A 57,671-nucleotide genomic window follows, 5' to 3' on the forward strand; every position below is an offset into this window, starting at 1 on the left:
TGGTGCTCTACGGGAGCGAGGGGAATGTGAAGGTGTTCTCCTCGGGAGCGTGCACGGATGAATACGCGCCGGTGGACGACGCGAGGGCGCTGCCAAAGGCCACGGTACAGGTGGCTGAGCCCATAGCCCTGTCGGCGAAGCTCTGCGACAGGCCCTGCACCTGCGAGCCCTACTGCCGGATACCTGACAGTATCTGCCAGAGGTACGGCGGGGAGTTCGACTCGGCCCCACAGCGCAACAATGTGTACGTGACCATAGGCCTATTTACCATCGTGCAGATAGTGCGCAGCGTGCCGATGATGATACCGGCCTGTGATTTCTGCGTGCCGGATAAGGAGTGTGTGTCCACCAGCGACAACCCCTGCGAGCTCTTTAGGCGTATCGACTTCCCTATGGGTGAGTTTTTCCCGCCGAGAGCCGGGGAACTGGGTGACTGCGGTTGTGAGAAACATTAGGGGATGCTGAATAGGAAATCCCCCCGGAGGTTTGGGGCTTCCGGGGGGATTTTGCTGGTTTGATTTTTCTTGCGTCATGCTCCATATGGTGGTACACAGTGGCCTTTTGGAGCAGGATTATTCTTTTTCAGTTAGGGTATTGAGGACCGAACTTACTCTATCCCCAGCACCTTATAGTCCTGGGCCTCAACAGCGGCCTTCAGCTCGCTGTCGCTTATATTCCCGCTGAGGGTCACCGCCGCTGTGCCGGATTCGTGGCTCACGTCGGCGCTCTCCACCTGGGCCAGGGCTTCCAGGGCCTTTTTTACCCGGGCCTCGCAGTGTCCGCACATCATGCCTTCGATTTTCATGGTCTTAGTCATAGCTTTTGTCTCCTTTGTGATAGTATTATTTTTAACACGCTTTTTAAAGCGGTGGTCGTGCCTTGGGTCGTAGAGCTTGAAAAGGTTGAGCCTGAGGGCGTTGCTCACCACGCAGAAGCTGGACAGGCTCATGGCCGCAGCGCCAAACATGGGGTTCAGGGTGAGGCCGAGGGGGATGAGCAGGCCCATGGCGAGGGGAATGCCGATGGTGTTATAGAAGAAGGCCCAGAACAGGTTTTGGTGGATGTTCACCAGGGTCGCGCGGCTCAGGCGCAGGGCTGCGGGCACATCTTTAAGGGAGCTTTTCATCAGCACCACATCAGCGGCGTCCAGGGCAACGTCGGTGCCGGCTCCTATGGCTATGCCGGTGTCGGCACGGGTGAGGGCGGGGGCGTCGTTTATTCCGTCGCCAACCATGGCGACCTTGCCCTGGGTTTTCAGCTGTCTGATAACGGCCTCCTTACCGTCGGGAAGCACCCCGGCGATTACCTCGTCAACCCCGGCCTGGGAGCCGATAGCCTGGGCGGTGCGCTGGTTGTCGCCGGTTAGCATTACCACCCGCAGGCCCATGGCCTGCATTTCCCTTATGGCTTCGGGGCTGTCTTCCTTCACGGTATCAGCTACGGCTATCAGCCCCAGCACCTGCTTATTGGTCTCGCTTGCAAAGAACATGGGGGTTTTTCCCTCGCCGGAGAGCCTTAGGGCTTCACTATCCAGGGTGCCAATGGCTATGCCACTCTCCTCAAGCATTGGGCGGTTGCCGGCGATATATGTGCCGCCGTTAAGCTCGGCGCGTACCCCGCGGCCGTGTATGGCGGTGAAGCCCTCCACCGGCTGTAGGGGGATATCTTTTGACAGGGCCTCCTGTACTATGGCGGCGCCCAGGGGGTGCTGTGACGGATTTTCAAGGGCGGCGGCTATAGTGAGCAGCTCCGGCCCGGAGGTACTGCCGGCAGGTATAACGTCGGTGACCTTGGGCTCGCCGGAGGTGATGGTGCCGGTCTTATCCAGCACGACAATATCAGTGCGCCCGGCGGCCTCAAGGGAGACGGCTGTTTTAAACAGTATGCCATTCTTGGCCCCCAGGCCGCTGCCCACCATTATTGCCACCGGGGTAGCGAGCCCCAAAGCGCAGGGGCAGCTTATCACCAGCACGGAGATACCCCTGGCAAGGGCAAAACCGGCTCCGCTGCCCAGGATAAGCCATACGGCGGTGGTAACAATGGCAAGGGCAATTACAGTGGGCACGAAAATGCCCGATACCTTGTCGGCTACCTTGGCGATTGGGGCTTTGGTAGCCGCCGCGTCGCTTACCATCTGGATTATCTGGCTGAGGGTTGTGTCCTGGCCCACCCGGGTGGCCTGACATTTCAGGTAGCCGGATTTGTTGAGGGTTGCGGCGGAAACCGGGTCCCCGGGGCCTTTGTCCACAGGGACGCTCTCGCCAGTTAGGGCGCTCTCGTCCACTGCCGCTGTGCCCTCCAGCACAATGCCGTCCACCGGTACGCTCTCACCGGGGCGCACGGCGAAGGCGTCCCCGGGCATGACCTGCTCGATGGGCACCTGGACCTCCTTGCCGTCGCGGATTAAGGCGGCGGTCTTGGGGGCCAGCTTCATCAGGCTTTTCAGGGCGTCGGTGGTGCGGCCCTTGGAGCGGGCCTCCAGTAATTTGCCCAGGGTTATGAGGGCAAGTATCATGCCCGCCGACTCAAAATAGAGCTCCATCATGTAGTCCATCACGGCGGCGCTGTCCCCGCGGAGCTGTGCGCCGGTCATGGCGAACAGGGCGTAGGTGCTGTAGACAAAGGCCGCCGCCGCGCCCAGGGCCACCAGGGTGTCCATATTTGGCGACCGGTGCCAGAGGCTTTTGAAGCCGCTGATAAAGAAGCGCTGGTTTATTACCATGATTATCCCTGTCAATAACAGCTGTATCAGGCCCACGGCAATATGGTTGCCGGCGAGAGCCCCGGGGAGGGGCCAGCCCCACATCATATGGCCCATGGAGAAGTACATAAGGACTATGAGGAAGCCCATGGACCAGAAGAGGCGCTTTTTGAGAAGGGGGGTCTGGGTGTCCTTCAGGCTGTCTTCGCTTACGGAGCTCTCCCGGGCGGCGGCATTGGCCTGACCCTTTTCAGTTGCGCCGTACCCGGCGGATTCCACTGCGGCTATTATCTCCCCGGGGGAGGCGCTGCCCTCCACGCCCATGGAGTTTGTGAGCAGGCTCACCGAGCAGCTGGTTACGCCCGGAAGCTTGCCCACGGCCTTTTCGACTCTGGCGCTGCACGCCGCGCAGGTCATGCCGGTGACATTGTATTGGTTCATAGTAGCTCCTTTCTAATCTAAATAATATATAAGTGTGTTTGCCGGCTATCTCATCAGCTTTTGCAGCGCGGCGGTGAGCTCATCCACGGTGCTGTCGTCACCGCGCCGCAGATCCTCTGCAACGCAGGTGCGCAGGTGCTGGGACAGGAGCTCCCTTGAGAAGGCGTTCAGAGCCGCCCCTACCGCTGCCACCTGGGCCAGGACGTCAATGCAGTACGCGTCCTTTTCGAGCATTCCCCGGATACCCCGCACCTGTCCCTCAATACGGCTCAGCCGGTTTATCAGGCGCTTGTATTCGTCGTCGGAGCGCTCCCTGGTCTTATGGCATTCCTCGCACATGATTGAGGCCTCCTTTTTGCAGTATACCCACAGGGGGTATATTTATTATATACCAGGGAGGGGTATTTGTCAAGAGTAAAAAAAGCCGGGGCAGAAGCCATGCCCCGGCTGCGGCTCACCACCGCTTCATATTCCTCTCATGCTTCTCCCGGTAGACCTTCTCCAGCTCCTGGGGAGTGATGTTATAGCACAGCAGCACATCGTTAAAATACATCATCACGTCGCACATCTCCTCGATAAAGTGCCTGCGTTCCGGGGTATCTGCCAGCAGTTTCTCAGTGGGGGTCTTCTTCATCACATCGGCGGCCTCTCCCGCCTCACAGAACATCCACAGCAGCATCCGCACGGCCTTCTCCGGGTACAGCCCGCCCCACTGGTCATAGTATTTTTCCTGCAGCTCCTTCTGGATAGCCTGCATATCATCAAAGCCGAAATTTGCCAACTCACCCACTCCTATACTATTTCAAAATAAAAATAAATATGGGTAAAGTATATCACCGGGGGCGAAGGTTGTCAACTAATCGATTACCCGCACGCGGATGTTGGCCTCAAGGGTGGAGAGCTCCCGGACGGCAGGGGAGACGTCGCCGCCGGTCACATCCAGGACGGTGTAGGCGTAGTCGCCGCGGGACTTGCTCTGCATGTTCTCAATGTTTATGCCGGCCCTGCCGCAGACGCTGGTGAAGTCGGCAATGGCCCCGGGGACGTTCCTGTGTATCACGCAGATACGCCTGGTGCCGGGCTCCCGAGCCATGGAAAGGTTTGGCAGGTTTACAGAGTTTATAATATTGCCGTTTTCAATATACTCCTTTATCTGGTCCACAGCCATCTGAGCGCAGTTGTCCTCGCTCTCGGGGGTGGAGGCTCCGAGATGGGGCAGGGGTATCACGTTCTCGGTGCAGAGCATTTCGTCAGAGGGGAAGTCCGTGGCGTAGGCGGCGCACTTGCCGGACTGCAGCGCCGACAGCAGGGAGGGGGAGTCCACCAGCTCGCCCCTGGCAAAGTTCAGCAGCCGCACACCGTCCCTCATCTTATTGAGGGTATGGGAGTCTATCATGCCCTTGGTCTCGGCGGTGGCAGGCAGGTGCAGGGTGATATAGTCGCAGTTCTGGTATATCTCGTCCAGAGACATGGAGCGGTGCACCGAGCGGGAGAGCCTCCAGGCGGCGTCTACTGATAGGAAAGGGTCGTAGCCGTAGACCTCCATGCCTAGGGAGTGGGCGGCGTTGGCGACTAAAATGCCGATGGCCCCAAGACCCACTACGCCGAGGGCCTTGCCCTGTATCTCAGGCCCGGCAAACTGCCCCTTGCCCTTCTCCACCAGCTTTGAGACCTCGGCGCCCTGGCCCTTGAGGATCTTCACCCAGTCCATAGCGGCGGGTATCTTCCGGGAGCTCATAAACAGCGCGCAGAGCACCAGCTCCTTCACGGCGTTGGCGTTGGCGCCGGGTGTGTTGAACACCGCGATACCCTTTTTGGCGCAGTCCCCGGCGGGTATATTATTAGTTCCGGCCCCGGCCCTTGCTATAGCCAGAAGGCTCTCGGGCAGCTCCATATCGTGCATAGAAGCGGAGCGCACCAGTATGCCGTCTGGGTCCTTCATCTCCGGGGAGAAGGTGTAGCTCTCACCAAAGCGCTTTGTGCCGGTGGGGCTTATTTTGTTCAGGCAGAGTATTTTATACATGGGAATCATCCTTTCAAAATTGTTGGAGGGCTATTGACATAAATGTGAAACGTGGTATAATATAAACATAAAGAGGCGCTGAACGGATTAAGGATTCGAACGGTTGGCCTTTATCTGGTAAGTAACCGCGTTCCTTGGCCGGGGGCGGTTACTTTTTTGTGTGCAGGGCAATGAGTAAATCCACGATGATGTGAAGTACCATCACCATAGCTATCAATGCTTCATAAGCACTCATAAGCGCGGCCTCCTTTCCGTGTGGATTTGCGACAGGGTCTCGCATATGTCCGGGCACGTACTTGTCGGCCAACCGTCCGCCGTTCTACTGGAATAATCCATTTGTGTTCAGCGCCGCCCCCTCGTTGGGGGGCGCTTCTATTTTGCAGTATAACCCAAATTATGTCAATAAGTTTGTAAAGGAGAATCAGCCGTTGCTGCTCTCAAACTCCCTCATAAAGGCCACCAGCTTATCCACGCCCTCGGGGGGCATGGCGTTATAGATGGAGGCGCGCATACCGCCTACGCTGCGGTGTCCCTTTAGGTTTACAAAGCCTGCGGCTGCGGCCTCTTTTACGAACTTTGCGTCAAGGTCCTTGTCGCCGGTGACGAAGGTCACGTTCATGATGGAGCGGCTGTCCTTCCGGGCGCAGGGCTTGAAAAGCTTGGAATTGTCCAGGAAATCGTAGAGGACCTGGGCTTTTTTCTCGTTGCGCTCCTGCATTTTCTGGAGGCCGCCTATGTCGTTCTTTATCCACTCCAGCACCAGCTTGCACATGTAGATGGGCCAGCAGGGAGGGGTGTTGTACATGGAGTCGTTGTCTGCCATGACCTTATAGTCGAACATGGTGGGGGTGCCGGGGAGGGTGGAGCCTATAAGGTCCTCGCGGACTATGACGATGGTGAGCCCGGCGGGGGCCACATTCTTCTGGGCGCCGGCATATAGTAAACCAAACCTGGTTATGTCAATCGGACGGCTTAGGATACAGGAGGAGATATCCGCCACAAGGGGCACGCTGCCGGTGTCGGGGAGCTCATGCCAGAAGGTGCCGTATATGGTATTGTTCATGCAGATATGCAGGTAGTCGGCGTCGGGGCGCAGCTCGTTTTTGTCGATGGCGGGGATATGGCTGAAGGTATCGTCCTTTGAGGAGGCCACGACCTTGCAGTCGCCGTAATTGCAGGCCTCTTTATAGGCCTTGGTGGAGAACTGGCCGGAGAGGACGTAGTCTGCCTTGCGGTTTTTTACCATCAGGTTCATGGGCACGGCTGCAAACTGGCTGGAGGCACCGCCCTGCAAAAACAGCACCTTATAGTTGTCGGGTATGCACATGACTTCCCGCAGAAGGGCCTGAGCCTCGGCTATAATGGGCTCGAAGGCGGCGGAGCGGTGGGACATCTCCATTACCGACTGGCCCGTGGAGCCGTACTCAAGCAGCTCGCCGGCGGCTTTCTCCAGGACCGGCACCGGCAACATGGAGGGTCCGGCGGAAAAATTGTAGACTCTTGACATGGTTTCTTACCTCCTAATATTTCATCAGACTAATATAATAAAAAGTATGCTTTTCATTATTATAGCGTTTGGGGAGCCAAAATGCAAGAAAAAACGGCGGCCAATTCATTTTGTAGGAAAAATGCGGCGAATTTCATAAAATGTTTGCCCTCATGATAAATTTATGATATAATGTTGGATACAGACCCTAAGTGAATATTAGGAGGTAAAACTATGCAGGTAAAAGACATCGTAGACATACTTAAATGCCAGATACTGGTGGAGGGGGACCTTAATCAGGAGGTGAAAACGGCCTGCGGCAGCGACATGATGAGCGACGTGCTGGCCTTTGTCAAGGACCAGTCGGTGCTGCTGACAGGGCTTATGAACCCCCAGGTGGTGCGCACGGCGGAGATGATGGATATGCACTGCATCGTGTTCGTAAGGGGCAAGCCGGTAAACCAGCAGGTGCTGGATTTGGCGGAGATGAAGGATATGACGGTTTTAAGCTCACCCTACCGCATGTTCACCGCCTGCGGGCTGTTGTTTGAAAACGGTCTGAGAGGAGGCTGTGACATATCATGAGTATGCTGCATCTTGAGTACCAGGTGCCCGGCGACGACTTTACCCGGGCGGGAGAGGCCTCCGGGGACGTGAAGCACAAGCTGAAAAAGCTGGGCTATGAGCCGGACGCCATACGCAGGGTCGCTATTGCAATGTATGAAGGGGAGATAAACCTTGTGATACATGGCGGCGGCGGGGAGGCCGTGGTGGACGTGGACCCGGACAGGGTGGACATAGCCCTTATAGACCAGGGCCCGGGTATCCCCGACGTGGAGCAGGCTATGCAGGCGGGCTGGTCCACGGCCCCTGACAACGTGCGGGCCCTGGGCTTCGGCGCGGGGATGGGCCTGCCGAATATGAAGAAATATACCGACGGGATGACCATTGATTCAACGGTGGGCGTCGGCACTACGGTTAAGATGACGGTGATTCCCGGAAGAAAGGGGTGAAACCCGGTGAAGGAGTTCTTTCACTCGGTCACGCTGCATGAGGACAAATGCGTGGGCTGCACCAACTGCGTGAAGCGCTGCCCGACTGAGGCCATACGCATACGAAACGGCAAGGCCTTTATTGCCTCGGAGCGCTGCATAGACTGCGGCGAGTGCATACGTATCTGCCCTCACCACGCGAAAAGGGCCAGGTACACCCACCTGGACGAGCTGGATAAATTTACCTATAAGATAGCCCTGCCCGCCCCGGCACTTTATGGGCAGTTCAACAATCTGGACGACATAGACTATGTGCTCACGGGGCTCAAGCAGATGGGATTTGACCAGGTATACGAGGTCTCGAGAGCCGCGGAGCTGGTGAGCGAGGCCACCCGGAAGATGATGTACAATGCTGAGACGGGGGCCAACCTGCCAAGGCCTGTGATAAGCTCGGCCTGCCCGGCGGTGGTAAGGCTTATAAGGGTCAGGTTCCCTGACTTATGCGACCATGTGCTGCCTTTAAAGTCGCCTATGGAGACAGCGGCGGGGATGGCAAAAAGGGAGGCCGTGGAGAAGACCGGGCTCCCTGAGGAGCAGATAGGCTGTTTCTTTATAACACCCTGTCCCGCGAAGGTCACGGACATAAAAATGCCCCTGGGCATGGAGAAATCCTGTGTTGACGGAGCCATAGCCATAAGCGAGGCATTTCCCCAGCTCTCACATAAGATGGACCACCTGGAGTGCATAGAGCCCATAGCTAACTCCGGCATTATCGGGGTGGGCTGGAGCACCAGCGGCGGTGAGTCGGCGGCCCTGCTCAACGAGAAATATCTGGCGGCCGACGGCATAGAGAATGTGATAAGGGTGCTGGAGGAGGTCGAGGACGAGCGCATAGGGGACCTGGACTTCATCGAGCTCAACGCCTGCGCAGGAGGCTGTGTGGGAGGGGTGCTCTGTGTTGAAAACCCCTATGTTGCCAAAGCGAGGATACAGCGCCTGAGGAAATACCTGCCGGTGAGCCAGAACCATTTGGCGGGCGGGCCTGTGCCCACTGAAATGGAGTGGGAGGGCGAGCTGGAGTTTTCCAACGTCATGACCCTCTCCTCGGATTTGGGCGAGGCCATGCGGATGATGGTGGAGATAGACAATATCGAGGAGGAGCTGCCGGGGCTGGACTGCGGGGCCTGCGGCGCGCCTACCTGCCGGGCCTTTGCCGAGGACGTGGTAAAGGGCGCGTGCAAGAAAACTGACTGTGTGTTCGTCTACCGCAAGCAGATGCAGAAGGTGGCGAGCACTATATCCCAGCTTGAGGGGGGCCTTGGCTGGCACCCAGGAGACGGGAATAACGACGGTGAGGAGGATGGAAAATGACGGTCAAAGAGATGGCCGGGGCTCTCGGCTGGAAGCTTCTGGCCGGTGAGGACGGCCAGGACAATGAGGCAGACGGCTGCTATGTGGGAGACCTTCTCAGCTGGGTAATGGGCCGGGCCCAGGCGGGGAATGTCTGGCTGACGGTGATGGGGAATCTAAACGCCATAGCGGTGGCGGCCCTGGCGGACACCAGCTGCATAGTGCTCTGTGAGGATTCGGCCCTGGACGCCGACGCCAAAAACCGGGCCGATATGCAGGGCATACCGGTGTACGGCTGCGGGCCAAACCTGTATGACACCGCCGTGCAGGTCCACGGCCTGCTGAAATGAGCGCATATTCCTACGACTTCCATATACACTCCTGCCTGTCCCCCTGCGGCGACAACGATATGACCCCCAATAATATTGTGGGCATGGCGGCAATCTCGGGCCTTGAGATAATTGCCATTACCGACCATAACACCTGCAGGAACGCCCCGGCGGTGTTAAAGGCGGCTGAGGAGGCGGGGATTACCGCTATCCCGGGCATGGAGCTGTGCACCAGCGAGGAGGCGCATATTGTCTGCCTTTTTGAGACCTTAGAGGGTGCTATGGAGTTCGACAGGTACATATATGATAATATGCCCCATATAAAAAATAAGCCGGAGATTTTCGGGGAGCAGAGGATTCTGGACAAAAACGACGGGCTTATTGGGACTCTTGACGATTTGCTGCTGGTGGCCTCGTACATCGGCGCGGACGAGGTGAAGGCCCTCTGTGAGAAATACGGCGGCACAGCTTTCCCTGCCCACGTGGACAGGGACTCGTACAGCCTCACCGCGGCCCTTGGAAGCATACCGCCGGAGGGAGGGTATACCTTCGCGGAGGTCACCAGGGAGGCGGATTTAGCAGAGGTGGCGGGGATGTACCCGGAGCTGCGCTCCATGGGGATAGTGCGGGACTCTGACAGCCACTACCTGGATACGCTGGCGACCTCTGTGCCGCACAGTATAGAGCTGCCGGAGAAATCCGTGGGGGCGGTGCTCAGACTACTATCAGGAAAATGATATCGATAGAATATATCGATATTTTGGTAACTATAACCAGGTCTTCAAGTGAAATTTGTTGGAAATTGTTGTTCTTTTGCTTTTAATTCTTTTTTGGAATTATAAACCCTGTTTGATTTGATATATTTAACTTACGATGTAAGAAGAAAGGAAGATGGTCGATTTATGCAAAAACGTATCAGCACTCTGCCCTTCCACGACACCCCCGAGCAGGCCCAGAAGCTTGAGGAGGTCATAGCCAGCCTGCAGGGCCAGGCGGGGGCTGTCATGCCCGCGCTGCACCAGGCCCAGGACATCTACGGCTACCTGCCCATGGAGGTGCAGAAAAAGATTGCCGACGGACTGGGGGTCTCCCTGGAGGAGGTCTACGGCGTTTCCACGTTCTACTCACAGTTCAGCCTTACCCCCAAGGGGCGCAACCACATCTCCGTCTGCCTTGGCACGGCCTGCTATGTTAAGGGCTCGGACAAGGTGCTGGACAGGATAGTTGAGAAGCTGCATATCCAGCCCGAGGAGTGCACCGAGGACGGGCTCTTCTCACTCACCGCCTGCCGCTGCATAGGCGCATGCGGCCTGGCCCCGGTTATGATGATAAACGAGGACGTCTACGGCCGCCTGGCCCCTGAGGACGTGGACGGCATCCTTGAGAAGTATGCGGAGTAGACTTTAAAACAGGAAGGTTTTCACTATGCGTGAGCTTTCACTAAACGTAATGGACATCGCCCAGAACTCCATCTCTGCGGGGGCAAGCCTTATCACCGTCACCGTGGAGGAGGACGAGGACTTAGACGAGCTCAGCATCTCCATTGGCGATAACGGCCGGGGGATGACCCCGGAGCAGGTGGAGCATGTTACGGACCCATTTTTTACCACCCGGACTACCCGGAGCGTCGGGCTTGGGGTGCCGCTTTTCAAGATGGAGGCGGAGATGACCGGCGGGCGGTTTTCCATAGAGTCCACTGTAGGCGTGGGTACTACTACCACCGCCGTGTTTAAGCCCTCAAGCGTTGACATGATACCCCTGGGGGACATCAACGGCACCATAAGCATGCTGGTGATGATGAACCCGGACCTTGACTTCCTCTATACCAGGGGCTATAGGCCCCGGGGGGAGGAGCGCAGGGAGTTTGCCCTTGACACCAGGGAGCTTAGGACGGTCCTTGGGGAGGACGTGCCGCTGAACCTGCCGGACGTTACCCAGTGGGTGAACGACTATCTCAGTGAGAACACAAGCGAGCTTTTGACTAAAGACACTCAGGAAGGAGCAAGAGATATATGAAATCCTTAGCAGAACTTCAGGCTATCCGGGACAAGGCCCGGGCCGCCGTTAATATCCGCGAGAACGCCGAGGCAGAGACCCGGGTGCTGGTGGGCATGGCAACCTGCGGAATCGCCGCCGGAGCCCGCCCCGTGCTCAACGCCTTTGTTGAGGAAGTGAACAAGCGCGGCCTCAGGGACACCATGGTGACCCAGACCGGCTGCATAGGCATCTGCCAGTACGAGCCTGTGGTGGAGATAATCACCCCCGGCAAGGAGAAGGTCACCTATGTTAAGATGACCGCCGAGAAGGCCGTGCGCGTTGTCAACGACCACCTGGTCAACGGCAACGTGGTTACAGAGTATACCATCGGCGCCAACGCAATCGGCGCGAAGTAAGAGATATCATTATAATTGGAGGTTTCAACTATGTTTCGATCCAATGTGCTGGTTTGCGGCGGCACCGGCTGCACCTCCTCAAACAGCGAGCTGATTATTGATAAGCTCAACGAGGAGATAAAGGCCCAGGGCCTGGACAAGGAAGTAAACGTAATCCGCACCGGCTGCTTTGGCCTGTGCGCGCTTGGCCCCATCATGGTGGTCTATCCCGAGGGCGCGTTCTATAGCCGCGTCACCGTTGAGGATGTGCCGGAGATAGTTTCCGAGCACCTTTTGAAGGGCCGTATCGTCACAAGGCTCCTGTATCAGGAGACCGTGGTGGACGAGAACACCACCAAGTCCCTTAATGAGACCACCTTCTATGCAAAGCAGATGCGCATAGCCCTTCGCAACTGCGGCGTTATAAACCCCGAGCTCATCGACGAGTACATCGCCCAGGACGGCTACGCGGCCCTTGGCAAGGTGCTCACCGAGATGACCCCCCAGCAGGTAATAGATACCATGCTGGCCTCCGGCCTTCGCGGGCGCGGCGGCGCGGGCTTCCCCACGGGCCTCAAGTGGAAGTTTGCGGCGGCAAACCAGGCCGACCAGAAGTACGCCTGCTGCAACGCCGACGAGGGCGACCCGGGCGCGTTCATGGACCGCTCTGTTTTGGAGGGCGACCCCCACAGCGTGCTGGAGGCCATGGCAATAGCAGGCTACGCCATCGGCGCTTCCCAAGGCTATATCTACATCCGCGCCGAGTACCCCATCGCCGTGAAGCGCCTGCAGATAGCCATTAACCAGGCCAGGGAGTACGGGCTCTTGGGCAAGAATATCTTCGATTCCGGCTTTGACTTTGATATAGACATCCGCCTGGGCGCGGGCGCATTTGTGTGCGGCGAGGAGACAGCGCTTATGACCTCCATCGAGGGCAAGCGCGGCGAGCCCAGGGTGCGGCCTCCCTTCCCGGCCTTAAAGGGCCTGTTCGGAAAGCCCACCGTGCTCAACAACGTGGAGACCTACGCCAATATCCCCCAGATTATCTTAAAGGGCGCGGACTGGTTCAAGTCCATCGGCACCGAGAAGTCCCCGGGCACCAAGGTCTTCGCTCTGGGCGGCAAGATTACTAATACCGGCCTCGTTGAGGTGCCCATGGGCACTACCCTCCGCGAAGTAGTTGAGGACATCGGCGGCGGAGTACCCGGCGGGCACACCTTCAAGGCTGCCCAGACCGGCGGCCCCTCCGGCGGCTGTATCCCGGCCTCCCTTATCGACACTCCCATCGACTACGACAACCTTATAGCCATAGGCTCCATGATGGGCTCCGGCGGACTGATAGTTATGGACGAGACCACCTGTATGGTGGATATCGCCAAGTTCTTCCTGGAGTTCACCGTTGACGAGAGCTGCGGCAAGTGCACCCCCTGCCGTGTGGGTACAAAACGCCTTTTGGAGATACTGGACAAGATAACCTCCGGCAAGGGCACTATGGAGGACATAGACAAGCTGGAGGAGCTCTGCTACTACATCAAGGAGAACTCCCTGTGCGGCCTGGGCCAGACTGCCCCCAACCCGGTGCTCTCCACCCTGAAGTATTTCCGGGACGAGTATGTGGCCCATGTCACCGAGCACCGCTGCCCTGCCGGGGCCTGCAAGGCTCTGACCAACTTCCATATCGAGGCCGAAAAGTGCAAGGGCTGCACCCTCTGCGCCCGTAACTGCCCTGTTGGGGCTATCTCCGGCAAGGTCAAGGAGCCTCATGTGATTGATACCAGCAAGTGCATCAAGTGCGGCGTGTGTATGGAGAAGTGCAAGTTCCAGGCCGTCGTGAAGAAATAAGGAGGAACACCGAATATGGATATGGTCAACGTAAAGATAAACGGCGTGGACTATCAGGTGCCGAAGGATTCAACAATCCTTGAAGCCGCCCGCTATGCCGGGGTGGACATCCCCACGCTGTGCTACCTGAAGGATATCAACCAGATAGGCGCCTGCCGTATGTGCATGGTGGAGGTAAAGGGGGCCCGCTCCCTCTGCGCCGCCTGTGTGTACCCGGTGAACGAGGGCATGGAGGTGTTCACCAATTCCCCCAAGGTCCAGGAGTCCAGGAAGATGACCCTGGAGCTGCTGCTCAGTGTCCACGAGCGCAAGTGCCTGACCTGCGAGCGCAGCGGCAACTGCGAGCTGCAGAAGCTCTGCGCGGACATGGGCATTGAGGAGGACAGCCGCTTTGAGGGTGCGCTGCCCGCGGGCAATAAGGACCTTACCACACCTTACCTGGAGCGCAACAACGCCAAGTGCGTGCTCTGCCGCAGGTGTGTGGCGGCCTGCCAGAACCAGCATGTTTCAGTTATCGGCGCGAATAACCGCGGCTTCGACACAGAGATAGGCTGTGCCTTTGAGCAGCCCCTGAATAACGTGGCCTGCGTAGCCTGCGGACAGTGCATTGTAAGCTGCCCCACCGGCGCGCTGACTGAGCACGACAATACCCACGATGTAATCGAGGCCATCAACGACCCCGAGAAGATAGTGATAGTCCAGACCGCCCCCGCCGTGCGCGCGGCATTGGGCGAGGAGTTCGGCCTACCCATCGGCACCAATGTCGAGGGTAAGATGGCTGCGGCTCTCAGAAGGCTGGGCTTTGACAAGGTGTTCGACACCGACTTCGGCGCGGACATGACTATTATGGAGGAGGCCCACGAGTTCATCGGCAGGGTCAAGAACGGCGGCGTGCTGCCCATGATAACCTCCTGCTCACCGGGCTGGATTAAGTTCTGCGAGCACTACTATCCCGACCTTATCGACCATCTGTCCAGCTGCAAGTCCCCCCAGAACATGACCGGCGCCCTGATAAAGACCTGGTACGCCGAGAAGGAGGGCATTGACCCCCAGAAGATAGTCTCCGTCTCCGTCATGCCCTGTGTGGCGAAGAAGTTCGAGATTCAGAGGGACGATGAGAACGCGGCAGGTATGCCCGACGTGGACATAAGCCTTACCACCCGCGAGCTGGCCCGCCTTATCAAGAAGGCACAGCTGAACTTTAACGCCCTGCCCGACGAGAAGTTTGACGAGGCTATGGGCGAGTCCACCGGCGCTGCGGTTATCTTCGGCGCTACCGGCGGCGTTATGGAGGCGGCCCTTAGGACCGCTGCCGACGTGCTCACCGGCGAGAGCCAGGAGTCCGTAGAGTATAAGGAGATTCGCGGTACCCAGGGCATTAAGGAGGCCGTGTACAATGTTGCCGGCATGGATGTGAAGGTGGCTGTTGTCAGTGGCCTGAAGAATGCCAACGAGATACTGAAGAAGGTCAAGGCCGGTGAAGCTGACTACCAGTTCATCGAGATTATGTGTTGCCCCGGCGGATGTGTCAACGGCGGCGGTCAGCCTGTGCGCAGTGCCAATGACTGGGCATATAACGACATCAAGGCGCTCAGGGCAAAGGCCCTCTACGACCAGGACGCAAACATGCCTCTGCGCAAGTCCCACGATAACCCCGTGGTGAAGAAGTGCTATGAGGAGTTCCTGGGCGAGCCCGGCAGCCATAAGGCCCACGAGATACTGCACACCACCTATGTGAAGCGCGGGAACAAGTTCTAAGAGTAATAAAATAACTTATACAGGCGGCCGAGATGTCAGGCCGCCTGTCCTGTATTTTGAGAAGGGCAAAAGTTGACAAAGAAAATATCTCTTGAGGAGTTCTTCAGGCTGAGAAGGCTTGTCTACCGAAACGCAAGGCCCCTTGACTATGCCATGTGGAAATATCTCTTTGAAAGCGGCAGCGGTGATGATTTTCTAAGGGTACTGTCAGGCTATCAAAATGAGGACGGCGGCTTTGGGCACAATATTGAGTGCAATAACTGGAACCCCAATTCATCCCCATATACAGTGTGTATTGCCCTTGACTATCTGGATATTGTGGAGGATCCTGCCGGTGGAGCAGGGGGTTCTATTATAGCCGGGATAATGAAGTATCTGGAGTCCGGCGTGTATATGCTTGAGTCCGGCTGGGTGGGTATGCAGGGCATACCCGGCAATAACGACTATGCACATATGCCGTGGTTTCATTTCGACCCGGGGAAGGCTACGGAGGCTGATATCGGGGTGACAAAGCGCCTTTCTGACTTTATTCTCAGATATGGGGAGCAGGGCAGTGATATTTACAAAAAGGCGGCGGGACTGAGGGACAGGTATAAGGACTGCAGCCAGGTGCTCCTTGAGGGCTACCCGGACTATGACCCTGAGGCCATGGATATAAAGTCCTATGACCCCGACACCTGGGCCTCATGGCTGCCGCTGCCGGTATATTTTGTGGGCTCGCCGGAAAGCAGCTATTACCCGGAGTGCAGGCGTACAGTGGAGCTGAATCTGGACACAATAGTTGACAGGCTGGTGGACACAGGTGAATTTCAGTTTGCCTCCCCCGAGGACCTGGAGACCTATGAAAAAAGCACCCCGCACCCGGAGGGCAAGCGGTGGTGCCTCCCGGAGCAGACTGTGGGGAATTACTATTGGGGGGCCCACTTTATAACCCGGGACATGAATATCTTAAGAAGGTTTGGCAGGCTGGATTTCTCTCTGCCTGTCCTCAACTGACAGCTTTGCCAGGGGTGCCGGTCTATAGACCGGCGCTCTTTTTTTGTGGGAATGGTTGCGAAATCCGAGTTTCTATAGTATAATACTGTAAACGCACTTAAAAGAGGTGAAATGCCTCTTAATTATAACACTATCGAAAATTTCTGAAATGAGTTGATACCCATGAGCAACAAGCTTCAACTGGCCGTGATTTTCGGCGGGAAGTCCTCGGAGCACGAGGTGTCGCTGATGTCTGCGGCGTCTATAATTGAGAATCTGGATAGGGAGAAGTACGATATACATCAGGTGGGGATTACTAAGGAGGGTCAGTGGCTCCTGTATGACGGCCCGGTGGAGGGCCTGGGGGATGGGAGATGGCTTAATGAGTCTGTCCCGGCTTTTCTGGCCCCGGACCCTACTGTCCACGGCCTGGTGACCCTTGGCGAGGGCGGCCCGCGCACGGTACATATAGACTGCGTGTTCCCGGCCCTTCACGGCAAAAACGGTGAGGACGGCTCTATACAGGGGCTATTCCAGATGGCGGGAGTACCATATGTGGGATGCCATGTTACAAGCTCCGCAGTATGTATGGATAAGGCCATAACGCATACGCTCCTGTCTAATACAGACATAAATCAGGCACACTACCTTTGGTTTTATGCCGACCGCTATCGTGCCGCGCCGGAGGTGGTGCTCAACAAGATACAGGCCCGGCTGGACTTCCCAATCTTTGTGAAGCCAGCCAATGCCGGCTCGTCGGTGGGGGTAAGCAAGGTGGAGAGGCATGAGGACCTGCCCGCCGCCATTGAGAAGGCCTCCCTTGAGGACGGTAAGGTTATAGTGGAGCAGGGGATAGACGGCCAGGAGGTGGAGGTAGCTGTGCTGGGCACAAGGCCCGGGGCAGAGGCCTCATGTGTGGGTGAGATTGGCGCTTCGGCCCAGTTCTACGACTATGACGACAAGTACGTGAACGGCACCAGCCAGCTGTATATCCCGGCGCGGCTTCCTGAGGATGTGGCTGAAAAGGTGCGGGAGACGGCGGTGAAGGTCTACAGGCTTTTGGGCTGTTCCGGCCTTGCGCGGGTGGATTTCTTTGTGACCCATAAGGACCGGCAGGTGGTGCTCAACGAGATAAACACCCTGCCCGGCTTTACCTCTATCAGCATGTACCCGAAGCTGTGGATGCACGGGGGGCTCAGCTACTCCCAGCTCCTTGACAGGCTCATAGAGCTGGGGCTGGAGGAGGCCCGGAATGGATAACCGGCCTATCGGGGTCTTCGACTCGGGGCTGGGCGGGCTGACCGCGGTGAAGGAGCTGGAGAAGGTGCTGCCAAAGGAGAGCCTGGTGTATTTCGGCGACACCGGGCGGGTGCCATACGGCTCCAGGAGCCGGGAGGTGGTGCGGCGCTATGCCAGGCAGGACATGGACTTCCTGCTGGGGCATGGGGTGAAGGCAGTGCTGGCGGCCTGCGGGACGGTGAGCTCTACTGCCGCGGATATAGGTGCAAGGCTGCCTGTGCCGTATTTTGATGTGGTGGCTCCCACGGCCCGGGCTGCTGTGATGGCAACAAGGAACAGGAGGATAGGGGTGCTTGGTACAAGCGCCACTATCCATAGCGGGTCGTATGCCCATGTGATACAACAAATAGATAAGGGCATAGAGGTATTCCCCCAGGCCTGCCCGCTGTTTGTGCCGCTGACGGAGAACGGATTTATTTCGCCGGAGGATGAGCTGGTGCGGATAGTGGTGGAGCGGTATCTGGAGCCGGTGCGCGAGGCCGGGGTGGATACGGTGATACTGGGCTGTACCCATTACCCGCTGCTCAGCGAGGCCATCGGGCATGTTATGGGGCCGGGGGTCACGCTTATAAACAGCGGCAAGGAGGCTGCAAATGCCCTTGCAGCGGCGCTGGAGGAGACCGGGGGGCTCTGCGCCCCCGAGGAGGAGAGGAGCGCGGAGTTCTATGTAACTGACGCGCCGGAGAACTTCTCCACTGTGGCACAGCTGTTTTTGGGCCATAGCGTGGAGGGTATCCGGGTGGACATAACCTTTGACTGACATCCGAGAGGAGGACGTGCATGAAAGAGGACTATGCCATTACGATAAAAGGCCGGCAGGTATATGAGGACGAGGACCAGGGGGAGATATGCCTCTCAGCCCTGGGCACCTACCGGGAGAAGGACGGCACGAGGTTTATACTGTATAAGGAGTATGACGACGATGACGCCAATGTGTTCCGCACGGCGCTTCTGAAGGTGGAGCCGGGGATGGTGACAATGAGCCGCTCCGGGTCCTCTACCAGGCTGATACTGGAGAAGGGCAGAAGGCACCTATGCCTTTACGACACCGGCTTCGGGACGCTGACTGTGGGGGTATACACAAGCCGGCTGGATGTGGACCTTGACGATACTGGCGGCAAGCTGGAGATAGCCTATACCCTGGATGTGGACTCAAATCTGTCCAGCCAAAACCTGCTCTCTGTAGAGGTGAGCCCGGTGCCAGAGGCCCCGGAGATTTAAAACTGAAAGGAACGATAAAATATGTCTCAACTTGTGGAAACCGCACGGCAGCAGCTGCGCAGGGCGGTGCTGGAGGCCATGGAAAAGGCCATGGAGAAGGGTGAGCTGCCCAAGGCGGAGCCTCCTAAGTTTACCCTGGAGGTGCCTGCTGACAGGGCGCACGGCGACTGGGCCTGCAACGCGGCTATGGCCGGGGCCAGGGCCTTTCACGCCGCGCCGAGGAAGATAGCAGAGGCTATAACCGGCAATCTTGATTTAGGCGGGACGTTCTTTACAAAGTGCGAGATAGCGGGGCCGGGCTTCCTGAACTTTACCTATGACACGGCCTTTTACGGCAGGGTGCTCCAGGACGTTGAGAGCCTGGGGGCCGGGTACGGCTGGAGCAATGTGGGCGAGGGGAAAAGGGTGCTGGTGGAGTATGTCTCCGCTAACCCCACCGGGCCCATGCACATAGGCAACGCCAGGGGCGGCGTGCTGGGAGACGCGCTGTCGGCGGTGCTTGAGGCCGCGGGGTACAGCGTTGAGAGGGAGTTCTATGTAAACGACGCGGGAAACCAGGTAAACCGCTATGGGCTGTCCATTGAGGCCAGGTATATGCAGCAGTTTCAGCCGGATTTCCCCTTCCCGGAGGACGGATATAAGGGTAAGGACGTGACGGCGAATGCCGAGGCCTTTATAAAGGAGCACGGCGATAAGTATGTGGAGAGTGAGCAGGAGGAGCGGCGCCGGGCCCTTATTGACTTTGCAATCCCCAGGAATATCCAGGGGCTCCATGACGATTTAAAGAGATATCGGGTGGAGTATGACACGTGGTTCCACGAGTCCAGCCTGCATGACAGCGGAGCGGTGGACAGGGTGGTGGAGCTGCTCCGGGAGAAGGGGCTGACCTATGAGAAGGAGGGCGCCCTGTGGTTTAAGGGGAGCGAGTTCGGGTCTGAGGACTTTGTCATAGTGCGCTCTAATGGGGTGCCGACCTATGTTGTGCCTGATATAGCTTATCACTACAATAAGCTTGTGACAAGGAATTTTGATACGGCTATAAACGTGCTTGGAGCGGACCACCATGGGTATGTGCCCCGGCTGAAGGCGGCTATTGCAGCGCTGGGGATAGACCCGGAGCGGCTGAAGGTGGTGCTCATGCAGATGGTGACGCTTATGCGGGACGGTAAGCCGGAGAAAATGAGCAAGCGCAGCGGAGAGGCCATCACCATGTCCAACCTGCTGGACGAGGTGCCGGTGGACGCGGCAAGGTTCCTGTTTAACTCCTATGAGCCGAATACCCGGATTGACTTCGACCTGGACCTGGCGGTAAAGGAGGACTCCCAGAATCCGGTGTACTATGTGCAGTACGCCCATGCGCGGATATGCAGTATCCTGCGGAACCTCAAGGAGGACGGCATTGAGCCGAGGGCCTGTACAGCCGGGGAGCTGGCGCTGCTTACAGCGCCGGAGGAGGTCGAGCTGATACGCCTGCTGTCCAATTTCACAGATGAAATTGCGGGGGCGGCAAAGGCCATGGACCCGGCGAGGATAACGCGGTACGTGCTGAATGTGGGCACACTGTTCCACAAATTCTATAACGCATGCCGGGTCAAGGGCGTTGAGCCGGAGCTGACAGCGGCAAGGCTGAGCCTGTGCACGGCGGCGAAAACAGTCCTTGAAAACGGCCTCTCTCTATTCAAAGTAACCGCCCCGGAAAAAATGTAAAAAAGCAAAAGTTTCGTCAACCTTTTCAAAGGTTGCAGGGGTTTGGGGGCAGCGCCCCCAAGGTCCCGGGCGCGAATAAAGTGAGCGAACCAAAAAAGAGCCTCCCAGCAAAGCCGGGAGGCTCTTCAATTTACTTCATCTCCACAAAAACACAAACAGGCTCAGCACCCATAAGCTCAACACTTCGCTTATCCGGCTGAGAGAACCCAACATAAACAGAGAATCCCTTACCGCGGATACACCGCACACCCTGCCCGTCCACAGTAGTAAACGCCCGCATAGGCACACGGACCGTAAAGCTCCGCTCTTCGCCGCGCTCCAGCCTCACCCGCCGGAAAGCTCCCAGCACAGGGTTTGGCGGGGCCCAGTCACTATCCTCTGACTTAACATATACCTGCAGAACATCCTCTGTATCGGCCCCATAGTTGCGGACGGCTACATCCAGCTCGGCAAAGTCCCCGGCAGAATCAGGCTGCTTTTTCCACTCCGCGCCTAAAACCCTGCAGCCGCCATAGGTGAGCCCATACCCAAAGGGATAGAGGGGCGTGCCCCGGTAGTATCGGTAGGTGCGGTTCTCCATGGAGTAATCGTCAAAATCAGGCAAATCCTCAGTGTCATTATAGAAGGTCACCGGTAGCTTGCCCGAGGGGGACACCTTTCCGAACAGTGCCCCGGCCACCACGCAGCCCCCCTCTGAGCCGGGATACCAGGCCTGCAAAACAGCGCGGGCCTTCTCCTGGGCAAGGCGCAGGTCAACGGCACTGCCGCTCATATTCACAAGGACTACAGGCTTGCCCATGAGAAGAAGCTCAGACATCAGCTTTTCCTGAGAGGCGGGCAGGTGCAGGTCCTTTTTGTCGCCGGAGAAATACTGATTGCCGGTGTCGCCCTCCTCGCCTTCAAGGGTCTCGTCCAAGCCGGTGACAAGAATTATAACGTCTGAGAGGCCGGCAACGGCCTTGGCCTCCATGATACGGTCACCCTCATTCTGGGAGAGGCCCTCGGTCTTGTCCAGGGAGAGATGGCAGCCCTCGGCATACAGTACGCGCTTGCCGGCAGATTCTACTATATCCTGTATGCCCTCCAGCACAGTGATATACCGGGAGGCAGTGCCGTGGTAGTTGCCTATAAGCGCGGTACGGCTGTTGGCGTTGGGGCCGATGACACCGACGGTCTGAAGGCTCTCAAGGTCAAGGGGGAGTATGCCGTCGTTTTTCAGGAGCACCAGGCTCTCTGCGGCGGCCTTTCGGGAGAGGGTAAGGTGCTCAGGGGTCTCCACGTCCAGACGGTTTAAGCTGTCATATTCGGTCTTGTCAAACATCCCCAGCATGTACCTGGTGGTAAAAAGGCGTACGCAGGACTCTGTCACATACTGGGGGTCCAACAGGCCCTCGGCTATGGCGTTTAAAATGCGCTGATAGGTGCAGCCGCAGTTCACGTCGCAGCCGTTCTCCAGGGCAAGCTTTACCGATTCCTCGGGCCGGGCGGTTATCTTGTGGTACTCGTGGAAATCAGCGATGGCCCAGCAGTCGGACACGAAATGGCCCTCAAAGCCCCATTTCCCTCGGAGAATCTCCTGTAGGGCGGGACTGCCGCAGCAGGGCTCGCCGTTGGTGCGGTTGTACGCGCCCATCACCGCCTCGACCCCGCCCTCCTTTACACAGGCCTCGAAAGCGGGCAGGTAGGTCTCTTCCATATCCTTGGGGCTGGCGGCGGCGTTAAAGCGGTGCCGCTCGGCTTCGGGGCCGGAGTGCACGGCAAAATGCTTGGCGCAGGCGGCGGCCTTCATGTACTCGCCGTCCCCCTGGATACCCCGCACAAAGGCGACTCCCAGCCGGGAGGTGAGCTCCGGGTCCTCGCCGTAGGTCTCGTGGCCCCGGCCCCAGCGGGGGTCTCTGAATATGTTCACGTTGGGGGACCAGAAGGTGAGCCCCTTATATATGTCCCGGTCGCCACGGGCACTGCTCTCGTTGTATTTGGCCCGGCCCTCGGTGCTGATACAGTCCCCAACCTCAACCATGAGCTCCGGGTCAAAGGCCGCCGCCATTGCGATGGCCTGGGGGAACATAGTGGCTACCCCAGCCCGGGCCACTCCGTGAAGGGCCTCGTTCCACCAGTTATAGGCGGGGATATTAAGGCGGGGGATTGCCGGGGCGTCGTACCTGAGCTGGGAGGCCCGCTCATCGATTGTCATTTTTAAGACCAGCTCCCGGGCCAGCTCCCGGGCTGCTTTTCTGTCCATTGCAGTTCTCCTTTCCGGCTATGCCGCTGGGGGATTAGATTTCCTCTATATTGACCTCAACCTCATGCCCGCATTTACAGGACCTGATAATGCCGTCGATAATGGCCTGGTTATAGATTATCTGGCTGGTGGGTATAGGCGCGGGCAGGCCCTGCTGCACAGCGTCCACAAAGGAGCGGCACTTATGGTAGAAGCAGTCCTTCTTGTCGCCCTTGGGCGCTGGCAGGGGGATGGGCGTGTGGGTGGGCGCACCGAACTCGTCGTGGAACAGGGTCACATTGCCGCAGGAGCCGTCCCAGGCGCCGCCCCACAGGGACTCGGGGTTGGCGGGCTCAACCTTTAATCCCGCGTCGGTGCCAAGGAAGATTGTGCTGCCGGTGGTGTCCATGTGCATGGCCCAGGACATCCTGAAGTCAAGGGTTATGCCCCCCTCAAGACGGATGAAAGCCCCGCAGAAGTCGTCTACAGAGAAGCGCTTGGCGTCCTCGGGAGGAGTGTATTTGGGGTTCTTGCCGAAGTGGTCGTAGCTTACGGCGGAGACGGTGAGGGGCTTCGGGTAGCCCATGGCGTTCAGCACCATATCGAGGGAGTAGCAGCCGATATCTGCCAGGGCCCCTACTCCGGCGTAGCGCTCCTCAATAAAGGTGCTGCCGGGGATACCCCGCCTGCGGCCGCCGCCGGTCTGTACGTAGTATATCTGCCCCAGCTTCCCGCTCTGGACGACCTCCTTTATCTTCTGCATACGCTCGTCGTACCTCGGCTGGAAGCCGATGGTGAGTATTTTGCCGGTCTCCTTCTCCACCCTGCGGAGCTCCTGGGCGTCCTCCAGGGTGACGGTCATAGGCTTCTCCAGCAGCACATGGGCCCCGGCCCTCATTGCGGCTATGGCACAGACAGCGTGGGCGGTGTTGTAGGTGCAGACGCTGACGGCGTCAGGCTTTATCCTGTCGAGCATTACCTGGGTGTCCTCAAAGGCCTCGGCATTTGGCAGCTCCCAGCGGTCCAGGGCCTCATGGGCCTTCCCGGGGACGATATCGGCCCCGGCGACAATCTCAATGTCCTCCATCTGCTTGTAGGCGCGGACGTGGGAATTGGATATCCCGCCGGTGCCAATAATTGCTATCCTTAGTCTATTCATGTTATAACACTCCTTTCTGAGGGCTATTATAGCCGGGCCGGTGACGGAAGTCAAGGAAAAGATACGGTAAAAGCGGGGCTTGCAATTTTTTCACAGGTATGTTATGATTATCTCATAAAACAGGCGAAAGGAGGAGACCCTATGTCCCCAAAGATGGTAGAATTACATGATATCGACGTGCCGTCCTTTTTGCAGGTGCTTGACAGCTGCGAGGGCGAGGTCTACCTTATGACGCGCGACGGAGACCGGCTGAACCTGAAGAGCAAGCTCTGCCAGCTGGTAGGCCTGACCACCCTTATTGAGGGCGGAAAAATCGCTGAGGCCTTCGTGATGTGTGAGAAAGAGTCGGACGAGTCAAAGCTGTTCCGCTTTAACCTGTACAAGGCCAGGGGCGCGGAGGACGAGTAAGCAAAAGGGGGCTTCCCAATGGGGAGGCCTTTTTCATCTTTTAGGTTGGGAGTGAAGGTTTTTGAAGGAAGTTTTAAGGCGGGTGAGGGAGGCTCTAAAAGGGCTTTCACGGCGTTTCGGCATACTGAGCCTGCCGGTATTTTTTCTGGCGCTGGTTTTTATTGACGGCGCTTTCAGATGGGTGTACGCCGGGGCGGGGGGCACAAGGCTCCTGAACGCCAAGACCATGCTGTTTACCTGCAGCTGGGCCCTGCTTGTGACGGCCCTTACTGGGCTGTTGCCAAGGCTTGGGCGGCGGATAGCAATGGGCGTACTGGGAGTGTTCTTCGGGTTTTTGGTGATACTCCATGGAGTGATGTATAACGTATTCGGGCATTTCTTCAGCTTTGCCGACATGAACTTTGCCGGAGACGGGGCGAAATTCTTTAGCTGGACCTATTTTCAGCTGCCCAAGAAGCTGTACTTCTTCGTGCTCTTATTCCTGCTGATGGTTGGGGCGGCTATGGTGCTGGCCTCGGGGCCAAGGGCACAGGGGAAAAGGCTTTGGGTGCAGAGGGGGTGCATGGCCCTGATTGCGCCTGTATGTATAGCTGCAATACTGCTCACCCACCAGAAGCTTATGCCCAGGGCCGATGTGCTCACCTGGGACAACCGCTTCGACCCCAACAGCGATACGGAGGTATACAGGGAGTTCACCGACGCCAACCGCAGTATGAAGCTCACCGGACTCTACCAGTATACCGCCCGGAACTTTGCCGTCTCCTTTGGTATCGGCACAAACGCACGCAGCGCCCAGGAGCTCACGGATATTTTCGAGAGCCGTGCCCAGCCCGCTGCAAATGAGTTCAGCGGCAGTTTGAAGGGGAAAAACCTTATACTGGTAATGCTGGAGAGTATAGACACCTGGCTGGCGAGGCCGGAGTATATGCCCCGCTTTTGCGATGTGATAGATGGCGGCGTGGAATTTACGGATTTCTATACGCCCCTCTTCCTCTCGGCGGGCACCTTCAACACTGAGATAATCTCACAGACCGGCCTTGTGCCCCCGGCGGCCGGCATGGCGAGCAGCGGCTACTCTACCAACGCCTTCCCCCTGAGCCTTGCAAGCCTTTTTGGGGATGAGGGGTACAATGTCAACTCCTTCCATCCTGCCAGCCCGGGAATATATAGCCGCGGGACGGTGCACACAAATCTGGGATTTGAGAAGTACCACTCCTATGTGGACATGGGCATGGACGAATACCAGCTGGATTCACAAATGTTAAGGGCCTTTGGGGACATGACTGAGGAGGACAGCTTCTACAGCTATATAATCACCTATTCGGGCCACGGGCCCTATACCGAGGAGATGGGCGTTATCGCCGAGCCGCATCTTGAGGCGGCGAGGAAGGCTGTAAACAAGAGCGGCGTTACGGATACCCCGGAGAATATGGAGGAGTACACCCGGGCTGTGGCCCACGCCATGGAGACAGACGGGTTTATCGGCGGGCTTATGGACAGGCTGGAGGAGGAAGGGCTTTTGGAGGACACGGCGGTGCTCTTCTATGCCGACCACTACGGAAAGTATATGAGCGATAAGGAGTTCCTCAACCGGCTAAAGGGGGTTGAGCCCGGCACCCCGGAGCTCTACCGCACCCCATGCGTCCTTACTGGCGGGGGGCTTAAGGCGGCGAAGATAGACAAGCCCGCAAGCTCGCTGGACATAGTGCCCACTATTGTTGACCTCTACGGATTGGACGCGCCAATGAACTACTACGCCGGTGAGAGCATGTTCTCACCGGGGGAAGGGCTAGTGCCCTTCCCCAATAATGGCTGGTATGACGGCGATACCTACTATAGCGGCGAGGGCGGCGTCCAGCAGAGCCAGCGGACGGCTGAACTCAAGCAGAGGATTGAGGCGTCTATGGAGGCCGTCAGGACGGATTATTTCAGGGAGTGGGAGAAATAAAATATTGCCTGCAGTATAAGTGCCAGGGACAGCAGGGCGAAGATGATTACGGAGCCGGGTGAGAAAAGCCCGCCGGATATATTTCTGTGGACGCAAATCCCGGAGCAGGCGGCGGCAGCTACTCCGAAGGCGGTGACTGCCGGCTTTGCAGAAATAAGCTCGCCTAGGGAGAGCAGTTTGAAGCTGCCGTGTCTGTACCGGCCTGCCAGTAGGGAGAGGAGCAGCCATATACAGGACAGAACAGCGGTGGTAACCGGGAAAAACTGGGCGTAAGCGATTAGGCAGATATTGAAATAGGAGTGATGTTTGACGATTACCGTGTCCGGCCCGGGGGCATACCTCAGGGGCAGGCTCGGCATAAAGGCCATAACGGCTATGGCCGCGCCCATAAGGATGACCGGCAATAGGAATTTGAAATCCGCTTTTATGTTTTTCATATAGTCATCTCCTTTGAAAAAAGCCAGACTGAAATAATCAGTCTGGCTCGGTTTTTATGGCGGATTCAGCCCCAGGTCCCGATTTCGTTGCGGTCCCAGATTTGGCGGTTGCCGGTCTGTATATTGTAGAGCGTGCGGGTCAGGTTGGTCAATTCGTCCCGGGTAAGCTGGGCGAAGAGGACGCCGTAGCGGAAGCGGTCGTCCTTATGCTCGGAGCCCCGGATTATCTGGCCCTTAAAGGTCATGGTGGGGTAGTCGTCCAGCTTGAAGCGCAGGAAAACTACCTCGTCCTCGGGGTGCACGTACTCGCTCTCAACACAGGCGCCGCCGGTGCTGATGTCTATAAGCACGCACTGCTCGGGCCTTGAGAAGCGCTCGTCGTCCCCCCGGAAGATGGAGGCCGAGCAGTTTATAGGCAGGCGGAAGCTCTTGCGGACGTTGGGGATATGTTCAACGGATAAGTCCCGCAGCTTTATGAGCACGCGACTGCTCTCTATTACAGTGCCCCTCAGGTTGAAGCTCTGCATACGCCGGTTATACCCGCGCACAAATACCGTGGACCCAAGGGGGCAGGTTTCGAAGGCCAGCCAGCCGGGAAGGCGTTCAAGGGTAAGATTTGTGCCGGAGTATTCGGACACCTGGCCGGTCAGAAGCTCCGCGCCGTCCTCGGTGAATATATCAAGGGACATGCCCTGGAACATCTCCGGCAGCGGCTCCTTGGTCTCCTGGACTTTTGCCGTCTGTGGGGCCTCAGTATCGTTATTCTTCTTTGAAAATAAATTTTTGAAAAAACTCATGGAATATCACCCACACCATTATATACGATTGGCCCGGGATAGTCAAGCACGAAAACCTCGATTTATGAGCATTGGGCCCTGGGGGTCGTGGAGCCGGGCGCTCTCAGACAGCAGTCTGCCGCTGTGGTTTGCGTAGCAGTAGAGGCAGCGGTTCATACAGCTGGAGTACATGCCTATGTCAACGCTCTGGGCGCAGCCGCATTCCGGCCTCTGGGAGGCGGCTTTTCCGGCCTTTATAGGCCAGCCGGATATTTTGGAGAGGAGCAGGTGGTCTATGCACCTTGCCCGGCCTATGCCGTACTCCGCCAGGTTCAGGGGCTCAGCGCAGGTCTCAAGCTTCAGGCCATAGCTTACGGCTATCTCCATAAGCTCCCTGGACATGCCCCTCTGCCGGTCTTCCGAGGGGTACTGCACCCCCAGCTCCCTTGCGGCCTTTGCCATGCAGCGGTAATTATCCAGGAAGCTGAAGATACATTTTTCCGTGTGCGCCGAGAGCTTTTCAGCCAGCCGCTCGAAGGCCCGCAGGTGAAAGTCCCAGTCATAGCCCGGGGCCAGCAGTATGGGGTCGTACCGCCAGATTACCCGCTCCCGGCCTATCTCCTCTGAGAGCCTGATGAACCCCTCGATAAGCTCGCCCTTATCTGGCAGGCCGGGCTCAATGTCCCTGCCGTAGGGGGTGAGGGTAAACTGGAAATAATAGGGGTACGGTTCAAGCTCCCGGAGCCCGCCCAGCATGGGCAGCGGGTTTTTGGTCCAGAGTACCAGGCCGTCTACGGCCTCATAGGACAGGTCCACCTGGGTAATCTGTTTAGGGTTCATTGGGTTTTGCACCAGGGCCCAGCCTGCTTTCAGGCGGTTCAGGAGCCATCTATGGTACCTGGCTGGGATGTCGGTGCGGCGGCTGGCGCTGATTATCATAGTATATGCCCTCCGGGATAATTGCTTGTATATATTTTAGCATAAAAGAAAAATAAAGTCAAAAAACCTCTTGACCTAGACCGGACTCAAGATAGTATAATGGGCGTGAGAAGAGGTGATTTCTATGACTATCAAGGAAGTGAGCAGGAAGTACGGTCTTAGCCAGGACACCCTGCGGTACTATGAGCGTGTGGGGATGATACCACGTGTGACCCGGAGCATCAGCGGCCATAGGGACTACCAGGAGGCTGACCTGGCCTGGGTGGAGCTTGTGAAATGCCTTAGAAACGCCGGGCTGACGGTTGAGGCTATAGTTGAATACGTGCGGCTCTCCATGGAGGGCCCGGGCACCATACGCCAGAGGTACGAGCTGCTCAGGCAGCAGCACGACGACCTTATGGCCCAGCGCAGAAGGATGGACGAGGCCCTTGGCAGGCTGGAGCATAAGATAGAAATGTATGCCCAAAAGCTCAAATGACCCTTGCAAATCCCCCGGGTTCATGCTATAGTTTACTTAAAGAAGGATATGGGGGGATTGGAGTGAAAAAGCAGCTTGCCACGTTTATCAGCGCGGCCTTGGCAGGGGCGGCTATTTCCATTGGCGGGGCGGTGTTTCTGTGCACCGAAAGCCGTCCGGTGGGGGCCGCCCTTTTTTCGGTGGGGCTCTTTGCCGTCTGCACCTTGGGGCTGGATTTGTTTACAGGGAAAGTCTGCTATGTGTTCGATAACCCGCCGGCCTACGCTGCCAGGTGCGGGCTGATATGGCTGGGAAACCTTGTGGGGACGCTTATAGCGGGCACGGCTCTGCGCTTCACGCGCCTGGATATAATATCCAGGGCCCAGAGCATCTGTGAGGCAAAGCTCTCGGACGGGCCTGCCAGTATCTTCATACTGGCGGTGTTCTGCAACATACTGATATATTTGTCCGTTGAGAGTTATCGGGAAAACCCCCACCAGCTGGGGAAATATCTCGGGCTTTTTCTGGGAGTGGCGGTGTTTGTCCAGGCGGGCTTTGAGCACTGTGTCGCCAACATGTTCTACTTCACCGTTGCCGGAGCCTGGAGCGGCAAGACGGTGCTGTACCTTATAGTGATGACTCTTGGCAACGCCCTTGGCGGGGTGCTTTTCCCAGCGGCAAAAAAGTTCCGCGCGAGGGCAGAGGGATAAGGAGGGGCATATATGATTTGGCTGATTACGGTATTTGTGGTAGTTGCGGCGCTCTTTGGGGGCTGGGCCTGGCTTATCGCCCCGCAGATGGACAAAAAGCCCGACTTTGGGCACCTCACCGGCTTCGACTACGCCCATAGGGGGCTGCACAGGCTTGAGGACGGCGTGCCGGAAAACTGCATTACAGGCTTCAGGCTTGCAGAGGAGAGCGGCTACGGCATGGAGTTTGATTTGCAGCTTACAAAGGACAAAAAGGTGGTGGTGCACCACGACGCCACCTTAGAGCGCAGCTGCGGGGAGGACGCCGCCATAGCGGACCTGACCTATGGGGAGCTCCGCAGGTACAGGCTGTTCGGCACAGGGGAGAGGATTCCCCTTTTCAGCGAGGTGCTGGGCGCTTTAAAAGGGCGCACGCCACTTATCATCGAGTTAAAGAGCTATAACGACCCCGCCGAGCTCTGTGAGCTGGCTATGAAGGAGCTGGACGGGTATAAGGGCCCGTACTGCGTGGAGAGCTTTGACCCAAGGATTGTGGCATGGTTTAGGAAGAACAGGCCGGAGATAGTGCGGGGACAGCTTATGTGCAGGTATAAGAAGGGCGACGAGGGGCTTGGAGCTTTCGAGGCGTTCTGTGCGACCCATATGCTTACGAACTTCCACACGCGCCCGAATTTTGAGGCCTATGATATCCACACAAGGGATATTCCGTCCATGGGGCTTAGCAAGGGGCTTATGGGTATGCAGGAGGTAAGCTGGACTGTGCGCACTGAGGAGGAGTATTTGAAGGCCAAGAGCCTGGGAAGCCTGGTTATTTTTGAGGAAATCAGGCCGTAGGAATAAAAAAGCTTCCCTCTTTTCTTAAGTGAAAAGGGGGAAGTTTTTTGCTGCTATTCTGCGCTTTAGTCGTCTGTACCGGCCACGCTTACGCCGTTTATGCGCAGTCCGTAGGGCCCTGAGTAGTTTGCAGCCTCATACCTGTCGCTGGAGAACTGCAGGTTTCCCTGGGCCTCTAATAGACTTCCGTTTATTGAGCCGCCTGTTACCGGAGTTACTGTGCCGCCGTCGATTAGGTACGCAAGCCGTATCTCGCCGCCGAAGTGCCCGCTCATGGCGTTCATCTCAAATCCAGAGAAGGTCACGGCCCAGAGGCAGGGGCCGGATTTCAGCTCCTCAAAGCTTGCGCCGGTATTTGTGCACCGCAACTTGCCGTACATACCGGTGGGCTTTATCCCAAGGTACCGGCAGAAGCGATTGTTGCCGTGTATGGCCTGGAGCTTCCCCTCCCGCAGCAGCGGCAGGTCCTCCATGGGTATGCCCTCCTCGCTGTAGGGCACTGTGGCGCATAAATCAAGGTTTAGCCTGGCGCCGGGCACGTCCTCGCCCTGCACACTGTCCCCTGCCTGCCAGGTGGAGTATTTGGGGTATATCATATGGGCCGAGGAGCGGCTGTCATAATAGGACAGCACGCTGGCTACCGCGTCCCCGCTGAGCACCACGTCGTACTTGCCGCTCTTTAATATACGCTTTGCGCGGGCGCGGTCCCGGACAAAGGACAGAGACTCTTTGACCTTCCTGCCAAGGGCCTCGGTGTTCAGGCTGTCGTAGGAGAACATATTGTGTATCTCCACGTCCTCTGGCTCCCGGCACTGGGCAACGAACTCGCCGGTCACCTTTCCGTCGGTATATGACACGTCCGTGCCCTCTGAGGATAAAATATGCCGTTTGGAGCGGATAATAAATATCTCCGCGGAGTTTATAAAGGCATCGGACTGGCTGTCTGCGCTGAAAAGGGCCCGGGCCATCTTACCGGCACTCTCTGCAAGGGGGGCCTGGCAGAGCTCCCCGGACTTCTCCTTTATGGGGGCCTGTACCGGGTCCGGCAGCTCATAGGCGGGGTTGGCGGCGAACTGGGCGGCGTAGTATGCCCCCTTCAGCTCCTCGCGCAGCTGGCTGTCGCTCATGGACTCCAGGAGGGTGACGCTTGTGAAGCCCCGCAGGGAGGCGCCGTCCTTGTCCACGTCACGGAAGACCGTCACCTGGAACTTGCGCACGTCCTTAAACCGCCTGGTGTCAAGCTGCTTTTTCACGAAGAAGAGCTCGGCGCTCTCCTCGGTATTGTCGTTAATGCGCCATAGGACTATTCCGCAGTCCTTCAAGGCGCTTTTTATTCTCTCAATCATGCCTGTTTACCTCCTTAACCCAGCCTGATACGGACCTTCATGCAGGGGCCGCCGTCAGAGACCTTGACCCACTCCTTATAGCCCTTGCCGCAGAAGCCGCCGCCTGCCAGCTCAACTTCGCCGCCCATCATGCTGACAGACTTCAATAGGTCGGGCACGTAGCCTGTGAGTACGATAGGGGAGAAGATTTTGCCGGTGAGCCTGCCGTCCTTTATCTCCCGGGCGATAGTCACCATACACTGAATGCCCCAGTTTTTCGGGTCCTCCATGCCGGAGCTGGGCTGCTGTAAAAGGAAGCCGTAGTCTATGGAGGAAATCATCTCCTCCATGGTGTTGCTCCCGGCCTCGAAATAGGTGTTGGTCATGCGGGTATAGGCCTTGCGCTCGTAGCTCTCCCGGCGGCCGTTGCCGGTGGGACTGACGCCAAGGCGGGCCGCGCTCAGGGCGTCGCACATGCCGGTTTTCAGGATTCCCCTGTCTATCACCACGGTGTCGCCGGTGAGGGTGCCCTCGTCGTCGAAGGCCATGGTGGCGGCTTCAAGCACGGTGCTGCCGTCGTGCATAGTCACAAGCCCGCTTGCCACGTACTTGTCGATATACTCACGGCCCAGGGCCCGGTCCTTGACAAACATGTCCATCTCAACGCCGTGGCCGAAGGCCTCGTGGACTATCATGCCGGTGGTGTCCGGGTCGCAGACGCAGTCGTACTCGCCGGGAGGGATGGGCTCGGAGTCCAGAAGGTCTATGGCGGATTTTGCCACGCTGTCAAGGCCGTCCTCCACCTGCTCCAGCACCTCGGCGCCGCCGAGGTTTGAGGAGGACTTAAAGGCGTACTTCAGCTCCTGGCCCCTTGAGACCATCATGGCCATGCTGCAGGTGGTCCACATATAGGTCTGGTCCAGGTCGCGGTTTTCGCTGATGAAGACCTTGCGGTAGGCCCTGTGGGCCATGCTGACCTGGGCCTCCATTATCCGCTCATCCAGGCCCAGGGCTTTGGTACGGATTCCGCTGAGCCTGTCTATAATGGCCTCGTCCCCCAGTTCCCGGGGGTCTAGCTTATAGGCGCACTGCTTTGAGAGGACAGCGGGCTCGTCTGAGGGGATGGGGGTGGGCAGGGGGTCGATGTCCCCGAGGGCCTTGTTCTGGGCGGCGAGCCGTCCGGCTATCAGGGCCTTTATCTCGGGTATGCTCTCCTTTGAGAAGCGGTTGAAGGAGTATTCGGCACAGCCCACGCCGTCGAACACCCGCACAACATATCCGCTGCCGCCGCCAAACCCTGACGCGTCGATGTTCACACCCTGGCGGCTCACCGACCACCGCCGCCACGAGTCCTCCACCGCCAGCACCGACGCATACGGGTAGTCCTCACGGAGCGCCGACACCAGGGCCTTTAGGCCTGGCCTGATATTGTCTAAGTTTGAAAACACTGTTGGGCCTCCTTTACAATGGTATAGTGGTATTGTACGCCTTTTTCCTTGACTTTGCAAGGGTAATCGGGTTTAATCCAGAGGAAATAACCCAAAAAGGAGCCGGCCCCCCCGGCTCCTTTCTCATGCCCGGCTAATACGAAAACGTATACTTTTCCGAAAAAATTTTGCGGGCCCTATAAACTTTTCCAGAAAGCGGCCGAATATATAGTTGTAAGGGGTAAGGAAACCCCTTGGGGGCAAGGCCTCGCGAGCCTGCCTCACCCAGCGCCCGGGCAGCATTCCGGCCGGCTGCCGGCCCCGGCGCACATTACTACGGGTGGACGGACCCATCCGAATCATATTTTGAAGGAGCAAAATATTATGCGTATCCAACACAACATTATGTCCATGAACGCCTACAGGAACTACAACAACAACGCCAGCGCCCTGAGCAAGAACCTTGAGAAGCTCAGCTCCGGCTACAAGATTAACCGCGCCGGTGACGACGCCGCCGGTCTGGCTATTTCTGAGAAGATGCGCGCCCAGATTAAGGGCCTCGAGGCTGCTCAGAAGAACGTGAAGGACGGCATTTCCCTCGTTAAGACCGCCGAGGGCGCCATGCAGGAAATCCAGGACATGCTGTCCCGCATGAAGTACCTGGCTACCCAGTCCTCCAACGGCACCTATGACGACGAAGTTGACCGCAAGGCCCTCCAGGACGAGGTCGACCAGCTCAACTCCGAAATCAACCGCATTGCCGATTCCGCCAACTTCAACGGCACTAAGCTGCTTGATGGGTCTCTGGCTGGTGCTGGCGCTTCCGGTGGCTCTGCCGCTACAACACTGGAAACCACTACAGTTGACGCGACTACTGGTAAGTTTGATATGACACAGGCGATTGCCGACCTCACCGCTACTGCTAATGGCGATAAGGTTAGTATTGGATTTGACATTTCCGATAAAAATGGCAAGGTAGTCGAAACAGTAAACGTTGAGTTCACTGTTGTTGATGATGGCACAACAGCTAAGCTGGTTACAGCAGACGGCAAAGAATATGCCGCGACTCAAGGTAGAGTAAAGGGCACAGAAGTTGCTGCCGCTGTATTGAGCGAATTGCAGAAGAACAGCACAGTGAAGGGCAACTTTAATGTTGCTAACAATTCTGGCAAAATAGAGTTTACCGCCAAAAATTCCGGTGCTGACGCTCTGCGTGTCACAAAGGTTTCTGTTGCAGAGACCGCGAAAGCAACAGGTGCAGTTACAGTAACTGACAACTCTATGACAGTTAGCAAGGCTCCTGCTGATGAGTATGAAGCAGTTGACCTCAGCAAAGCGGATATTTGGGATGGCAAGGCTGACACTCTGGAAGATTCCATCTTTGAGGTATCTGGCGAGAAGTTTGTCTTCATCAAGACCGGTACTACCCTCACCGACGAGCAGAAGAAAATGCTCAATGATGCAGGTGTTGGCAACAACTATGTAATTGCTGCTGGTGCAACCCTGGCAGCAGCAGATGTTACCAAAATGGCAACTGCTATAGGTGCTGCGACCGGGTTAGAGGCTCAGCAGGGCGCTGTTGCTGCTGGCGCGTTCACTCCTGGCACTACTGGCACGTATATATCACTGAAGGGAGCCTCCGGGTCTGCTAATGGCGGCGGTCTCCAGCTCCAGATTGGCGACACCAGTGATGACTTCAACCAGCTGAACGTGGTGGTCGGAGACCTGCACGCCAACGCTATCGGAGTCGGCGGTGTTGATATCAGCAGCATTGACGGCGCTACCGCTGCTATCGATGATATCAAGAACGCCATCAACACCGTTTCCGCTATCCGCGGCAAGCTGGGCGCTACCCAGAACCGCCTGGAGCACACCGCGAACAACCTGTCCGTGATGACCGAGAACATCCAGGACGCCGAGTCCACCATCCGCGACACCGACGTTGCCGACGAGATGATGGCTTACACAAAGAACAACATCCTGATTCAGTCCGCTCAGGCCATGCTGGCCCAGGCGAATGCTGTTCCTCAGGGCGTGCTGCAGTTACTCCAGTAATAGCGGCGCTTAAAGTTGGGGAGATAATAGTAGGATATGTAAAAGTCGGGGTGGGCCTTAGGGTCCATCCCGATTTTTGTTTACAAAATCACTGTTTATTTTTGGGGCGAAACAGTGTATAATTGGCGTATATATTTGTATGAAAGGGTTGTGGGCGTGGCTAGACGCAGGGGAAAGCAGTATAGGATAGGGAACGCCAGCCGGGGGGCACTGGGGATAAGCAGCAGGCGCAGGATGTTTGTGTCCCAGGAGAAGCAGGCCCAGCACCAGGCGGCGCGGAAGCTGAAGCTCTGGTCCCGGGTGGTGGCGGCGGTGGCTGTCATAGGGATAGGGCTGGTGGCAGGGTTTTTTGTGTGGTTCTTTATGGTGCCGTATTTCCACCAGGAGATAATCAGGAGCGTGGAGGCCGAGGGGCCAGAGGGGTCTATGGAGCCGGTGCCGGACTATGACGAGCTGGGGCTGCCCATATATGACAACTCCATGAGCCTGTTCTATATAAACTCCCAGAGCCCGGCCCCAGAGTATGAGCCGAAGCTCTCAAGCTTAGAGAACGTGCGTGTGGACTCGCGTATCGCGGACGCTCTAAGGCAGCTTGTGGCGGCGGCTAAGGAGGACGATATGGTGCTGATATTCTCAGAGGGCTTCGTGTCCGCAGAGGAACAGGGGGAGCGCTTTGAGAAGACAGCCAGAGAGATGATGAATGACGAGAACATGACCGCTGTGATGGCTAAGACCACCGCCAGGGCCATAACGCCTATGGCAGGGGAGAGCGATTTCCAGACAGGGCTCTGCCTGAGGCTGGCGGGGGATAAGGAGACCTATGAGCGCTCAAAGACCTACTCATGGCTCAAGGCCAATATGGGCAAGTACGGCTTTGTGTTCCGCTATCCTGAGGGCAAGACCAACTTCACCACCGTGGACCCGGACCCCACCGTGATAAGGTACGTGGGCGGGGAGAACGCCGCGGCTATGCAGCAGCGTTCCATGTGCCTGGAGGAGTACGTGAGCTATATTGACGACCAGTAAAGGCAAAGGGCTTTACACCGGGCGTACCGGCACGCCCCTCCCTTTTAGGTAGGACTTGAGCTCCGGTATGGTCACCTCGCCGAAGTGGAACAGGGACGCCGCCAGTACAGCGTCGGCCCGGCCCTGGGTGAAGGCGTCGTAAAAGTGGGAGAGCTCCCCGGCCCCGCCGGAGGCTATCACGGGAATGCCCACGGCTTCTGATATGGCGCGGGTGAGCTCCAGGTCGTAGCCGGTCTTTACGCCGTCCCGGTCCATGCTGGTGAGGAGAATCTCCCCGGCCCCCAGGGACTCGACCTCCTGGGCCCACTCAACCGCGTCCCGCCCGGTGTCTACCCGCCCGCCGTTAAGGTAGAGGGTCCAGCCACCTTCCGGGCGGCGCTTGGCGTCCATAGCTACAACCACACACTGGCTGCCGAAGACCTCGGCAGCCTCTTTTATCAGCCGGGGGCGCTGTAAGGCCGCTGAGTTTACAGACACCTTGTCGGCCCCGGCCCGGAGGATAGCTGTAAAGTCATCCACTTTACGGATACCGCCGCCTACAGTGAAGGGGATGAAAATGCGCCCGGCCACCTGCTCCACCATGTGGGCTACTATGTCCCGGTGGTCGGCGGAGGCGTTGATATCCAGGAATACCAGCTCGTCGGCCCCCTGGCTGTCGTACAGGGCTGCGGCCTCCACCGGGTCCCCGGCGTCCCTGAGGGAGAGGAAGTTGGTGCCCTTTACCACCCTGCCGTCCTTTATGTCCAGGCAGGGGATTATGCGTTTTGCGTACATATTTAAACCTCCGGTGTCAAGTGTTTTGCTTTACATAGTCTGCGAAGTTCCGCAGTATGGAGAGGCCGGTACTGCCGCTCTTTTCCGGGTGGAACTGGCAGGCGGCTAAGCTGCCGGACTGTACCGCCGCGTGTATCTCCGCGCCGTACTGTGCTGTGGCGCAGACCAGCTCCGGCTCAGCCTGCAGGTAGTAGGAGTGTACGAAGTAGACATAGGGCTCCCGGGGGAGGCCCTTCAGGAGCCAGCCGGGGATTTTAAGGTCCAGGGAGTTCCAGCCGATGTGGGGGACCTTCAGGCCGCAGTCCTCGGGCAGGCGCAGGATTTTCCCCGGAAGGAGGGACAGGCCCTCTATGCCCGGGGACTCCTCGCTGCTCTCAAAAAGCACCTGCAGGCCAAGGCAGATACCTAAAAAGGGACGGCCGGTTTTGACGTAGCTCTTTATGGCGCTGTCCAGCCCGCGGCTCCTGAGGCTCGCCATGGCCTCGCCGAAAGCGCCTACCCCTGGCAGGACAGCGGCCTGAGCGGACATGAGCTCCTGGGGTTTGCCGGTGACGGTGCAGCTGCAGCCTATGTGCCGCAGGGCCTTCTCCACGCTCTGGAGGTTGCCCGCACCGTAATCGATAATGGCTATCACGTGATTCACCTCGCTAAATTAGTAAAATGAGTATAGCATATTTCCATAGCTTTTGCAAGTGGCTTCCTTTATGTATAATTCTTTACAGAAAATTCATGAAACTTTTTCTGAACGGCGGTATACTTATTTTCGGTAAAATATTGAGAGAAAGAGAGATTATAGCCGATGTTTTCAAAATTCAGCGTCAAGAAGCCGATGACGGTGCTGGTGGGCGTGGTGATTGCCATAGTGCTGGGGATAGTGGCATTTTCCCGCATGACCCCGGACCTGCTGCCAAACATCAACCTGCCATATGCTGTCATAATCACAGCCTACCCGGGGGCGGCCCCTGAGGAGGTTGAGGAGGAAGTCACAAAGCCTATAGAGCAGGCTATGGCTACATTGGACCATGTGGAGGAGATAACCTCGGTGTCAAGGGAAAATGCTTCACAGGTAATGCTGCAGCTTACGGACGACGCCAACATGGATACACTCACCGCCGACATCCGGGAGAAAATCAGCAGTGTCTCCGGGGGCTGGGGGGATATGGTGGGCACGCCGTACATAATGAAGATAAACCCCAGCATGATGCCTGTTACTGTAGCCGCCATGGAGATGGAGGGCATGGACAGCGTTGGGCTCACAGACCTTCTGGACTCACAGCTTATGCTGAAGCTGGAGGGCATAGAGGGCGTTGTAAGCGTTGCCGCCAGCGGGAATGTGCAGGAGAGCATAACAGTTGAGCTGAGGCAGGACAAGATAGATAAGCTGAATGATAAGCTCAAGGCGAAGCTGGACGAAAAGTTCGGCGATGCGGAGAAGGAGTTGGATGAGAGCTCAAAGGAGATAGAGGACGGCCTAAACGAGACTAGGGAACAGCAGGAGGAATTAGACGGCCAGAAGGCCCAGCTTGAGGCCGGGCAGAGCCAGCTTGCCCAGCAGACGGGCCAGGCCCAGGGACAGCTTATCTCCAAGAAGGTGGAGATAGAGTCGGCCAAGGCTCAGATAGCCGCCCAGCTGACAACTATGGAGCAGAACAGGAAGCAGCTCCAGGACGCACTTGACAAGCTGAAAGCTTTACAGGCTACCCTCAGCCAGCTCACAGGCCAGCTTGGTATGCTGGACCAGGGGATAAGCGGCCTGCAGGAGGCCATAGCCGGATATACTGCATTGTCACAGCAGCTGGAGGCTCTGAAGGCACAGCTGGAGGCCCTGGAGCCGGAGAGCGAGGAGTACGCCCTGGTGCAGCAGCAGATAGAGGCGCTCCAACCACAGCTTGCGGCGGCTGAGGCGGCCCTGGCTGCTTTGGGCACCACGCCGGCGGGGGCCCCGGCGAAGCTGGCTGAACTGCAGGAGAACAGAGCTGCGGTTGAGAAGGGGCTGGCAGAGGCCAAGGCTATGGCTGCGGCAGGAGGGGCCGACCCTGAGAACCTGGACAAATCCATAGCCGAGGCCCAGGCTAACCTCACCAAGCTGGGTGCCGGGATGGACCAGCTGAAGGCCACCAGCTCACAGCTTGAGAGCGGCGCTGTGACAGTGGACCAGGCCCTGCGGGAGCTAAGCCGGCAGCAGACCAGCGGCATAATGCAGATGAGCGCGGGGATGTCCCAGATAATCGCCGGGCAGTCGGCTCTGGGTGCGGCTCAGCAGCAGCTTGAGTCGGCAAAGGCCCAGCTTGAGGGCGCAAGGGAGGATTTTGACACACAGAAGGACGCGGCCTATAAGAATGCCGACCTGCCAATCACCATGGAGATGGTGTCCCAGATACTTACGGCCCAGAACTTTTCCATGCCCGCCGGATATATTGAGGACCAGGGGACCGGGATACTGGTAAGGGTGGGCGACAAGTTGGAGGATAAGGAGGAGCTTGCGGGGCTTCTGCTGTTTGACACCGGCGACGAGGGCATAGGCAGGATATACCTGCGGGATGTTGCGGATATATCTGTAGAGAGCAACGCCGGGGAGCTATATGCTAAGATAAACGGCGAGAACGGCCTGCTGCTGAGCTTTACAAAGCAGTCCACCTACTCCACGGCCCTGGTGTCGAAGAATATTGGGGAGCGCTTTGGGGCGCTCTCGGAGGAGTATGAGGGGCTGAAGTTCACCACCCTGATGGACCAGGGCAACTATATCTATATAGTTGTGGACACGGTGCTGCAAAACCTGGTGCTGGGCGCGGTGCTGGCGGTGCTGATATTGCTGCTGTTTTTAAGGGATTTGCGCCCCACTATAGTTATCGCGTTCTCAATACCAATTTCGCTGCTGGTGGCAATAGTACTCATGTACTTCTCAGGGGTGACCCTGAATGTTATTTCCCTGTCGGGCCTGGCGGTGGGCGTGGGCATGCTGGTGGACAACTCCGTGGTGGTGATAGAGAATATCTACCGCCTCAGAAGCGAGGGAACGCCTGCGGCAAAGGCCTCTGTCCAGGGGGCGGTGCAGGTGACAGGGGCTATTATCGCCTCAACGCTCACTACCGTATGTGTGTTCCTGCCAATAGTTTTCGTGGAGGGCGTCACAAGGGAGCTGTTTTCTGACATGGCCCTGACTATCGGATATTCCCTTTTGGCAAGCCTCTTTGTGGCTATCACCCTGGTGCCCGCTATGACTTCCACCACTCTTAGGCAGAGCAAGGCCAGGGAGCACAGCTTTTTTGACAGGGTGCTGGGCGGCTACGGGAAAATAGCCGCGGCCTCACTCCGGCATAAATGGGTCTGCTTCACCCTGGCGCTTTTGCTGCTGGCAGGGAGCACGGTGCTGGCCCTGTCCAGAGGGTTTATATTCATGCCCGCCATGAGCGGCAGCCAGCTGGATGTGAGCTTCACTATGCCGGACGAGGAGGCGACCTTTGAGGAGACCACGGAGATGGCGGACAGGATAGTGGAGCGCATTATGGAGCTGGACTGCGTGGAGACTGTGGGGGCCATGGTCAGCAGTGACGGTACCGGCGGGAGCGCCATGCTGGGCATGGGAGGCAGCGGGGATGTATCAATATATGTAATACTGGACGAGGGCTCCGGGGTTAAGGACAGCGAGGCAGCCAGGATGGTGGAGGAGGCCTGCGCGGATTTGGACTGTGAAGTGGACGCCCAGGGCGCAATGGATATGAGCGCGTATATGTCGGCTATGAGCGGCTCCGGTGTGGAGGTGAAGCTCAGGGGGGACGATATGGATTCGCTGATTGACACAGCCAACGAGCTGACGGAGATACTCTCAGAGGTAGAGGGCGCCGACGGCGCGGAAAGCGACTTGGAGGACAGCACGCCGGAGCTGAGAATAGTTGTGGACAAAAATAAGGCCATGGAGAACGGCCTTACTATCGCCCAGGTGTATCAGAGCGTGAGCGGGGATATAGCCGAAGACAAGAAGGCCACAAGCATAAGCGTGGACGGGTATTCCCAGGATGTGCTGGTGGTGCACCCGGAGAAGGGTGGCATGAACGAGAGCTACCTGAAGAGCCTGACAGTCACCTCTACGGACCGGACCACAGGGGAGACCGAGGAGGTGCCCCTGATACGCATAGCGGACTTTGAGGAGCGGCAGAGCCTGAACTCCATAAACCGTGAAAACCAGAACAGGGTCCTGACGGTGAGGGCGGGCATTGCGGACGGGAACAATGTCACGCTGGTGACCAGGGAGGTCCAGAAGGCACTTGAGGGGTATGAGCCGCCAAAGGGCGTTACCCTGGAGATGGCCGGGGAGAATGAGACCATTATGGAGGCAATGGGGCAGCTCATGCAGATGGCTGCGATGGCTATACTTATAATTTACCTGATAATGGTAATACAGTTCCAGTCGCTCCTGCTGCCGTTTATAGTGATGTTCACAATACCACTGGCTTTTACAGGCGGGTTTTTGGGGCTGTATATCTGCGGCATGGAGGTGAGCGTTGTGTCGATGATAGGCTTTATCATGCTGGCGGGCATTATCGTCAATAACGGCATTGTGCTTATAGACTATATAAACCAGCTGCGGCTGGAGGGCGTGGAGCGCCGGGACGCCATAATTCTTGCCGGGCGCACCAGAATGAGGCCGATACTCATGACAGTGCTCACAACTGTGCTGGGGCTGGTGTTCATGGCGCTGGCTACGGGCATGGGCGCGGAGATGATGCAGCCTATCGCCGTAGTGTGCATTGGCGGCCTGCTGTACGCCACCTTGATGACGCTGTTTGTGGTCCCGGCAATGTATGACATCATGGCAAGGAAGGAGCTCAAAAAAGTCGAAGTGGACTGATATATTATTTAATATAGTAAAAACCCCTGGGGTCGCCAGGGGTTTTGCTTTTGGTTTAGGAAGCCTTCCTTTGAAAGAGCCGCCTGTGCCCATAGGCGGCAGCCAGGGCGCAGAGCACGCCCAGCAGGGAGCCCGCAAGCACGTCTGTGGGGTAGTGCACAAAGAGGAATACCCGGGAGAAGGCTATCAGCGCGGCGAGGGCCAGGGCTGCTGCGCCGGGGCGTTTGTCCTTTAGAAAGATGATAGTGGCGGCGGCAAAGGAGGCGCAGCTATGGCCCGAGGGGAAGGAGTAGCCGCTGGGGGGAGGGATAAGCAGGGATATCTCAGGCATTTCCTGGAAGGGGCGGGGGCGGCAGATTATGTTCTTAAGGGCTATCTCACCCAGCAGCAGGCCCAGCAGCATTGCCGCCAGCATAAGGCAGCCGGTGGTGCGCCAGCCGTTTTTTCTGCCCAGGGCTATTATGAGCAGGGAGAGGAGAATCCAGAATATGCCGCTCTCCCCAAGGTAGGTTACGGCGGGGAATACTGCGTCGGTTATGGGATTGTGGAAGCCGGACTGTACAAAAGTCATAACGGCGCTGTCGAATGGGTTCATGGCGTTCCTCCGAGGATTTTTAGATGTTATACTATTCTAGCAGAAGAGTGGCCGGATTGCAACACATATCGGGGAGGGGAGGCGAATATATATTGGGTACCGAATTAAAAAACTTGGGGGTATTAAAAATGTTGTTCCACCAAGCAACCGCACAGGAGGCGCTGGAAGCTCTCGGTACGGACTCCGAGCGGGGCCTCACGCCTGGGGAGGCCACAAAAAGGCTGGGAAAGTACGGCAGGAACCAGCTGCGTTCTGGGAAAAAGCAGAGCGTTTTGTCACGGTTTTTCAGCCAGTTCAAGGATTTTATGGTGCTGATTCTGCTTGCCAGCGCCGGGGTGTCATTTTGGGCCTCGGCTATGCAGGGGGACGCGGACTTTCTGGACCCTATTATAATACTGTCAATAGTGGTAATAAACGCGGTGATAGGCACAGTCCAGGAACTGCGGGCGGATAAGGCCATAGACGCCCTGAAGAAGCTCAGCTCCCCCAAGGCCCGGGTGCTGAGGGCCGGGAAGAAACAGACCATAGACAGCGTGGGGCTGGTGCCGGGGGATATAGTTATCCTGCGGGCCGGGGATTTGGTGCCCGCCGATTTAAGGCTGTTGCGCTCGGCGGAGCTGCTCACGGAGGAGTCTGCCCTTACAGGGGAGTCGGTGCCGGTGGAGAAGGACGCGCTGGCGGTTTGCGGCAAGGAGGCTCCCCTGGCTGAGAGAAAGAATATGGTGTTCTCCGGGACAGGGGTGGCCTCGGGGGCCGGGGTGGGCGTTGTGACCGCCACTGGGATGGACACGGCTATGGGGCATATCGCCGGGCTGCTGGAGCAGGAGACCGCGCCTGAGACCCCGCTGCAGAAGCGGCTGGGGCAGACAGGGAAGGCGCTGGGCCTGGGGGTAATCATTATCTGCGGGCTGATATTCGCGCTGGGGCTTTTGCAGCATATCGAGCCGCTGGAGATGTTCATGATAGCCATAAGCCTGGGGGTAGCGGCTATACCCGAGGGACTGACAGCGGTGGTGACAATCGTGCTGGCAATGGGCGTGAAGCGCATGGCGGCTAAGAGGGCCATAATCAGGCATATGCCCGCGGTGGAGACCCTTGGGAGCACCCAGGTGATATGCTCGGATAAGACCGGCACGCTGACCCAGAATAAGATGACCGTTACGGCCTTTATGGGGGCCTTCGGGCAGGAGCCGCTGGAGAGCACCACGGCCCAGTTCTGCCTGGAGCTGGGGACCCTCTGCAATAACTGCGAGACCGAGGGAACTGACAGGAAGGAAATCTCGGGGGACCCCACCGAGGCCGCGTTTTTGAGGGCCTGCCGGAGCAGCAAGGGCTCCCTTGAGGAAAAGTATCCCAGGGTTGGAGAAATACCCTTCAGCTCTGCGCGGAAGCTTATGACTACCGTGCACAGGAGCGGCGGGGGGTACAGGATAGTGTCTAAGGGGGCTCCGGACGTGCTTATAGCCAGGTGCACCCAGCAGCTTAGGGGTCATAGCGTGTCGCCTCTTGGGGGCGGGGTCAAGGCGAAGCTCATGTCAGATAACTCAGAGCTGGCAGGGAAGGGGCTGAGGGTTCTGGCGGTGGCATATAAGGACGTGGAGCACCTGCCGGGGGATGACAGGGAGACGGAGAGCGGGCTCATATTCTGTGGGCTCATAGGCATGGAGGACCCGCCCAGGAAAGAGGCCAGGGCCGCTGTGCTGGAGTGCAAAAGGGCGGGGATAATCCCGGTGATGATAACCGGGGACCACGCGGAGACAGCGCTGGCTATAGCCAGGCGCATAGGCATTGCACAGGAGGACGGCAGGGCCATAACCGGGCCGGAGCTGGATAGGCTCTCGGAGGGAGAGCTTGCGGAGAAGATTGGAAGCTGCCGGGTGTTTGCCAGGGTTTCGCCGGAGCATAAGGTGAAGCTGGTGAAGGCATACCAGCGGCGGGGGATGGTTGCCGCCATGACCGGGGACGGGGTGAACGACGCCCCTGCGCTGAAGGCAGCCGATATCGGCTGCGCCATGGGCCGGGGTGGTACGGAGGTGGCGAAGTCGGCGGCTGATATGGTGCTGACGGACGACAATTTCTCCACAATAGTATCCGCTGTCCGGGAGGGCAGGGGGATATACAGGAACATACGGCGTACGGTACACTTTTTGCTGTCCTGCAATATAGGGGAGATACTGGTGGTGTTCGCGGCGTTTCTGCTGCGGGCCCCGGCGCCGCTGCTGGCCATACAGCTGCTATGGGTAAACCTGGTGACGGATTCCCTTCCTGCGCTGGCCCTGGGCGCTGAGCCGATACCCAGGGACGTAATGGAGGAGCCGCCCCATAAGAGAGAGGAGAGCGTATTCTCCGGCGGGATGGGGCTGTCTATCACATTGGAGGGGTGCCTTGTGGGTGCCTTGGCTCTCCTGGCCTACAGCGCGGGCAGGGCATGGTTTGATGTTGACCCGATGGAGCCGGTGATAGGGCGAACCATGGCGTTTGCGGTGCTGAGTCTGTCCCAGCTGGTGCACAGCTTCAATATGCGCTCGGAGGGCTCGGTGCTGGAGCTGGGGATTTTCGGGAATGGGAAGCTGAATCTCGCCTGTATTATATGCGCTTTCCTTATGGTAAGCGTGATAGTGTTCCCTCCCCTTGCCGCGGTGTTCAGGACGGCTGCGCTCACGCCGGTGCAGTGGGCCATGGTCGGCGGGCTGTCGGTGTTCCCCCTGATAGCAGTGGAGGGGGAGAAGCTGCTGGGACGGCTCAGAAATATGTCGAAAAAGAAAAAATAATGGCTGCAAAAAATGCCCCCGGGTGTAAAGCCGGGGGCATTTACAGTAAAGGGGAAGTGCTTTTCGCAAAAAAGGGAGGGCCGTTTTAAGGGCCCTCCCATAAAAATCCAAATATTGCGTAGGTTCATACTTTTTTTACAAGAAAAAGTGTTTTATCCCCAACTTTCGACAAATTATACAGCGGCACAGTGCTATAATCCACTCAGCAAGGTTTTAGGGCATACTGACAAGCCGGTAACTTGTCAGGCATGCTGTCCGAAGCTGGGCTCAAGGCAGAGCTTGTCGGAAATCATGGCGATGAATTCGCTGTTGGTGGGCTTGCCCCGGGTGTTATGTATGGTGTAGCCGAAATAGGAGTTCAGCACATCCACATCACCGCGGTCCCAGGCCACCTCGATGGCGTGGCGTATGGCCCGCTCCACCCGGGAGCTGGTGGTGTTGTAGGCCTTTGCAACGCTGGGATAGAGCTGCTTTGTGACGGCGTTTATTATCTCCGGGTCCTCGATAGCCATGATGATGGAGTCGCGAAGGTAGTGGTAGCCCTTGATATGGGCGGGCACCCCTATCTGGTGGAGTATCTCGGTCACCTGGACCCGCAGCTGGGGGTCGCTGGGCTCTGTCTCGAAATGGCGGCCCCTTGTGGAGATAAGGGAGAGTATGCGGTCCACCATGGCGTTCTTGTCGAAGGGGGCGATTGCGAAGTAGGCCGCCCCTGACGACAGGACCTCACGCTCAAGCATGGGCGTGGTGTAGGAGGCCGAGACGACGCATAGGGGGCGCTCGCCGCTGTCGGCTGAGATGGCCTGGAGCACGCCAAGGGCGTCGAGGCCCGGCATAAACATGTCCATAATGACAGCCTGGGGCCGGTCCTCCCGGATGCGGGCAAGGAGCTTGCTGCCGTCCCTTTGCTCGAATACCGCCGTGCCCCCCTGTCCCTCCAGCTTTTCCAGCGCCGGGCGGGGCCATTCGCTGGCTTCCCCGCAAATTAGAATCTTTACCTGTTTATCCATGAATATCCTCCTTGATTGATAGGTCGTGAATAAATTTTACCATAAGTCGCGCTTTACTGCAAGAGTAAAATGAGAAAAAATTGGAAAAAAAAGTTTCAAAAACGGGCGGGAAATGATGGGAAATGGATTTACAGAAAAAACCCCATATTTTGCGTATCTGACAGGCCTTCTACACATGGGAGGCTGTTTTTTTATTTCATAAAAGTAAAGAGATTTTTGAAATTATTTTTCTTTAAGGAAATTATAACAAGACTTTTAGGAGTGAATACTTATTGCATATTTATTTGAATAGTAAAGTGAACTTAATGATATTATTTAGAAGTGTAGAAATAATTATTTATTACGTACTATGGCTGGATAACAGTACCTTCCCCACCGCTCTTGACTGCCCGGGAAAAATAGTTTATAATAAGATACACTATGTAAAATGAATAAATCCGGCCTGAAAATCGGTAAACAGGGCCGGGCGGAGGGATGGCAATGCCCATTACAGACCTGCTCGAGAGAAATTCCAAGCTCTACGGCGACATGACGGCGCTTGTAGAGATAAACCCTGAGCTGCAGGAGCCCAGAAGGGTCACCTGGCGGGAGTATGAGCTTATACAGCCCGGCGGGCCCGCACCATACAGGCGGGAGATAACCTGGTCGGTCTTTGATGAGAAGTCCAACAGGGCGGCAAACCTGCTTTTGGGCCGGGGGATACGCAAAGGGCAGAAGGTGGCCCTGCTGATGATGAACTGCCTTGAGTGGCTGCCAATCTACTTTGGCATACTGAAGACCGGGGCTATAGCCGTGCCGCTGAACTTCAGGTATACGGCCGAGGAGATAAAATACTGCCTGAGGCTGGCGGACGCGGACGTGCTGTTCTTCGGGCCGGAGTTTATCGGGCGCGTGGAGGAGATAGTGCCGGATATGGTTGGGGAGAAGCTGCTGTTCTTTGTGGGGGACAGCTGCCCGACCTTTGGGGAGGACTACCACCGGGCGGCGGCAAACTGCTCGAGCGTCCCGCCAAAGGTGCTTATAGACGACGAGGACGAGGCGGCTATCTACTACTCCTCGGGCACCACAGGCTTCCCAAAGGCCATACTGCTCAGGCACTCGGCGCTTATGCAGTCGGCAAGGATGGAGGCCCTGCACCACGAGACCACCCATGAGGATGTGTTTTTGTGCATACCGCCGCTGTACCATACCGGCGCAAAAATGCACTGGTTCGGCTCCCTCTTTACAGGCGGCAAGGCGGTGCTCTTAAAGGGGAACTCGCCCCGGGCTATCTTCGAGGCAGTTTCCGCTGAGAGCTGCACTATAGTATGGCTGCTGGTGCCCTGGGCCCAGGACATTCTGGCGGCCCTCGACAGAGGGGACTTTAAGCTGGAGGATTATAAACTCTCCCAGTGGAGGCTCATGCACATAGGGGCCCAGCCGGTGCCGCCGAGTCTGGTAAAGCACTGGTGGGAGTATTTCCCCCACCATAAGTACGACACGAACTACGGCCTCTCAGAGTCCACCGGTCCCGGCTGCGTGCACCTGGGGGTGGACAACCCCCATAAGGTGGGAGCTATCGGCGTGCCCGGCTCTGGCTGGCGGGTAAAGATAGTGGACGAGCAGGGGGAGCCTGTGGAGAGCGGCGGCGTGGGCGAGCTGTGTGTCAAGGGCGGCGGCGTGATGGTGGGGTACTATCATGACGAGGCGGCTACAAACGAGGTGCTCAAAAACGGCTGGCTGCATACAGGGGATATGGCAAGGCAGGACGAGGACGGGTTTATCTACTTAGTTGACCGCAAGAAGGACGTTATCATCTCCGGCGGCGAGAACCTGTACCCGGTGCAGATAGAGGCCTTCCTCTCCGGGCACCCGAAGATACACGACGTGGCTGTTATCGGCCTGCCGGACCAGCGGCTTGGTGAGATAGCGGCGGCTGTCATACAGGTCAAGGAGGGCATGGAGTGCACCGAGCAGGAGGTCATGGACTTCTGCAAGGACCTGCCAAGGTACAAGCGCCCGAGGAAGATAATTTTTGCCCCGGTGCCAAGGAATGCTACAGGGAAGATAGAGAAGCCGAAGCTCAGGGAGATTTACTGCGGCGTGAGGCTGGTGGAAGCCCAGAACCAGGGATAAGGAGAGATATTATGATACGCCATATCTGCATGTTTTCTTTAAAGGAAGAAAATAAAGAGGCCAATATTGCCGAGTTTCTGCGGCGGGGCGTGGAGCTGTGCGGGCTGCCTGTTATCCTGGAGGGGCAGGCGGTGCGGTGCACGGAAGGGGCCCAAAACGCCAATTTTGACGTGGCCCTCATTTTCGACTTTGACAGCATTGAGGATTTGAACACCTATCAGGTCTGCCCCGAGCATGTTGCCTTTGGGAAGTTTGTGGGCGGCATCAGGGAGAACCGGGCCTGTATTGACTATACTTTTTGAAGGAGATACATATGAAAAAGCTTATTTTAGGCAACGCCGCCGTAGCCCGGGGGCTCTACGAGGCTGGGTGCGCCATAGCGTCCAGCTATCCCGGCACCCCCAGCACGGAGATAACCGAGGAGGCGGCTAAGTTTTCAGAGATATACTGCGAGTGGGCCCCAAACGAGAAGGTGGCAATGGAGACGGCCTTCGGGGCGAGCCTTGGGGGAAAGAGGAGCTTCTGCGGCATGAAGCACGTGGGGCTCAATGTTGCCGCCGACCCGCTGTTCACCATGGGCTATACCGGGGTAAACGCCGGAATGGTGATTGCCGTGGCTGACGACCCGGGTATGCACTCGTCCCAGAATGAGCAGGACTCCAGGCACTATGCAAGGGCGGCGAAGCTCCCCATGCTGGAGCCCTCCGACTCAGGGGAGGCCTTGGAGTTTACAAAGCTTGCCTATGAGCTCTCGGAGGAGTTCGACACTCCGGTGCTGCTGAAGATGTGCACGCGGGTGGCCCATTCACAGTCGGTGGCGGAGCTCTCGGAGCGTAGGGAGCCGGAGGCGAAGCCCTATGAGAAGGAGCCGCATAAATATGTAATGGCCCCGGCCAATGCTATTAAGAGGCACCCGGTGGTTGAGGAGAGGCTCAGGCAGCTGGCGGAGTGGGCCGGGACCTCGGGGATAAACCGGGTGGAGGACGGCAGGGACAGCAGCGTCGGCATTATCACCTCCAGCACCTGCTATCAGTATGTGAAGGAGGCCTGCGGGGACAGGTACCCGGTGCTGAAGCTGGGGATGGTATGGCCTCTGCCGGAGGGCCTTATAAAGGATTTCGCCGCCAGGGTGGAGCGGCTGGTGGTAGTTGAGGAGGGCGACCCCTTCCTGGAGGGCTGCTGCCGGGGGCTGGGGCTCAGTTTAAGCGGAAAGGACTGCTTCCCGCTGACAGGCGAGCTCAGCCAGAATATGGTGGCTGAAAAGCTGGGGCTGGATGTGCCAAAGGGCAGGGGGCTTTCAGAGGAGCTGCCCAACAGGCCGCCGGTGATGTGCGCCGGGTGCCCGCACAGAGGGCTGTTCTACACGCTGAAAAAGCTTGGCTGCACGGTGCTGGGGGATATCGGCTGCTATACCTTGGGGGCAATGCCGCCCCTAGGTGCTATGGATATGACCCTGTGTATGGGGGCCTCAATCAGCGGGCTCCACGGCTTTAACAAGGCAAGGGGGCCTGAGGCCGGGGGGAAGGCCGTGGCGGTGATAGGTGACTCAACCTTTATGCATTCGGGCATGACGGGGCTTGCCAATGTGGCCTATAACCAGTCTGATTCTACAGTGATAATACTTGACAATAGTATCACCGGCATGACAGGGCACCAGCAGAACCCTACAACAGGCCTTAACCTCCGGGGGGACCCGGCAGGTAAGATTGACCTTGAGGCCCTGTGCAGGGCCATGGGCATCGAGCGTGTGCGGGTGGTGGACCCATATGATTTGAAGGCCTGTGAGGAGACTGTGAAGGAGGAGCTGGGTGTTAGTGAGCCCTCGGTGATAATCTCCAGAAGGCCATGCGCGCTCTTAAAGTATGTGAAGCATAAGCCCGCGCTTAAAGTGGACGCTGGGAAGTGCCGGGGGTGCAGGGCCTGCATGAGGATAGGCTGTCCGGCAATTTCCATTAAGGACGGCAAGGCCCATATTGACGGCACCCAGTGCGTGGGCTGCGGGGTCTGCGGGCAGCTGTGCGGCTTTGGCGCGTTTAAGGAGGGTTAAGGATGGATACGAAAAATATAATGATAGTTGGTGTTGGAGGCCAGGGGTCGCTGCTTGCCAGCAAGCTGCTGGGACATCTGCTCATGGGCCGGGGATACGATGTGAAGGTCTCTGAGGTCCACGGCATGAGCCAGCGGGGGGGCAGCGTCGTCACCTTTGTGCGCTACGGTGAGAAGGTATACTCCCCGGTGATAGATAGAGGTGAGGCTGACGCCATAGTTTCATTTGAGCTGCTGGAGGCCGCAAGGTGGCTGTCATACCTGAAGCCTGAGGGCCGGGTGGTGACGAATACCCAGCGGATAGACCCTATGCCAGTGATAACCGGGGCGGCGGAGTACCCTGTAGGGCTGGTGGAGAAGCTGGAGTCCGCCGGGGCGAAGGTAGACGCCCTGGACTGCCTGGGGCTTGCAGAGGAGGCCGGTAGCGCCAAGGCGGTGAATCTGGTGCTGCTGGGGCGGCTCTCCCACTATTTTGACTTCCCCATTGAAGCCTGGCAGGAGGCTATTGAGGCCTGTGTGCCCGCGAAGTTCCTGGAGCTTAACAGGAGGGCTTTTGAGCTGGGGAGGAGGACGGCCTGACGGCTTTCCCGCCACATGAAGACTCAATATTAAATATAGATATGTCTTGAAAGGACTGATGCAAAGTGGAACGCTACTACCAACCCGAGATTGAGTGCGCCTCCCGGGAGGAAATTAAGGCCCTCCAGGATGAGCGGCTGGTGAGGCAGGTGCGGCATGTTTGGGAGAATGTGCCCTACTACCGGAAGAAGATGGAGGAGAAGGGGGTCACGCCGGATGATATCAGGTCATCGGACGACCTTCATAAGCTTCCATTTCTCTCAAAGGCTGATTTGAGGGAGGCGTACCCCTATGGGCTCATGGGAATGCCCCTGAAGGACTGTGTGCGCATACAGTCCACCTCCGGGACCACCGGCAAAAGGGTGGTGGCCTTTTATACCCAGCATGATATTGATTTGTGGGAGGACTGCTGCGCCAGGGCAATTATGGCGGCGGGAGGCACAAACGAGGACGTCTGCCAGGTGAGCTATGGCTACGGGCTTTTTACCGGGGGGCCGGGGCTGAACGGCGGCTCCCATAAGGTGGGGTGCCTGACGATACCCACAAGCTCGGGGAATACGGAGCGTCAGATAATGTTTATACAGGACCTTTCAGCCACTATCCTGTGCTGTACGCCCTCTTATGCGGCTTATATAGGCGAGACCATGAAGGAGATGGGCCTGGGGCCGGATGATATACCCTTGAAGGCGGGCATTTTTGGTGCGGAGGCCTGGAGCCAGGAAATGCGCAGGGAGATTGAGAATACCTTGGGGATAAAGGCCTATGACATCTATGGGCTCACAGAGCTCTCGGGGCCCGGGGTGTCCTTTGAGTGCTCGGCCCAGAGCGGAATGCACGTCAATGAGGACCACTTTATCGCTGAGATAATTGACCCGGAGACAGGAGAGGTACTGCCGGAGGGGAGCCAGGGAGAGCTGGTGTTCACGTCTATCACAAAGGAGGCCTTCCCGCTGATAAGGTACCGCACCAGGGACATCTGCACCCTCACCCGGGAGCCATGCCCCTGCGGGCGCACCCATGTGAAGATGACCAAACCTCAGGGCCGTACGGATGATATGCTCATTATCCGGGGCGTGAACGTATTCCCGTCCCAGATAGAGACGGTGCTTCTAAACCATGGGTATCCGGCAAACTACCAGATAATCGTGGACAGGGTGAAGAACACCGACACCCTGGACGTACAGGTTGAGATGACGCCGGAAATGTTCACTGACAATCTGGGGGATATTGCCCAGAGGCAGAAGGAACTGGTGGAGGGCCTGCGCTCTATGCTTGGGCTCACGGCTAAGGTGACCCTGGTGGCGCCAAAGTCCATTGTGCGCAGCGAGGGGAAGGCTGTTAGGGTCATTGATAAGAGAAAGATATAAGGAGGGCAAACTATGACAGTCAACCAGATATCCGTTTTCCTGGAGAACAGGCCGGGGACGCTGACGAATATGACGGCGCTGCTGGCTGAGAACGGCATAGACATGCGGGCCTTAAGCCTTGCGGAGACCAATGACTTCGGCATTGTGAGGATAATCGTGGACGACGTCTATAAGGCGGCGACGGTACTTAAAGACGGCGGGTTTGTGCACAAGCTGACGCCGGTGCTGGCGGTGCTGATACCGGACGAGCCGGGAGGACTGCACAAAATTCTGCAGGTGCTGACTGAGGCCGGGGTAAATGTTGAGTACATGTACGCGTTCCTGGGAGGCGGGGATGTGGACCATGCCTACATGATATTCCGGGTGCAGGAGCCCCAGAAGGCGGCGCTTGCCCTTTCCGGGAAGGGCATAAAGCTGGTGGACCAGGAGAATATATCCCAAATATAACAAAAAGGCCGCGGCGCATAGCCGCGGCTTTTTCGTTATATTTGGAGTAAGTTTTTACCGTTATTTCCCAGGATGTCCTCAAGCTCCCGGGGGTTTAGGGGCTGCTCACGGAGCCAGTCAAGGCTGTCCTTCTGGCTGCTCCAGGGGCTGTCGCTGCCGAAGAGCACCCTTTCCGGGCCGAAGGCGCGGACAAGGGCCATGAAGCCGGAACTGTCCAGAAGCTGTAGCTCGTCCTCAGAGTAGTGGCTGTCGGCGGGGGTCATTCTGCCGGTGGAGAAGCTGGTGTCGATGTAGACAGGCAGGCCAGCAAGGAGTTCCAGCACCCGGTCCCAGGAGCGCCAGCCGCCCATATGGGCGAGGATAAGCTTTACCGGGCCGACCCTGCCCACGGCATTGCGCACCATCTCAGGGGAGCAGCGGGACACTCCGGGGAAGCCCACATCCAGGCCGGCGTGGGTGACGACTATTAGGCCGAGCTCACCGGCGCGGTCCAGAATGCGCAGGGTGCGTGGGTCGTCGAAGTCCACCCCCTGATATACCGGGTGGAGCTTGATACCCTTTAAGCCCAGGTGCTTTACCCGGGCAAGCTCCCTGTGCCAGCCCTCAAAGTCCGGGTGCATACAGCCGAAGGAGAAGAGCCCGGCACAGCCGGGTTTCTCAGGGGCGCTCTCGTTAATGGCTGCGGAGGCGTCGTTGATATGCTCAACCTGGCGGGGGGCTGTGGCTACCGGGAGGACGACCGAGAGGTCTACCCCGGCGCTGTCCATGGAGGCGAGAAGGCCCTCCGGGGTGCCGTCGGTGAAGGGGAGGGTATGGCTGGCGGCGCTGAGCTTTTTAAGGGTGGAGGCCGCCAGCTTTGGGGGGAAGCTGTGGGTGTGGAAATCGATTATCATACTGCCTCCTTAGTTGATGAAGCGTATCTGCTGCTCCTCCTCCAGGGGGTAGAAGGTGGGCCTTTTGGCGTTGATATTGGACTCGGTAAGGCGCACGGCGGTAAGCTGGGAGTTGGAGTAGGTCTTATAGTAGTATATCCCCCGGGAGGCGTTCATGCAGCAGGCGTAGGTGGTGGTGTCGCAGATATTGCCCTTTGCCATGGTGGAGCCACGTACTATCCATACATTGTCGAGAATATGGAAGAACTGGGACACCGACTCCTCCTCGGTGCCGCCGCATAGGGAGTTCGCCCTGTTGAAGCAGGCCCGCACAAAGCGGGAGGTGGGGGAGTTGTCCCCGGGCAGGCCGATAGAGCCCATGCCGCTGCCGAAGGCCGTAAGGTCCAGGCCCTTGCAGAAGCGGTTTTGAGGCGGGCTTGAGGTGAGGTTCATGAAGCTGTTTAGGTTCATGCTGTGGTAGGGGAAGGTGGGGTTATTGGTGAGTACGCCGAAGGGGTTGTCGTATATCCTAAGGCCATCCTCCCTGGTCTGCTCCAAAACTATGCTTGAGCCCTGGGCGTCGCTTATCATCCAGTGGAGGGGGGCCACGGGAGTGTCCGGGTCAAGGGGAATATTGACAAGCCACAGGGACGAGAGCTCCCGCCTTACCTCCTCAAGGGTGCCGAAGGAGCCCAGAACCCAGGGGATGAGCTCATAGGGGGTGAGGTTTCTTTTTCCGGGGATGGGCTCGCCGTACCAGGCGTTTTCCGGGAAGTTGAGCCCTGCCATTGAGAGGCCCCTCTCGTTGGTGGCCTCGGCGTAGAGGGGGTAATCCCCCTGGACAGAGGCCATGCCTATCATGGCGTACCAGTTTTCAAAGCTGTCCCCGGATTTCAGGGGGAAGCGGAAGCCCCTGGGCGTGACGGAGACCTGCTCACCGAAGCGGTAGTGGATATCCATGGTGCGCCCGAAGTATACGTCCCGGGTCTTCATTGTAATGCAAGTGCACATTTATGTGCCTCCTTTCATACTGGGTTATAGTATGAGTAGAGGCGAGATTTTTATTCTTTAAGCTCCAGTCCGGCGGCCTCCATCATGTAGTGATAGAGGGGTATGAGCCCGGAGAGGGACTCTGAGAGAAGCAGGGGGAGCCTGTCTGTAAAGAGCTCGTCGCCAAAGTAGTCGTCGTAGCCTATACTGGCCTGCTTGCGGTTGTACCATGGGTCGATAAGGCTGCTTATATGCCCCTTCGGGCGCTTGTACTCGTCACCCCACAGGCGGCTGCGCTCCCTGTCCGGGACGGCGAGCAGCAGCTCCTCAAAGCGCTTTGGGTCGCTGTCTATCTTTTTGCGGAAGGCCGCCGCCTGCTGTGCGGAGCGCTCCCAGTAGCCGAGGCCGTGGGAGGTGCCCGAAAGCCCGAACTCAAACCAGAGCATTGGTCCCTGACTGCGGCAGTCCGCGCGCTGAAGGGAAAACCAAAGGTGGTCGTGGTAGGGGCCGCGGCCGAAGAGCCTCCGGGCGTCCCGGTATATCCTTGAGATGTGCAGGCCAAAGCCGCAGGCGGGAAAGCGCCTAGACATTATGTCCAGGGTCTCCTCAGCCAGCTCTTTAAAGGGCCGGTGCAGCAGGGCCTCAAACTCGGGCTTGTGCTCCTGAAACCATGGGCGCTCATTGTTTATGGACAGCTCAAAGAGGAAGTCCATGGCCCGGGGGCTCAGCGGCCCCGCGCTCACTGCTGGTCCTCCCAGGGCTTGGCGGTGCTGGCTATGCGGAAGGCCGCGCAGCCGTGGGGGGCTACGTCGGCAGTCACGGCGCCGTCGGTGAACTCGGTGCGCCTGCCCTCCCATAAGTCTATGCCCGCAATGGTCCGGGGCCATATGTCCCTGACAGAGGCAGAAAGGTGCTGGGGCTCGTCGGCAAGGTTAAAGAGCACCACATATTTTTCCCCGGAGTCCGGGTCCAAGGCGGTCCAGGCGGCGGAGCTGTCATTGCGGTAGAGCTGTTTCGGGCGGCAGGGGAGCATGTCCAGCACGTCCCAGTTGGTGAGGATGAACATGGTCCAGTCGTCCAGCTTTGTGAGCTCACCGCCCATCATCAGGGGGGAGCCCATCAGACACCAGAGGGTGAACATGGTCTTCTGTTCGTCCCTTGTAAATCGGGTCAGGCGCTCGTCACCGAAGCCCGCGCCGATATAGCCCAAGGGCAGCATGTCGCAGTCGGGGTATGAGCCGGGGAACACATGGTCTTGCCACTGCTCGCAGCGGGGGAACATGGCCTTCAAAAGCTCCCAGTCGTCCCAGAAGTCGTCGGTAATGCGCCACATATTGGAATATGTCTGGTAGTGCCAGGCCTTGCCTATCACCGCCGGGCCGGGGGAGAGGGACAGCACAATCTGGCGCCCGCTCTTTTCAATGGCGCGGGATATCATCTCTATTTCAAAGCTTCTGGCGAAGGCCTTCTCGCTGTTTGGGGTCCAGTGGTCGGTATTGCAGATGTCGTCGCATTTTATAAAGTCCACGCCCCAGTCGGCGTACATTTTTATAATTGAGTCGTAGTAGGCCTGGCCCCCGGGACAGTCCCGCACGCCGTACATATCCGGGTTCCACCAGCAGACAGAGGCAGGGTCGGCTACCATATCAGCCGTCTCGTTATGGCCCAGTATTTTGCCGTGGACATGGGCGGCAATCCGGGGTATGCCCCGCATTATATGTATGCCGAACTTGAGGCCAAGGCTGTGTATATAGTCTGCCAGGGGCCAGAAGCCCTTGCCCCCCTGGGAGGAGGGGAAGCGCTCGGGGTCCGGCTGAAGGCGGGACCAGGCGTCCATCTCCACCGGGCCGAAGGGGATGTACTGGAAGCGCCCGCGCATACTCCCGGCGTTTTTTGCGTACCACTGGATGTCGATGACGATATACTCCCAGCCCCACTCCTTCAGGCGCTCAGCCATGACCCGGGCGTTGGCCCGTACCTGCTCCTCGTTTACGGTGGTGTCGTAGTAGTCATAGCTGTTCCAGCCCATGGGCGGGGTTGGGGCAAATACATTGTTTGTCATAAAGATATCCTCCAAAGGGTCATCATCACATTGTTGATACGTTTCAGATATTATGACACATTTCCTTCAATCTTGCAAGAGCTTTTGAGAATTATATTAAAATAAGGGCCCTGATACCTGGAAAAAGTATCAGGGCTGAGTATCATTATATTATATTTAGAGCATATAGTTCTTTAAAAGATATACTTTGACCCGGTTTTATATGACTCGTAGGCGCCCACCATGAATTTAGTGAGGGCAACCGCGTCGTCTATGCCGTTTGGAGCCTCGCCGCCGTCAATGCAGGCGTCAATCCAGGCGTCAATGGGCATGGGGTCAGCCTGGGGGAGGTCCCCGAGCTCCACCAGCTTACCCTCGGTCTCGGCGCAGCTATACTCTAAAATGTCGTTATGGACCATCAGGGAGCCCTCTGTGCCGCCCACCTCAAGCACATATCCCATGCCGCCGCTTACAAAGCCGGTTTCGGACACGCCGATGGCACCGCCGCCAAACTCGATAACGGACACGGCGTTGTCCTCTACGCCCTTGCCGGTCACCTCGGTAAACATGGAGACGATGGACTTGGGCTCGCCCATGAGCCAGTTAAGGGTGTACATGGGGTGGGCGCCCAGGTCCATCATAGCCCCGCCGCCGGTCTCCTTGGGGTCGTAGAAATGGGGCGGGAGCCATCCGGCGCTGCTGCCGTTATGTACGTTGCGCACCCGGGCGTAGGTTATCCTGCCCAGCTTCCCGCTTTCGGTCAGCTCCTTGGCTGCCTTGAGGGTGGGGCGAATTTTGTGGGGGTAGGAGATGGTGAACTTAATGCCGCTGCTGCGGATGACGCCGGCGATGTCCGCGGCCTCCTCATTGGTGAGGGCCAGGACCTTCTCGGTGAAGATATGCTTGCCGGCCTTTGCCACGGCCTTGAGTATTTCGGTATGCTCGGCGGTAGCGGTGGTGACGGTGACGGCCTCTATAGAGGGGTCGCTGAGCAGGG

52 protein-coding genes (2 of these 52 cut by a window edge) are annotated in these 57,671 nt (G+C 57.6%); 31 read left to right on the forward strand and 21 right to left on the reverse strand.

Annotation, left to right across the window (positions count from 1 at the left end):
- On the forward strand, positions 1-455 hold the 3' portion of the coding sequence (locus D5270_RS06810) for a hypothetical protein (protein WP_243150242.1). 349 nt of this gene lie to the left of the window's left edge; the window shows 455 of its 804 coding nt (coding positions 350-804); the start codon falls outside the window, past its left edge; the stop codon is at positions 453-455.
- Between the two features lie 152 nt (positions 456-607).
- On the opposite strand, the gene D5270_RS06815 is transcribed toward D5270_RS06810, so the two are convergent.
- The 5 genes from D5270_RS06815 to serC form a co-directional block, all read right to left on the reverse strand.
- On the reverse strand, positions 608-3,142 hold the full coding sequence (locus D5270_RS06815; protein WP_166543386.1) for a heavy metal translocating P-type ATPase: 2,535 nt from the start codon (positions 3,140-3,142) through the stop codon (positions 608-610).
- Positions 3,143-3,187: 45 nt separating this feature from the next.
- Positions 3,188-3,481, reverse strand: coding sequence for a metal-sensing transcriptional repressor (locus D5270_RS06820; protein ID WP_166543387.1), 294 nt, complete (start codon positions 3,479-3,481; stop codon positions 3,188-3,190).
- Positions 3,482-3,596: 115 nt separating this feature from the next.
- A complete protein-coding gene (locus D5270_RS06825) occupies positions 3,597-3,923 on the reverse strand; it encodes a nucleotide pyrophosphohydrolase (RefSeq protein WP_166543388.1) in 327 nt (108 codons plus the stop codon).
- 75 nt (positions 3,924-3,998) lie between these two features.
- Entirely contained in the window at positions 3,999-5,165 is a 1,167-nt protein-coding gene (locus D5270_RS06830; protein ID WP_166543389.1) for a phosphoglycerate dehydrogenase, read from the reverse strand.
- Positions 5,166-5,586: 421 nt separating this feature from the next.
- On the reverse strand, positions 5,587-6,672 hold the full coding sequence (gene serC, locus D5270_RS06835) for a 3-phosphoserine/phosphohydroxythreonine transaminase (RefSeq protein ID WP_166543390.1): 1,086 nt from the start codon (positions 6,670-6,672) through the stop codon (positions 5,587-5,589).
- Positions 6,673-6,885: 213 nt separating this feature from the next.
- Here serC and D5270_RS06840 point away from each other — a divergent pair, with 213 nt between their 5' ends.
- The 15 genes from D5270_RS06840 (at position 6,886) to argS (ending at position 20,496) form a co-directional block, all read left to right on the forward strand.
- Positions 6,886-7,236: a DRTGG domain-containing protein gene (locus tag D5270_RS06840; protein ID WP_166543391.1), complete on the forward strand. Its 351-nt coding sequence runs from the start codon at positions 6,886-6,888 to the stop codon at positions 7,234-7,236.
- Positions 7,233-7,664, forward strand: coding sequence for an ATP-binding protein (locus D5270_RS06845; protein ID WP_161472285.1), 432 nt, complete (start codon positions 7,233-7,235; stop codon positions 7,662-7,664). The genes D5270_RS06840 and D5270_RS06845 overlap by 4 nt, the downstream gene beginning before the upstream one ends.
- A gap of 6 nt (positions 7,665-7,670) precedes the next feature.
- Positions 7,671-9,014: a [Fe-Fe] hydrogenase large subunit C-terminal domain-containing protein gene (locus D5270_RS06850; RefSeq protein ID WP_166543392.1), complete on the forward strand. Its 1,344-nt coding sequence runs from the start codon at positions 7,671-7,673 to the stop codon at positions 9,012-9,014.
- Positions 9,011-9,343: a hypothetical protein gene (locus D5270_RS06855; RefSeq protein WP_166543393.1), complete on the forward strand. Its 333-nt coding sequence runs from the start codon at positions 9,011-9,013 to the stop codon at positions 9,341-9,343. Before D5270_RS06850 ends, D5270_RS06855 begins: the two co-directional genes overlap by 4 nt.
- The gene (locus D5270_RS06860) at positions 9,340-10,059 is read left to right on the forward strand and encodes a PHP domain-containing protein (RefSeq protein WP_166543394.1); all 720 of its coding nucleotides are present in this window, start codon (positions 9,340-9,342) and stop codon (positions 10,057-10,059) included. Before D5270_RS06855 ends, D5270_RS06860 begins: the two co-directional genes overlap by 4 nt.
- 165 nt (positions 10,060-10,224) lie before the next feature.
- The gene (gene nuoE / locus D5270_RS06865; protein ID WP_166543395.1) at positions 10,225-10,722 is read left to right on the forward strand and encodes an NADH-quinone oxidoreductase subunit NuoE; all 498 of its coding nucleotides are present in this window, start codon (positions 10,225-10,227) and stop codon (positions 10,720-10,722) included.
- A 25-nt stretch (positions 10,723-10,747) separates the two neighbouring features.
- Positions 10,748-11,338, forward strand: a complete 591-nt coding sequence (locus D5270_RS06870; RefSeq protein WP_166543396.1) for an ATP-binding protein — start codon at positions 10,748-10,750, stop codon at positions 11,336-11,338.
- Positions 11,335-11,715, forward strand: a complete 381-nt coding sequence (locus tag D5270_RS06875) for a (2Fe-2S) ferredoxin domain-containing protein (protein ID WP_161472290.1) — start codon at positions 11,335-11,337, stop codon at positions 11,713-11,715. Before D5270_RS06870 ends, D5270_RS06875 begins: the two co-directional genes overlap by 4 nt.
- Before the next feature lie 30 nt (positions 11,716-11,745).
- Positions 11,746-13,536 (forward strand): NADH-quinone oxidoreductase subunit NuoF, encoded by a 1,791-nt coding sequence (gene nuoF, locus D5270_RS06880; RefSeq protein WP_166543397.1) that lies wholly within the window; start codon positions 11,746-11,748, stop codon positions 13,534-13,536.
- Positions 13,537-13,551: 15 nt separating this feature from the next.
- Complete coding sequence (locus D5270_RS06885) at positions 13,552-15,294, forward strand: NADH-dependent [FeFe] hydrogenase, group A6 (RefSeq protein WP_166543398.1); 1,743 nt, start codon at positions 13,552-13,554, stop codon at positions 15,292-15,294.
- Between the two features lie 72 nt (positions 15,295-15,366).
- Positions 15,367-16,290: a hypothetical protein gene (locus tag D5270_RS06890; protein WP_166543399.1), complete on the forward strand. Its 924-nt coding sequence runs from the start codon at positions 15,367-15,369 to the stop codon at positions 16,288-16,290.
- Between the two features lie 162 nt (positions 16,291-16,452).
- Positions 16,453-17,529, forward strand: coding sequence for a D-alanine--D-alanine ligase family protein (locus D5270_RS06895; RefSeq protein WP_166543400.1), 1,077 nt, complete (start codon positions 16,453-16,455; stop codon positions 17,527-17,529).
- A complete protein-coding gene (gene murI / locus D5270_RS06900; RefSeq protein ID WP_166543401.1) occupies positions 17,522-18,328 on the forward strand; it encodes a glutamate racemase in 807 nt (268 codons plus the stop codon). The genes D5270_RS06895 and murI overlap by 8 nt, the downstream gene beginning before the upstream one ends.
- Before the next feature lie 20 nt (positions 18,329-18,348).
- A complete protein-coding gene (locus D5270_RS06905) occupies positions 18,349-18,789 on the forward strand; it encodes a DUF1934 domain-containing protein (protein WP_166543402.1) in 441 nt (146 codons plus the stop codon).
- A 21-nt stretch (positions 18,790-18,810) separates the two neighbouring features.
- The gene (gene argS, locus D5270_RS06910; RefSeq protein ID WP_166543403.1) at positions 18,811-20,496 is read left to right on the forward strand and encodes an arginine--tRNA ligase; all 1,686 of its coding nucleotides are present in this window, start codon (positions 18,811-18,813) and stop codon (positions 20,494-20,496) included.
- Between the two features lie 130 nt (positions 20,497-20,626).
- Here argS and D5270_RS06915 read toward each other — a convergent pair whose 3' ends face one another.
- Entirely contained in the window at positions 20,627-22,738 is a 2,112-nt protein-coding gene (locus tag D5270_RS06915) for a glycoside hydrolase family 3 C-terminal domain-containing protein (protein ID WP_166543404.1), read from the reverse strand.
- A gap of 34 nt (positions 22,739-22,772) precedes the next feature.
- Entirely contained in the window at positions 22,773-23,876 is a 1,104-nt protein-coding gene (locus D5270_RS06920; RefSeq protein WP_166543405.1) for a Gfo/Idh/MocA family protein, read from the reverse strand.
- 141 nt (positions 23,877-24,017) lie between these two features.
- Between D5270_RS06920 and D5270_RS06925 the strand changes: the two genes are divergently transcribed.
- Both D5270_RS06925 and D5270_RS06930 read left to right on the forward strand, forming a co-directional pair.
- On the forward strand, positions 24,018-24,284 hold the full coding sequence (locus D5270_RS06925) for a hypothetical protein (protein WP_161472299.1): 267 nt from the start codon (positions 24,018-24,020) through the stop codon (positions 24,282-24,284).
- Between the two features lie 61 nt (positions 24,285-24,345).
- A complete protein-coding gene (locus tag D5270_RS06930) occupies positions 24,346-26,232 on the forward strand; it encodes an LTA synthase family protein (RefSeq protein ID WP_166543406.1) in 1,887 nt (628 codons plus the stop codon).
- Here D5270_RS06930 and D5270_RS06935 read toward each other — a convergent pair.
- The 3 genes from D5270_RS06935 to D5270_RS06945 all read right to left on the reverse strand — a co-directional run bounded on the left by D5270_RS06935 (position 26,208) and on the right by D5270_RS06945 (position 28,384).
- Positions 26,208-26,669 (reverse strand): hypothetical protein, encoded by a 462-nt coding sequence (locus D5270_RS06935; protein ID WP_166543407.1) that lies wholly within the window; start codon positions 26,667-26,669, stop codon positions 26,208-26,210. The two genes, D5270_RS06930 and D5270_RS06935, sit on opposite strands and share 25 nt — an antisense overlap.
- 65 nt (positions 26,670-26,734) lie before the next feature.
- A complete protein-coding gene (locus D5270_RS06940) occupies positions 26,735-27,466 on the reverse strand; it encodes a PilZ domain-containing protein (RefSeq protein ID WP_166543408.1) in 732 nt (243 codons plus the stop codon).
- A gap of 42 nt (positions 27,467-27,508) precedes the next feature.
- Complete coding sequence (locus tag D5270_RS06945) at positions 27,509-28,384, reverse strand: DUF1848 domain-containing protein (protein WP_166543409.1); 876 nt, start codon at positions 28,382-28,384, stop codon at positions 27,509-27,511.
- A gap of 124 nt (positions 28,385-28,508) precedes the next feature.
- Between D5270_RS06945 and D5270_RS06950 the strand changes: the two genes are divergently transcribed.
- The 3 genes from D5270_RS06950 to D5270_RS06960 all read left to right on the forward strand — a co-directional run bounded on the left by D5270_RS06950 (position 28,509) and on the right by D5270_RS06960 (position 30,385).
- Positions 28,509-28,862, forward strand: coding sequence for a MerR family transcriptional regulator (locus D5270_RS06950; RefSeq protein WP_166543410.1), 354 nt, complete (start codon positions 28,509-28,511; stop codon positions 28,860-28,862).
- A 62-nt stretch (positions 28,863-28,924) separates the two neighbouring features.
- Positions 28,925-29,551 carry a formate/nitrite transporter family protein gene (locus D5270_RS06955; protein WP_166543411.1) on the forward strand — a complete coding sequence of 209 codons (627 nt, stop codon included), beginning with the start codon at positions 28,925-28,927 and terminating at the stop codon, positions 29,549-29,551.
- 12 nt (positions 29,552-29,563) lie between these two features.
- The gene (locus tag D5270_RS06960; RefSeq protein WP_166543412.1) at positions 29,564-30,385 is read left to right on the forward strand and encodes a glycerophosphodiester phosphodiesterase family protein; all 822 of its coding nucleotides are present in this window, start codon (positions 29,564-29,566) and stop codon (positions 30,383-30,385) included.
- A 65-nt stretch (positions 30,386-30,450) separates the two neighbouring features.
- Here the strand turns inward: D5270_RS06960 and D5270_RS06965 are convergent, their stop codons facing one another.
- On the reverse strand, positions 30,451-31,731 hold the full coding sequence (locus D5270_RS06965; RefSeq protein ID WP_166543413.1) for a metallopeptidase TldD-related protein: 1,281 nt from the start codon (positions 31,729-31,731) through the stop codon (positions 30,451-30,453).
- 14 nt (positions 31,732-31,745) lie between these two features.
- Complete coding sequence (locus D5270_RS06970; protein WP_166543414.1) at positions 31,746-33,158, reverse strand: TldD/PmbA family protein; 1,413 nt, start codon at positions 33,156-33,158, stop codon at positions 31,746-31,748.
- A gap of 363 nt (positions 33,159-33,521) precedes the next feature.
- Between D5270_RS06970 and D5270_RS06975 the strand changes: the two genes are divergently transcribed.
- The gene (locus D5270_RS06975; RefSeq protein WP_166543415.1) at positions 33,522-35,192 is read left to right on the forward strand and encodes a flagellin N-terminal helical domain-containing protein; all 1,671 of its coding nucleotides are present in this window, start codon (positions 33,522-33,524) and stop codon (positions 35,190-35,192) included.
- Positions 35,193-35,327: 135 nt separating this feature from the next.
- Positions 35,328-36,218, forward strand: coding sequence for a D-alanyl-D-alanine carboxypeptidase family protein (locus tag D5270_RS06980; RefSeq protein WP_166543416.1), 891 nt, complete (start codon positions 35,328-35,330; stop codon positions 36,216-36,218).
- Positions 36,219-36,230: 12 nt separating this feature from the next.
- On the opposite strand, the gene hisF is transcribed toward D5270_RS06980, so the two are convergent.
- Together hisF and hisH are read right to left on the reverse strand one after the other, a co-directional pair.
- Positions 36,231-36,992 carry an imidazole glycerol phosphate synthase subunit HisF gene (gene hisF, locus D5270_RS06985; protein WP_166543417.1) on the reverse strand — a complete coding sequence of 254 codons (762 nt, stop codon included), beginning with the start codon at positions 36,990-36,992 and terminating at the stop codon, positions 36,231-36,233.
- Positions 36,993-37,008: 16 nt separating this feature from the next.
- Complete coding sequence (gene hisH / locus D5270_RS06990; RefSeq protein ID WP_166543418.1) at positions 37,009-37,626, reverse strand: imidazole glycerol phosphate synthase subunit HisH; 618 nt, start codon at positions 37,624-37,626, stop codon at positions 37,009-37,011.
- Positions 37,627-37,791: 165 nt separating this feature from the next.
- Between hisH and D5270_RS06995 the strand changes: the two genes are divergently transcribed.
- Complete coding sequence (locus tag D5270_RS06995) at positions 37,792-41,841, forward strand: efflux RND transporter permease subunit (protein WP_166543419.1); 4,050 nt, start codon at positions 37,792-37,794, stop codon at positions 41,839-41,841.
- A 55-nt stretch (positions 41,842-41,896) separates the two neighbouring features.
- On the opposite strand, the gene D5270_RS07000 is transcribed toward D5270_RS06995, so the two are convergent.
- The gene (locus D5270_RS07000) at positions 41,897-42,436 is read right to left on the reverse strand and encodes a phosphatase PAP2 family protein (protein WP_166543420.1); all 540 of its coding nucleotides are present in this window, start codon (positions 42,434-42,436) and stop codon (positions 41,897-41,899) included.
- Between the two features lie 128 nt (positions 42,437-42,564).
- Between D5270_RS07000 and D5270_RS07005 the strand changes: the two genes are divergently transcribed.
- A complete protein-coding gene (locus D5270_RS07005) occupies positions 42,565-45,207 on the forward strand; it encodes a cation-translocating P-type ATPase (RefSeq protein ID WP_166543421.1) in 2,643 nt (880 codons plus the stop codon).
- 242 nt (positions 45,208-45,449) lie between these two features.
- On the opposite strand, the gene spo0A is transcribed toward D5270_RS07005, so the two are convergent.
- Positions 45,450-46,217: a sporulation transcription factor Spo0A gene (spo0A, locus tag D5270_RS07010; protein WP_166543422.1), complete on the reverse strand. Its 768-nt coding sequence runs from the start codon at positions 46,215-46,217 to the stop codon at positions 45,450-45,452.
- Between the two features lie 480 nt (positions 46,218-46,697).
- On the opposite strand from spo0A, the gene D5270_RS07015 reads away from it, so the two are divergent.
- The 6 genes from D5270_RS07015 (at position 46,698) to D5270_RS07040 (ending at position 52,771) form a co-directional block, all read left to right on the forward strand.
- Entirely contained in the window at positions 46,698-48,332 is a 1,635-nt protein-coding gene (locus tag D5270_RS07015; RefSeq protein WP_166543423.1) for a class I adenylate-forming enzyme family protein, read from the forward strand.
- Between the two features lie 11 nt (positions 48,333-48,343).
- On the forward strand, positions 48,344-48,634 hold the full coding sequence (locus tag D5270_RS07020; RefSeq protein WP_166543424.1) for a Dabb family protein: 291 nt from the start codon (positions 48,344-48,346) through the stop codon (positions 48,632-48,634).
- Positions 48,635-48,645: 11 nt separating this feature from the next.
- Complete coding sequence (iorA, locus tag D5270_RS07025) at positions 48,646-50,379, forward strand: indolepyruvate ferredoxin oxidoreductase subunit alpha (RefSeq protein WP_166543425.1); 1,734 nt, start codon at positions 48,646-48,648, stop codon at positions 50,377-50,379.
- 2 nt (positions 50,380-50,381) lie between these two features.
- Complete coding sequence (locus D5270_RS07030) at positions 50,382-50,957, forward strand: indolepyruvate oxidoreductase subunit beta (protein WP_166543426.1); 576 nt, start codon at positions 50,382-50,384, stop codon at positions 50,955-50,957.
- Positions 50,958-51,022: 65 nt separating this feature from the next.
- Positions 51,023-52,324 (forward strand): phenylacetate--CoA ligase family protein, encoded by a 1,302-nt coding sequence (locus D5270_RS07035; RefSeq protein WP_166543427.1) that lies wholly within the window; start codon positions 51,023-51,025, stop codon positions 52,322-52,324.
- Between the two features lie 12 nt (positions 52,325-52,336).
- Positions 52,337-52,771: an ACT domain-containing protein gene (locus D5270_RS07040; RefSeq protein WP_166543428.1), complete on the forward strand. Its 435-nt coding sequence runs from the start codon at positions 52,337-52,339 to the stop codon at positions 52,769-52,771.
- Positions 52,772-52,806: 35 nt separating this feature from the next.
- On the opposite strand, the gene D5270_RS07045 is transcribed toward D5270_RS07040, so the two are convergent.
- The 5 genes from D5270_RS07045 to D5270_RS07065 all read right to left on the reverse strand — a co-directional run.
- Positions 52,807-53,664 (reverse strand): amidohydrolase family protein, encoded by an 858-nt coding sequence (locus D5270_RS07045; protein ID WP_166543429.1) that lies wholly within the window; start codon positions 53,662-53,664, stop codon positions 52,807-52,809.
- 9 nt (positions 53,665-53,673) lie between these two features.
- Positions 53,674-54,654: a choloylglycine hydrolase gene (gene bsh / locus D5270_RS07050; protein WP_166543430.1), complete on the reverse strand. Its 981-nt coding sequence runs from the start codon at positions 54,652-54,654 to the stop codon at positions 53,674-53,676.
- A 50-nt stretch (positions 54,655-54,704) separates the two neighbouring features.
- Entirely contained in the window at positions 54,705-55,376 is a 672-nt protein-coding gene (locus D5270_RS07055) for a DUF2461 domain-containing protein (RefSeq protein ID WP_166543431.1), read from the reverse strand.
- Positions 55,373-56,695, reverse strand: a complete 1,323-nt coding sequence (locus D5270_RS07060) for a glycoside hydrolase family 27 protein (protein ID WP_166543432.1) — start codon at positions 56,693-56,695, stop codon at positions 55,373-55,375. The genes D5270_RS07055 and D5270_RS07060 overlap by 4 nt, the downstream gene beginning before the upstream one ends.
- Positions 56,696-56,868: 173 nt before the next feature.
- Positions 56,869-57,671, reverse strand: the 3' portion of a protein-coding gene (locus D5270_RS07065; protein WP_166543433.1) for a Gfo/Idh/MocA family protein. The gene runs 166 nt beyond the window's last position; only the last 803 of its 969 coding nucleotides appear in the window; its start codon lies beyond the right edge, outside the window; it ends in the stop codon at positions 56,869-56,871.

Origin of the sequence: Acutalibacter sp. 1XD8-36 (genome assembly GCF_009917525.1) — a bacterium.
Lineage (GTDB): Bacteria > Bacillota > Clostridia > Oscillospirales > Acutalibacteraceae > Acutalibacter.

Bases quoted from the DNA above. Each gene is read 5' to 3' on its own strand.
- D5270_RS06945 (WP_166543409.1), bottom strand. From the start codon at position 28,384: ATGATAATCAGCGCCAGCCGCCGCACCGACATCCCAGCCAGGTACCAT.
- murI (WP_166543401.1), top strand. From the start codon at position 17,522: ATGGATAACCGGCCTATCGGGGTCTTCGACTCGGGGCTGGGCGGGCTG.
- D5270_RS07040 (WP_166543428.1), top strand. From the start codon at position 52,337: ATGACAGTCAACCAGATATCCGTTTTCCTGGAGAACAGGCCGGGGACG.
- hisF (WP_166543417.1), bottom strand. From the start codon at position 36,992: ATGTACGCAAAACGCATAATCCCCTGCCTGGACATAAAGGACGGCAGG.
- D5270_RS06960 (WP_166543412.1), top strand. From the start codon at position 29,564: ATGATTTGGCTGATTACGGTATTTGTGGTAGTTGCGGCGCTCTTTGGG.
- D5270_RS06920 (WP_166543405.1), bottom strand. From the start codon at position 23,876: ATGAATAGACTAAGGATAGCAATTATTGGCACCGGCGGGATATCCAAT.
- bsh (WP_166543430.1), bottom strand. From the start codon at position 54,654: ATGTGCACTTGCATTACAATGAAGACCCGGGACGTATACTTCGGGCGC.
- D5270_RS06860 (WP_166543394.1), top strand. From the start codon at position 9,340: ATGAGCGCATATTCCTACGACTTCCATATACACTCCTGCCTGTCCCCC.
- spo0A (WP_166543422.1), bottom strand. From the start codon at position 46,217: ATGGATAAACAGGTAAAGATTCTAATTTGCGGGGAAGCCAGCGAATGG.
- D5270_RS07015 (WP_166543423.1), top strand. From the start codon at position 46,698: ATGCCCATTACAGACCTGCTCGAGAGAAATTCCAAGCTCTACGGCGAC.
- D5270_RS06995 (WP_166543419.1), top strand. From the start codon at position 37,792: ATGTTTTCAAAATTCAGCGTCAAGAAGCCGATGACGGTGCTGGTGGGC.
- argS (WP_166543403.1), top strand. From the start codon at position 18,811: ATGTCTCAACTTGTGGAAACCGCACGGCAGCAGCTGCGCAGGGCGGTG.
- D5270_RS06840 (WP_166543391.1), top strand. From the start codon at position 6,886: ATGCAGGTAAAAGACATCGTAGACATACTTAAATGCCAGATACTGGTG.
- D5270_RS06975 (WP_166543415.1), top strand. From the start codon at position 33,522: ATGCGTATCCAACACAACATTATGTCCATGAACGCCTACAGGAACTAC.
- D5270_RS07000 (WP_166543420.1), bottom strand. From the start codon at position 42,436: ATGAACCCATTCGACAGCGCCGTTATGACTTTTGTACAGTCCGGCTTC.
- D5270_RS07060 (WP_166543432.1), bottom strand. From the start codon at position 56,695: ATGACAAACAATGTATTTGCCCCAACCCCGCCCATGGGCTGGAACAGC.
- D5270_RS06915 (WP_166543404.1), bottom strand. From the start codon at position 22,738: ATGGACAGAAAAGCAGCCCGGGAGCTGGCCCGGGAGCTGGTCTTAAAA.
- D5270_RS07005 (WP_166543421.1), top strand. From the start codon at position 42,565: ATGTTGTTCCACCAAGCAACCGCACAGGAGGCGCTGGAAGCTCTCGGT.
- D5270_RS06940 (WP_166543408.1), bottom strand. From the start codon at position 27,466: ATGAGTTTTTTCAAAAATTTATTTTCAAAGAAGAATAACGATACTGAG.
- D5270_RS06870 (WP_166543396.1), top strand. From the start codon at position 10,748: ATGCGTGAGCTTTCACTAAACGTAATGGACATCGCCCAGAACTCCATC.
- D5270_RS06935 (WP_166543407.1), bottom strand. From the start codon at position 26,669: ATGAAAAACATAAAAGCGGATTTCAAATTCCTATTGCCGGTCATCCTT.
- D5270_RS06830 (WP_166543389.1), bottom strand. From the start codon at position 5,165: ATGTATAAAATACTCTGCCTGAACAAAATAAGCCCCACCGGCACAAAG.
- D5270_RS06905 (WP_166543402.1), top strand. From the start codon at position 18,349: ATGAAAGAGGACTATGCCATTACGATAAAAGGCCGGCAGGTATATGAG.
- D5270_RS06950 (WP_166543410.1), top strand. From the start codon at position 28,509: ATGACTATCAAGGAAGTGAGCAGGAAGTACGGTCTTAGCCAGGACACC.
- D5270_RS06965 (WP_166543413.1), bottom strand. From the start codon at position 31,731: ATGATTGAGAGAATAAAAAGCGCCTTGAAGGACTGCGGAATAGTCCTA.
- D5270_RS07020 (WP_166543424.1), top strand. From the start codon at position 48,344: ATGATACGCCATATCTGCATGTTTTCTTTAAAGGAAGAAAATAAAGAG.
- D5270_RS06815 (WP_166543386.1), bottom strand. From the start codon at position 3,142: ATGAACCAATACAATGTCACCGGCATGACCTGCGCGGCGTGCAGCGCC.
- D5270_RS06845 (WP_161472285.1), top strand. From the start codon at position 7,233: ATGAGTATGCTGCATCTTGAGTACCAGGTGCCCGGCGACGACTTTACC.
- D5270_RS07030 (WP_166543426.1), top strand. From the start codon at position 50,382: ATGGATACGAAAAATATAATGATAGTTGGTGTTGGAGGCCAGGGGTCG.
- D5270_RS07045 (WP_166543429.1), bottom strand. From the start codon at position 53,664: ATGATAATCGATTTCCACACCCACAGCTTCCCCCCAAAGCTGGCGGCC.
- D5270_RS06820 (WP_166543387.1), bottom strand. From the start codon at position 3,481: ATGTGCGAGGAATGCCATAAGACCAGGGAGCGCTCCGACGACGAATAC.
- nuoE (WP_166543395.1), top strand. From the start codon at position 10,225: ATGCAAAAACGTATCAGCACTCTGCCCTTCCACGACACCCCCGAGCAG.
- D5270_RS06925 (WP_161472299.1), top strand. From the start codon at position 24,018: ATGTCCCCAAAGATGGTAGAATTACATGATATCGACGTGCCGTCCTTT.
- serC (WP_166543390.1), bottom strand. From the start codon at position 6,672: ATGTCAAGAGTCTACAATTTTTCCGCCGGACCCTCCATGTTGCCGGTG.
- D5270_RS06895 (WP_166543400.1), top strand. From the start codon at position 16,453: ATGAGCAACAAGCTTCAACTGGCCGTGATTTTCGGCGGGAAGTCCTCG.
- D5270_RS06885 (WP_166543398.1), top strand. From the start codon at position 13,552: ATGGATATGGTCAACGTAAAGATAAACGGCGTGGACTATCAGGTGCCG.
- D5270_RS06855 (WP_166543393.1), top strand. From the start codon at position 9,011: ATGACGGTCAAAGAGATGGCCGGGGCTCTCGGCTGGAAGCTTCTGGCC.
- D5270_RS06875 (WP_161472290.1), top strand. From the start codon at position 11,335: ATGAAATCCTTAGCAGAACTTCAGGCTATCCGGGACAAGGCCCGGGCC.
- nuoF (WP_166543397.1), top strand. From the start codon at position 11,746: ATGTTTCGATCCAATGTGCTGGTTTGCGGCGGCACCGGCTGCACCTCC.
- iorA (WP_166543425.1), top strand. From the start codon at position 48,646: ATGAAAAAGCTTATTTTAGGCAACGCCGCCGTAGCCCGGGGGCTCTAC.